We start from the raw sequence: 54,818 nt of genomic DNA on the forward strand, positions 1-54,818 counted from the left end.
ACGGGATCGAGGCCCGAGAACGGCTCGTCCATAAGAACCAGAAACTCTGAGCAGAGCAGCTGCTGGGCGATGGCGACGCGCTGGCGCTGGCCGCCAGAGAGCTGAATGGGGTACTTCTTGGCATGCTCGCCCATCCCAAAGCGCTCCAGCATGCTCATTGCTTTGGCCGCATCGTTGTCCGTGGCGACCAGTAAATTAGAGAGAACCGTGCGGTGGGCAAAGAGGGGATAGTCCTGCGCGACCACGCCCACAGTGCCGCGCTTCACGGGATGGGCATCGGCTCCTAGCAAGACTTTCCCACTTGTGGGTTCCATCAGCCCTGCGAGGATGCGGAAGAGCGTGGTTTTTCCAACACCCGACGGTCCGAGCAGTCCAATGATCTGGCCTTGCTGCCGCCCGGGAATATGGACATTTTTGACTTCCGCATTGACATCTTTTAAGATCGGACGGCCATTGTAGCTATGAGAAATACTCTCCAGCTTGAGAAGCGTCTCGCGCATCTCGTAGTTGTTATTTGGGGTACTCATGCGTCGCTCCGCTCCTTGTTAAGATCGGCCCAGGGGCAGATGATCTGCCGGACCAGGCCCACGGCGTAGTCTTGAAATAATCCCACACAGAGCACAATGAGCTGGATGGCGAAGACTTTGTCCATGTGAAAGTACTTGCGCTGAATATCCAGCGCCACGCCCAGCCCGCCCTCGCTACGGTAGAGCGCCTCCACCATCGGCAAGAGCGTCCACGCAATCGCCGCGTTCTGTCGCACGGCATCGAAGACTTTGTCTATTGTCCCCCGGATCACCACCTCCCAGACCACGCGCCACTCGGAGAGCCGGAGCGTGCGGGCGTAGTCGTACTGCGACCGAGGGATCTCGGCGATGATCGAGAGTAGGGAGGTGAGCAGAAAGACACTCATCCCCAGCGTGAGCATCGCAAGCTTGACCGGCCGGTCCCCTCCGAGCATCAAGGTGAAGACCACCGAGAAGCCTACCAGAGAGAGAAATCGCCCACGCGACACTACCAGTGCCAGGGGGCGAAAGACCGGGATCACGGTGAGATATGCCAGGCTTGTGGAGATCACGGTGGAGAGCGCCAGTGCCTGCATAAATAGCCCGAAGCTGACGATCAGCTCCTGCCCGATTCCTCCACGCCAGAGCTCTCCCAATGCCACAAAAACCTCTCCGGGGCGTGGCAGGACTTTAAAGGGCGACGCGAGCCAGAGCACCAGAAAGAGCGCCGCCTCCCCGAGAAGAATCAAGCGAAATGTTGCCGGGGAGATGACCTTATTAGGCGTGAAAATTCCCATAATTTACCTTGCCAGGCCGTTTACGGCCCGGAGCATGTTTAGTTGGTTCTTAGCACAATCTCAACACGCCGGTTCTGTGCGCGTCCAGCATCCGTCGTATTAGGGACAATAGGTTTTGTCTGTCCGTACGACGAGACGGAGATACGTCCCTTAAAGTTTGCGGGGGCTTGTTTTTCCAGCCAGGTTTTTACGGCAAAGGCGCGTGCCTCCGAGAGTTGCATGTTCTTAGTCGGGTCACCAACATTGTCTGTATGACCTTGAATCTCCACGGACATATTTGAGGCAACCAGAAGGTTACGCTTGAGCTTCTCAAGATCCTGAACCGCTTTCGAATCGAACTCCGCACGCCCTGTCATAAACGGGATATTCCACTTGCTCTTGGAGCCCTCGCCATCAGCAGGTTTGCCCGGTTGTGTAGGCTTGATCTTGGCGACAAGAGTGGTGTCGCCAGCCTTGACCGCCCCGGAACCCGCCTTTGCCAGGATGGCTTTCAGATAGGAGAGATCCTGCACTTGATCTGCCGAGGGGTAGCCACTGACGATTTCTGGGTACTGTTTGACGACGAGATCCCCAAAGACTTTGTAGACCGCCGAGTAGAGGTTCGCGGAGCCTTGGGCCAGTCCGAAGGTGAAGGCCGCATCGGAGAGGTTGTTGGCACGCGAGCCGCCCAACTCGACACTCAGGCCGGTCTTATCTTTCTCCGTGACGCCTTTGTAGTATTTCTTCCAGTAGGCTGCATCGCTCTCTTTGTAGACCACGGCGCTGATCTCCGCTGCCTGCCCGAGCGCTTGATCACTCTTTTGTACGGCCTCACCGCCTGCGAGCGCGGCTTTGAGCAAGCCTTCCACAATCGGGCGGTTCGCTTTGCACCACTTGTCCACCCCGATCACCACACAGGGCATCTGGCTGGCGTACTCCTTGGTGGAGACAATCGAGACCAGGCCGCCACGCTTCTGCGCTACATTGACATCGCCGGGAGTCCAGGTCACGACGCCGTCCACCTTGATCTTCATGGTCTGCCCGGTCTTCTTGCCGTTGCGCACCACGGCCCGCTCCTCGGTGTAGCCGGTGATGTACTTTTCACCCGCGTCTAAGTAGTCGCTCGTATTGATCCAGTTGATCGCATCCGGGTCGTAGGTTTTCTCGTCGGGGTTGGTCTTGAGGTCGTTATCGCCGATCCACTTCTGCGCGATATTCCAGTCACCGTCGCGCAAGACGCCCGCAATCACGCCACCGCGTGCCGACTGTGGGTCGCGTTTCCAGTCGGCAGGCCCCATGAACTTGTCCTCGCCTCGTGAGAAGCCAATCGCCCCAACTACTTTGGGGCGGTACTCCGGCCCGATTTTTGAGAGCGCATCGTCCACGCCCTTGAGAAAGGCTGCCGAGCCGTCGCCCATCACGGTCACAAAGTGCGCTCCAACACTGGGATTTTTATCGCCCTGCGAGAGCTTGGTTGCAAAACTGACCAGCGCTTCCGTGAGCTTGTCGTTCATGTCCTGGCGTGCAAATTTTAAATTGACGCCATTCGTACACATCAGGCTTCCCTGCGTGGCTTGTGGTCCCCCGTTGGCAAAGTGCAGGCCCATGTGCGCGTTCCAGGCATAGCCGAGCAAGCGCACTTCGGGGAGATTGGTACAGCCGGCTTCTTTTCCGGGCATGGCGACGTTGAGATCGCCCACCCCGGTGCTGGGAGCAGGGGTACTGCCGTCGGGTAAGACAATCTTTGTCCCTGATACCGAGACTTTATCGGGAGCTTTGGGAATCAGCTTGCTGCCAAAAAGTCGGTAGCCACCGACGGCACCGCCGATCACAAGAGCTAAGATAACCGCTTTTCCTGCGGGAGTTAGTTGTGCCATTTTTCGTTTCCTTAATTTTCTACAACGGAATCAGAACCCTGATACTGCGGATGGTTGCACGCTCGCTGCATATTTTGAGGGGCCTGTGTCCAGGCTGAAAAACTCCAAAATATCGTCTATTTTATCGGCCTCCGCCTCACACTGTGCCTGTGCGGTGGTGAGCTGCTGCTGCGTGCTGGCGATAATGCCCTGCTGCTCCGTAATCCGCGCTTGCAGAGCCTCTATCTCCGCCTGCGCATAGCTCATGCGCTCCGTGGTCACTTTTCGCAGGTCCTCGATGTAGGACGCGAGGGCGGCGAGCTTGCGGGAGGCATCGGCGACAATGGTCTCGGCGCTGGCTCCCATGGTCGCGCCCATCGTGGTGAGGGTGGCGGCGACCATCTGGCGCTGCATGTCCAGTGAGAGCCCATTAGGGAGCTTGGAGAGCAGCTCGCGGGTCTGCTCCGCCCCAAAAGTGACCGTGGGCAGCTTGGCTCCGGCATAGATCGCCTGTACATCCACATTGCCATTGGGTAAGAGCGCTCCGGATGTTTCTTCCGCGGAGACTTTGATCTCGTCCAAGTTGGGACCATCGCTCTGGCGCACGAGCTGCTCGACGGTCTGGGGCGCTTGTGAGCCTGTCCCGATTGCCTTGGATTTTTTCTCAATCTCCGCCAGCTTACGATCCAGCTCCGTCATCTCGGCACTGGGAGTATTGCCATGCGGCGTGGGCGATGGTGCGGGCTCCGAGAAATTAAGCGCACGGGGGGCTTCGGACTTCGGCTCGTCCATCGTGACGAAAAGCCCGACAGCTTTACGAAATTTATCAGCAATTGGCATAGATTAGCGTTCTACCTCGTTACCATTATAAATCAAGACGGTGCGACATGTCATCATAGGCCGCAATCTCATCTAAAAGATTGGTCATCGCATCCGTTTGAGTGACCACACCCTCGATATCGGCGAGAACTTGCTCCGGGGGCCGCGCCCGAATCTGGTCATTGATAAGCCCGAAGGAGTCCTCCAGAAGCTGCATCTGGTGGCCTAAGTTGGTCAGAATTCGCCCGATTCGCCCAACATACTCATGACGCTGGGTCAGCACTTCCCTGCGCTTGTCCAAAACTGCCTGGGTGTTGCTATCTTCGTCGTGCTTGCCTTCGAGTTGCGCGATTTCCTCATCGAAGCGCTCCTGAATGGTGGTGACCATGCGCCGTGAACGGTCCTCGTTGGGAATCGGCGGCCCCTCTTTATCGCGACGCTTGCCTTTGAGGCCCACAACGACTTCGGCGTAGACATTTTCGAGATACTGCGCAAACTCCACCTCACGCCGTGCAAAGAGCAGAAACTTCTCCAGTAAGTAGTCTAGCTTGCGGCAGACCTCCCGCATCCAGTTCTCTTTGGAGAGGGCGTGGCCATCGAGCTGCGTGCGGATGTCCTCCAGGCGCGTAAAGCGCTCCTGAACATTCTCTGAGATCACAAGAAAAACTTGCTCTCTAAGCTTCACGCGCCGCGCAGTCACTTCCGCATCGAAGCGCTGCGAGAGACGTTTCTGGTACCAGCGGGAATCGGGGACAAAGAGCAGGTACCCCACTTCCGCAACGACTCCTATCAGAAGGGGGAGAGGATTGAGAAATGCCAGTGAGAGTCCTGCTGCACCCGCCAATCCGACGACGTTGAAGTTCTCCTTAAATGCATCGGCCAAGCGATTCTTACGTGCCATTGGCCTCTATTTTAACACGAAAAACCTTCGCCCCCATGAATGGGGGCGAGTTCCTAAAAGAGTTGCTGAACCTTGCCGGTCGAGTCGCCTAGGGTCTCGCCGGGAACCCCGAAGCGATCCAGCATGGTGATGAGCAGGTTCGTCATTGGGGTGCCGTTCTTGTACTTGATGTGCCGCCCGCCTGCAATCGTCCCGCCGCCACCACCCGCCAACAAGAGCGGTAAATCATCGTGGTTGTGCCGGTCGCCGTCGCTGATGCCGCCGCCGTAGACAAGCATCGTGTTGTCCAGAAGTGTTCGGTTACCCTCTTTGATGTTCTGCATCTGGCCTAGAATATAAGCGAGCTGCTCCACGTGGAAGCGGTTGATCTTCTTGAGATTCTCCAGCTTCTCAGGGCTACGTCCATGGTGCGATGTCTCGTGGTGCCCATCGTTGATACCGACTTGTTTGTAGGCGCGGTTCGATCCCTCATTGGCGAACATAAATGTGGAGATGCGGGTGATATCGGCTTGAAACGCCAGCACCATCATGTCGCCCAGAAGCTTCACGTGATCGGGGTAGTCAGGAAGGCCTCCCGACATTCGCGCCTTCAGCGATTCTCCGCTGACGCCTGTCTCTTTGCCCGCTTTTTCCAAGAACGCCATGCGCCGCTCGATCTCGCGGATGCCCGTGAAGTACTCCTCCATCTTATGGCGGTCATGGGTCCCGAGACGTCCCTGGAGCGACTTGGCGTCTTCGAGCACAAAGTCCAGGATACTCTTGTCGTTTTGCTTGCGCTGTGCCCGTGCCTCGGCGCTCTCGCTGGCATCCTCGCCCCCGAAGAGCCGCTCAAACACGAGGCGTGGCTCGGTCTCTTTGGACATCGGGGAGTTCTCGGTGCGCCAGGAGATGGTATTGGAGTAGGCACACGAGTACCCACTGTCGCAGTCGCCCGCGAGGCCACCGCGCTCGCAGCCAATTTCCAGGCTGGGGAAGCGCGTGAGCTGGCCCTTCTTGGCCGCCGCGAGCTGGTCCGCCGAGAGGCCCACTTTAATATCCGCGCCGCTGGTCTTCTTGGGCTTGCAGCCGGTCAGCCAGGCCGCCGCCGAACGCGCATGGTCACCGCCGCCATCGCCGTGGGCGAAGGCCCAGTTCTGAGTAAGCCCGGTGAGCACGTTGAAGTGTTCTTTCATGCCCGCCAATGGCTCCAGGGTGTGCGGCAGTGCGCCCAAAGCCCCCTCGCCCTCAGGAGTCCAGTGCGCCATGTTGATGCCATTGGGTACGAACAGAAACGCCATGCGTAGCGGCGCTTCGCCCGCACTCTTCCCCGTCTGCGCAAAAGCGACTGCTTCGAGCCAGGGCAGTGCCAGCGCCACTCCCGCTCCCCGAAGGAGAGTCCGTCGCGTCATACTTGCATCGTTCATAGTTTGAATTATACCTTGCTAAATTTTCTTGCCGGATTCATCGCCGCGCCGCTCACGGAACGGCTGGCTGGTAATCACTGCTTCCACGATTGCGGAGAACTTGTAGCCCTTGGCTTCCACGGTCTTGGCCATGGCCTCCAGATTACATTTATCGGTACGCTCGACCCCGCGCCCGAGGGCGTAGGTGAGCAGGCGCTCGGTCATGGCTTTGGTGAACTGGCTCCTCTTGCCGAGTAGCACTTTTTTGAGTTCCTTGGGGCCGTCGAACTTACTGCCATCAGGAAGCACTCCCGACACATCAATGGGCTTCCCATCATCGTCCAGACGCCACTTCCCAATCGCATCGTAGTTCTCCAGCGCCAGCCCGATGGCATCCATCTGGGTGTGGCAGTTGGCGCAGGCCGGGTCTTTGCGATGAATCTCCAGCCGCTTGCGGAGCGTCTCGGCGACAATCGGCCCGCCGGGCTTATCGAGCTCGGGGACATTGGGCGGTGGGGGAGGTGGCGGCGTCCCCAGAAGATTTTCCAGAACCCACTTTCCACGCTTGACCGGCGATGTGCGCCCCGGGTTGCTGGTGAGGGTGAGCACGGCGGCCATGGAGAGAATGCCACCCCGCTGGCCCGGTGGCACAGGAACCCGCTGAAACTCCGAGCCTTTCACACTAGAGTTGCCGTAGTGCTTGGCCAGAGTTTCATTGAGATAGGAGTAGTCCGCATCCAGAAACTCCAGGATGCTGCGGTCTTCCTGGACAATGCCCGTGAAGAACAGCTCGGGCTCCGTGCGCATGGCCTGTCGTAGCGGTTCGTTGAAGGCCGGGAAGCGTGCCGTGTCGGGCTGCACCACGCTCACTTTTCGCAACTGGAGCCACTGGCCGGCAAAGTTATCGGCCAGCGCCCGGGAGCGCGGGTCTCTGAGCATGCGCTTGGCTTGTACGAGTAAAACACCAGGAGCCTGGAGCTTTTTTTGATCCGCAAGCGCTAAGAGCTCATCATCAGGCAGCGACGACCATAAAAAATACGAGAGGCGCGTTGCCAGCTCGTGGTCGTTAAGCTGCCGCCGGAAGCTGGGATCATCGGGTTTGGCATCGGGCTCCGGGCGGAAGAGGAAGCTCGGCGAGACCAGAATTCCCTGGAGGGCGAACTGAATGCCCTTCTCAAACGACTGCTTCTGGTTTTTCGCCATGCGCGAGAGCCCGACCAGACGCTTCACCTCATCGCTGGTGACAGGCCGACGGAAGGCACGATGGGCGATGGGAGTCAGAACCGCCTTTGCAGCGCGATCCCACTCCGCGTCGGTGTTGTCATCGGGCGTCTCAATAACCAATTTGCGGTGCGAAAAAGGCAGCTCCCGCTTGATCGTCCGCTTCTGAACTTCCTCAGGAATCTGAATCTCGATAGATTCCACGGTGAGGTTTCTATCACGCCGCTCGGGGGGGAGCTTTTCATCATAGAAGTCGTTGAGGAACTCCGCGCCGACTTTCTGCTTGCCCGGCTGCTCAATGGCGACTAATGCCTTGTAGGGTTGCAGATTGTTCGGCCCCGTGGTCACGGACACTTCCTTGGCGAAACTCCCCCCTACTTTGATTCTCATTTTGGCGGGTTCCGGGCCGCGCTTTTTGTTGGGAAGGTCAATATCAGGGCCCGCTGGGCTGGCGCCTGCTCGCACAATAATGGTGTAATCGCCAGCAGCAGGGAAGTCAAACTCGGAGCTGGCCTCACCGTTACTTGAGAGCAAGTAGCCCTCGCCTGTCACGCTGCCGGGGCCCTTGAGCTGTCCCGCGAGAATTTTTACTGAGCTGGGCTTATCCTCTGGAGCGATAATCGCGGCTCGGCTCGCCTTTGAGGCTGCGCTCATATACTTCTCCATGAGCAGCGGCGAGAGCGAGAGCACATCGCCGATATTGTCGAAGCCATAGCCGACATCGTCGTTGGGGAAGGCATCGGCGAGATGCAGATCCACGCCCAAGAGATCACGCAGGGTGTTGTTGTACTCCGCGCGGTTTAATCGCCGCATGGTGACGCGGCCCGGGTCGTTGATCTGGCAGTCAGCCTGGGAGAATAAGCTCTCCAGTGTCTGCCCGATCTTCTTGCGCTCCGCATCACTGGGCTGAGGAACTCCCGCAGGTGGCATGCGTTTCTCAAGCACCGCTGCCTCAACACGCTCCCAGGAGACGCGGCCTTTGAGAGCTGCAGCGAAGTTTTTTTCGCCGCTCAGGTTGATCCCGCCCGAGCCCTTGGGGGCCGTGTGACAGCCCACGCAGTACTTCTGCACCAGCGGCAGCACCTCCCGCTCAAAAGCAGCCGTCCCTGCCGAAGTGGTCTTGGTTGTTTTTTGGCTGGTGATGACAGCAGGCTTCTTAGGAGCGGTTTTTTTCTGGGGAAGGGCTGCCGCCGCTGTAAGAGCAACAAGGGGCAGGCCGATCGCAAACAAAGTAATACTTCGGAGCATGGCTTTTCTATAGATGGTTACAGAGACAAATAGGTTCAGGTTCCGTGTAATTTTTCCCGGTATTATAGTTTGTGCGCAGAGACGAAAAAACAGAGAATCGGCTGGAGGTACTCGATGGCCTGCGTGGGCTAGCCATCGCTCTCGTGGTGCTGTTTCACCTCTGGCAGAAGTCCTGGTGGAACCCGCTTGAGAAACTGCCTTGGCTGGAGTGTCTGCCTCGGCGTGGCTATCTTGGGGTGGAGATATTTTTCTTTCTGAGTGGCTTTTGCCTCTACTGGCCTTTGGCACGTTCTGGAAAGTGGCCAGGACTCCGTCGTTACTTCTCACGTCGGGCACTCAAGATCTTGCCCTCGTATTGGCTGTGCCTGGTGGCCGCACTGCTCTTAATTCCTGAAAAAGAAGTGGCTGCAAACTTCTGGCTACATTTTTTTTCCCACCTGAGCTTTCTGCACCCGCTGACTTTCGAGACCTACGGCTCGATCCACGGGGTCTTCTGGTCGTTAGGAGTCGAGGTACAGTTCTATGTACTCTTTCCGTTGCTTGCAGTCTTGTTTATCCGACGTCCGCTGATCGGCCCCTTGCTGGGCTGGCTGCTACTCGCGCTGATTGCCTTTTTCTACCGTCGCTGGGTGGTGCTGGGAGGCATGGAGGGACGGGGCTACACAATGCAGATGAACCAGCTTCCGGGCTTTCTGGATCTCTTCGGAGGGGGAATGGCAGCGGCGGCGCTCGTGGTTGTGCTGCAAAAACGTCTGAGGCCGCATCCTACCTGGAGCCTACTTTTAGTGGCTGGGCTTGCGGCTTTGCTGTGGCTCTTTCGCTTGTCCGATAGTCACAATCAGGGGCATGATGCAGTGACTAGCTATCAGGCGGCGATTCGGCTTCCGCTTGCAGTGCTACTGCTGCTCACCACGGTGGGGGGAGCGCTGACGCCGCTGCGCTGCGGGGGACTGCTGCGCTTTCTGGCGGCGATCTCCTACAATCTCTATCTCTGGCACACGCTGGTTGCGACACTCTTGCAGAAAGTGATGGGGATCACTGAGCCATGGAAAGTGACGGATGAGGGTTTGCGGATACGCTTCACCCTTGTGGCCGGGGTGGTTTCCTTGATGGTTGCTGCACTTCTCACCTACGGCTTCGAGCTGCCGCTACTGAGACGGGAGAGGCGGCCTATTTCCAGTTTCCGCGTGTGAAGTCTGGGAAGAGAATGCCCGAGCTGCCTTTCTTGATGGAGTCCTCGGAGAGTGGGCCGGGAGCGCTCCAGGCGGCGGCATCGTAGACATTGATGTCCGGGGTAAGACCGTTGTGGTAGCACTCAATGACGCGATAGTTCATGATGTAGTCCATCCCACCATGGCCGCCTAGCTTACGGGCCATGTCGCCCTCCTTCTGCCAGAGCGGATCCTCGTACTGCTTGTACACCTCGGTGCCGACAAAATCCTCGCCGCCTTTTTGGCCCTCCACATAGAAGCGTGCGGGGTAGTCCATGAACATTCCCTTACTGCCTTCAATGACATTGAGACGGGAGTAGGGGCGCGGAAGGGTGACGGTGTGCTGCAGGATAACTGTACGGCCCTGTGCGGTCTGGATCAGGCTGGTGTTCATATCACCACACTTGTAGACCTCTTTGCGCTTGGGGCTATCCGCGGGCACGTGGGAGTCTCGGTACTCGGCCAGTGCGACAGACTGGCTGCTCATGGAGACGAGGCGTGTGAACCGGTCGCCATTATGCACGCCCATGTACTGCGCCACCGGGCCGAGGCCGTGGGTGGGGTAGAGGTTGCCGTTGCGGGTGATATGAGGCGCTCGTCGCCATAGTCCCTCCCCAGAGTCCGCAAGCAGAAGACTCCGAAGATCATGATTGTAAGCCGCCTCGCCGTGCACCAGCTCCCCGAAAATACCCTTTTTGCACATATTGAGCACCATGCGCTCCGTGTAGCCGTAGCAGCAGTTCTCTAGCTGAATACAGTGTTTGCGCGTGCGCTCGCTGGTCTCCACCAATTTCCAACAGTCCGCAAGTGTTATGGCGGCAGGTACCTCAACGGCGGCATGTTTGCCGTGTTCCATCGCGCAGACCGCCATCGGGACATGCCAGTCCCAAGGAGTGGCGATATAGACGAGGTCAATGTCCTCACGGGCGCAGAGCTTCTCGTAGTCATGATTGCCCGCACCGTAGACCTGGGGACGTTTCTGCCCGGCTTTCTCCGCCCGGTTGGCAAAGCTCTCCGCCCGGGCAGCGACGACATCACAAACCGCCTTGAACTCGACCCCTTTGATATTGAGAAGATCATTGAAGAGCCCGCCGCCGCGTCCGCCGCAGCCGATAAACCCGATGCGAACCACATCGCGTTTCTCAAAGGGCACGCCCATCATCGTCGCCGCCGTCATCGCTGCGGGAGCCGCGATTGGCTCTACCGTCGCACCCATTGCTGTTGCCACGCTCACTGTGGCTACATTTTTAAGAAGGTCTCTTCGCTTCATGTGTAGCATTATACCTTCATGGAAAGAATTCGTGTGGGAGTTTTAGGGCTGGGTCGCAGTGGCTACGGCATCCACTGCAAGGCATTTGAGAAGCTACAACAGACATACGAGCTAGTGGCGGTAGCCGACATCAACGGCGTGCGTGCAGCGGAGACGGGCAGGGAACTTGGCGTGACGGCGGTGACCTCGGTGGAGGAGCTGGTGGCGATCCCGGAGATCGAGTTGATCGTGGTTTCGAGCTACAACCGGGATCACGCTCGAAACGCAGTCACCGCTCTGGAGGCAGGAAAGCATGTGGTCTGTGAAAAGCCGTTCGGGCTGAGTGTCGTGGAAGTGGACAGCATGATCGTGGTGGCAAAAGCGGCAGGCAAGCTCGTAGTGCCGTTCCAGAACCGGCGCTACGAAGATAGTTACGTTAAAGTAAAAGAGATTATTTCCAGCGGCGTGCTGGGCAAGATTGTCCATATTCGAATTGCTCAGCACGGCTTCGGACGGCGCTGGGACTGGCAGACACTTTCCGAGTTTGGGGGAGGGCAGCTTCACAACAATGGGCCGCATATCTTAGACCAAGCACTGGGCCTCTACGAAACCGTGGGCGTGGACAATGTCGAGAGCCTAGAGATCTGGAGTGATATGCGACAAACCCTCGCGTCAGGCGACACGGCGGATCATGTTCGCGCCACCCTGCGCCACCCCGAAGCCTTCACACTGGACATTGAGTTTGCCGCGACCTGTCCGTATCCTCAGGACAAGTGGCTAGTGATGGGGACGTCGGGGGGGCTCAAGGGCACGAGCAACAAACTGGAGTGGAAGTGGGTAGACTGGCGCACCCATGTTGCGCGTCCTGTGGAGTGTGCCTCAACCCCGGATCGCTCCTACAACCACGAAAATCTGGAGTGGCAGAGTGCCAGCTACGAATGCGAAGAGGGCTTCGAGCGTCTCCAGGGCGCGTTCTACTCAGATCTGTGGCACTCGATCCGGCAGGGCGCACCACTCACGGTGACCCCAGCGAGTGTCCGCAAGCGCATCCGCTTGCTAGAGCGGATCCGAGAGTAGACAAACACAAAAAGTCTCCCCACCATTTGGGGAGGAGACTGATTAGTGAGGTTTCCCTGATTCTAGGCGCGGCGACGGCGTGCGACAACACCGGCGATCATTCCAAGCCCAAGGAGAGCCAGTGTACCCGGCTCAGGTACTACTGGGGTAGTGGCGATAAAGCTTGCTGCTCCGTAACGTCCGACTACCGGTTCATTCACCGTTGGCAGTGTATTTGGAGTCGCTGAGAAAGCACTTGTACCATAGCTAACAGTTCCTGCAAAGGTATTGAGCGTGAATGGAGTTGGCGCTCCTCCTGAGTTGAAGTTCTGATCATTGGAGTTATAGCCATAGGCGAAAAGCAAATAGTTACCAACGGGTAGAACCGTAGGGCCAGTACTTTTGAAAGTAAATGAACCTGAGCCCGGAGCTCCGGGAGCACCTTGGGTAAAAGTAGTCTGCGTAAAAATCGTCGTGTACGTTGCGTTGCTGATTCCCACGGTGATTGTGGTTCCTGCCGCGAACCCCGCAAACTCGCCGTCAAAAGCACCAAGTGAAGTAACCGTGAGAGGAGCGGATGAGATAGTGAAAAACTGCCCCAAAGTTCCGTTAAAGTTCTGATTGCCGACAGCAACTCCCGAGATAGCGGTCTGAGCCAAAGCCTGATGTGGTAGACAGGCCACTAGGCCAACCGCTACAGCACTCCCAACAACGCGTAAAGATAATCGCATAACAAACCTCACTTACATTTTCAGTAGTAGAATATTTGAGTCAGGAGTGTATCATTCACGAGCCACTCCAGAATATCAGCAGGCTTAAGGTTTCAACCTTAATCTCACACGACTCACGGTTCTCCCGTAGACGAAATAAGATTTCCCTGTGGGGATATTCTACCCCAAAATGTAAAAAACAACACCTATTATCGGTAAATCCAAATAAAAATTTAGAGGGGAAGTTTTAGGATTTTGGTTTCACGAATCGGGTACAACCAGAATTATGCGAATTGGCGTTACCTTTCTTACCCTCGGGCTCTGTGCTTTGGCGCTCGCACAGCCGCCCACTACAGGCATGGGGCCACTCTCCAACCTCCATGACTCCCGTGAAGCGCACCTCACAAATGTCCGTCAGCTCACCTTTGGAGGGCAGAATGCTGAGGCCTACTGGAGCTTCGATGGGAAACGTGTGATCTTTCAGCACATGCAGGGTAATGGCGATGCAGATCAGATTTACACGATGCGTCCCGACGGGGGGCAACGCAAGCGCGTCTCCACGGGGAAAGGACGCTGCACGTGTGCCTATTTTCTCAAAAACAATAAAGAGGTGATCTTCGCCTCTACCCACGGCTACAGTGCCGCCGTCCCGCCGGAACCAGATCGCTCGCAGGGCTATGTTTGGCCGATCTATCCTTACTACGCGATCTACAAGGCCAACACTGATGGGACGAATCTTCGTCCGCTTTTTCCTGCCAAGATCGAGTCTGGCAAGGAGTGCGGCTACAATGCGGAGGCGACCGTCTCGCCCGATGGTAAGCGCATAATTTTCACGTCCACCCGCGACGGCGACCTGGAGCTCTACTCCATGAAGGCTGATGGCACGGACTTGAAGCGTCTCACGAATCGGGTGGGCTACGATGGCGGTGCCTATTTCTCTCCTGATAGCAAAAAGATAGTCTGGCGCTCCAGTGTTCTGGCCGACGATAAAGCAATTCTGGACTACCAGCGCCTGCTCAAGCAGAACTTGGTACGCCCAACTTCTATGGAACTCTGGGTGGCGGATGCGGACGGGGCCAACCCGAAGCAGGTGACACGAAATGGAGCCGCCAACTTCGCGCCATTTTTTACACCTGACGGTAAAAAGCTGATCTTTGCTTCCAATGTTGATGATCCCAAGCGGCGCACTTTTGAGCTTTATCTCATAAACACGGACGGTACGGGGCTAGAGCGTGTCACCCATGGGCAGCAGTTTGACTCGTTTCCGATGTTCTCTCCCAATGGCAAGCAGCTTCTGTGGGCGAGCAACCGGCACGGTAAAGACCATGAAACAAATATTTTCGTTGCGGACTGGGTGAAGTAATCTCGCAAAACTGCCAATAATCTGGGTATGTTGCGACGAAAATTTGTGGTCTGGGGGGCACTGGCACAGGCGGCCGTTTTGGAAGCAGTGCGCCGTAAGGATCTCTACGTAGCGATGATTCTCTCGTTCTTGATGATCGGGATGGCCGCACTCGTGGGGCGCTTTGGCGTGCAGGGGCTAGATATCTTCCTGAAGAGCGCTACCCTGACCGTGATTAACCTACTCTCTGTCATCTTGACGATCGTCTTTGCGGCCAGACAGATGCCTGAGGAGATCTCACGGCGGACGATCTACCCCCTCCTAGCTCGCCCCATCTCACGCACGGATCTACTCATCGGAAAATTTCTGGGAGTCTTTGTGCTCTCCGGGATGGGGCTGTTGACCTTTGCACTAATTGGGTGGGGGGCACTGACGGTGTATGGGCTCCATCCCGGAGTGATTTTCTGGCAGTACCTAGTCTTACGCCTGTTTGTGCTGATGCTGCTCTCCGCGGTGACGATCACGATCTCGGTGTTTCTCACTCCTCAGGCGACAGTGACTATTACGCTACTGTTGGCCGTGGGCTCACAGGCATTCTCACAGTCCACTCTTCTGCTGGATAAAACCAGCCAAGGGATTAGCCAGGCACTTCTACGGGGTTTCTATTTTTTACTGCCGGAGCTAAATCTTTTTGACCTTTCTGGGAAAGTTAGCCATGGCTGGAAGCCAGTGCCTCTGTGGGTGCTGGTGGCGCTGCTGGGCTACGCGCTGTTGCACTGTATGGTCAGTCTGATGGTGGGGGCGATGCGTTTCAAGAAAGTGGCACTATAGACTATGAGAAGCGAGCTGGCTATTGGGACGCTCTGCATCGCGGGGCTGGTGCTGGCGGGGAAAATTGGGCAGAGTGTTCAGCCTCAGCTCAAAGCGCCTGTGGGGTTGACCCTCCATCAGCAAGAGGCACTGGAAGAGTCGGCTGTGGCTTCACTCTTTGGCGAGTTTCGCGCTTCAGTCGCGGATTTTCTCTGGCTGGAGTCGGATCGCTATCTGCATTTTGGTGTTGGGACCCGAGGGCGGCTGGATTCAGAGAAGAAAGACAAGAAAATAGGGAGAGTACAGGGGCAAGCTACCCACGACAGTCACCATGACGAGACTACTATTGTCCCTAATGCGGAGGCTGACTGGCGAGGAGTCTTGGGCAATTTAGAGCGCCAGACCCAGCCCTACATGGATATGTCTCATCACGAGGAGCGGGATGCGAAAGAAACGATCCCTCTTTTTCGCTTGATGACCTGGACGAACCCGCACTTTATTCAAGGCTATGTTCATGGCGCGATGCAGATGGCCCGAGTGAGCAAGAAGCTTCCCGAAGCACTGGCTTTTCTCCAGGAAGGCGAGCGAAACAACCCGGACAGCTTGTCCATTCAGGCCACTCTCTGTGAGCTGTATTTTGTTCGCCTTGTCAAACTTGAGAAGGCACTTGCTCATGGGAATAAGGCACTCCTGCTCTGCTCTCAAAAAGATCGTAAAACCCTCAGCCGGGATGAAGATGAAGATGTCAATAATGCCTTCCGGTGGCTTGTGTTGATCTACCGTGATCTGGGGGATGCCCGGCGAAAAGCAGGCGATGTTGATGGGGCTCAGGAGCTCTATGCGCAGGGGCGCCGCGTGGCGAATGCATGCCTCCAGTACTATCCTGAGGATCCGACCGCCATCAAGTTCTTACGCAGTTTCGCGGGCAAGTAGAGACAAGTCTTGACAAGAAGGCATCTGTAAGCTAGAATATCCTGTGTCGGCCTGTTACCTGGTTGGGCGAGTGGTGAAATGGCAGACACGCTGGTCTTAGGAACCAGTGCCGCAAGGCGTAGGGGTTCAAATCCCCTCTCGCCCATAGCCGAGCGGGTATAGTACGCGGGAGTAACTCAGTGGTAGAGTGTCACCTTGCCAAGGTGAAAGTCGAGGGTTCGAATCCCTTCTCCCGCTCTTCGATCTAATCCAAAAGACCGAGGTAGGGTACTGGAGCGGCAACGTCTCCAGTACCCTTTTTGTTGACTAACCAAAATCTATAATTTTTAGGAGTGAAAATTCCACCGATGCAGGTGACGACTGAGCAGCTTGACCCCTGCAAGATCGCGCTGACAATCTCTGTTCAAACGGAGCGAGTCGAAGTCGCACGAAAGAAAGCATTCCAGCAGGCTGTTACCAGCCTGCAGCTTCCCGGCTTCCGCCGTGGAAAGGTGCCTCCCCATATTGCCAAGAACTATGTTGATGAAGCACGCGTCAAACAGCGCGCTGCGGAGTCACTGGTTCCAGATGCCTACCGCGATGCCCTCGTCCAGACGAGTGTGGAGCCGTTCGCCGAGCCGGACATGGAGTTTATCTCTATGGACGATGGCGAGGCGTTTGTGTTCAAGGCTTTGATTCCGTTGCGCCCCCAGATAACTCTAGGGCTCTACAAAGGATTGGAACTGGAGCGTCGCAAGATCACCATCACTGACTTGGACGTCGAGAAAGAGCTGGATAGTGTGCGTGGGCGCTACGCCGAGTATCCGGAGATCGAGGATCGGCCTTCCCAGATCGGTGATTTCTTGATGGTGGATCTTACGGCCATTGTTGAGGGACAGGATCTGCCGGAGCTTGCCGAACCCAAGGCGACCATGATCGAGGTGGGGAAGAACATTCCCGATCTGGATGCTGGACTGGTAGGCCTTAGTAAAGGTGACACCAAAACGATCGAAGCAACCTACCCTGAGGCTTTCGAGAATGAGGAGCTCCGTGGGAAGCGGGGAGCCTTCACGGTTTCGGTGAAGGAAGTACGCTCCCGGGTTCTCCCCGAGCTAACCGACGAGCTCGCTAAGCGGGCTCGCCCCAAGGTTGAGACCGTTGAAGAGCTTCGCGCTGACATCCGTGAGCGCCTGGAAAAAGACGCCGAGCAGGCCAGCGAGAACGAGATTGAGTTCCACCTAGTCAGCAAGATTGTCGAGACCAGCCAGATCCACTTCCCTGAGGTGCTCTTGCGTGCCGAAGTCAATGCGGAGCTCCAGCAGCTCTCGCAGACACTGGAGCAGAACAAAGTCACACCAGAGCAGTACCTAGCTTCCATCGGCAAGAGCGTTGAGCAGCTTCAGGGCGAGATGGCTGTGGGAGCAACCCAGCGCATCAAAAACTCCCTGGTGCTCTCCGAGGTTGCCCGTACCGAAAGCATCACCGTCGAAGAGGCAGATGTGGATGCCAAGCTAACGGAGCAAGCTGAGCAGGCCGGAGTAAGTGTCGCGGCGGTGCGTGCCTACGTGGAGTCCCAGGGAACCCTGGATCGCTTCCGGGATCAGGCACTTACCGAGAAGATCTTAACCTATCTTAAAGAGATTAGTAAGGTCTCCGAGCGAACCCTCACGACAGCCGAGCTTGAGGCGGAAGAAGCGGCCAAGGCGGAAGCGCCCGCAGTTTTAGAAGCTACCGAAGAGGCCAAGCCTAAGAAACGGGCCGCGACCAAGAAAAAGGCTGAGGAGCCTGCCGTTGAGGCAGCCCCTGAAGCCGAGGCGGCGCCGGCTGTTGAAGAAAAGCCAAAACGACGGACAAAAAAGACGGAAGCGGAAGCCCCCGCCGAGTCATAATAAGAAAAGAGAAGTGGCCCTGTAATCCAGGGCCACTTGAGTATGAAGACCTATGCCACTGACGATTCCTGGCGTTATTGAACAAGATGCACGCGGTAGCCGCGAGCAGGATCTATTTTCCCGACTTCTTAAAGACCGCATCATCATCCTCGGTGAAGAGGTGGATGACCAGCAGGCAAGTATCATTGTAGGATCGCTCCTCTTTCTGGAGAAGCAAGACCCCGATTCCGATATTGAGTTCTATGTTAATTCCCCAGGAGGCTCGGTGACGGCAGGTCTTGCCATCTACGATACGATGCAACTCCTGCGGTGTGACGTGGCGACGATCTGTATGGGAATGGCTGCCTCCATGGGAGCAGTGCTTCTCGCAGGGGGAACCAAGGGGAAGCGCTTCGCCCTGCCCAATGCTCGTGTTATGATCCACCAGGTGAGCGCGGGCTTCCGGGGAACCGCAGGCGATATTGATGTTCAGGCCCGAGAAATATTAAAAACAAATGATCAACTGGCGCGAATATTGCAGAAGCATACAGGTCAGGATCTAGACAAACTCAAGCATGATATCCAGCGCGATTACTTCCTCTCCGCAGAGGAATCCGTGGCGTATGGGCTGATTGACGAAGTCCTGGTTCGCGAAAAACGCTAATACAGGCGTAAAGGGTTTTGAGGTGCACTGCCCTCTGGCTCGCCTACCTGTGGCGTGAAGGGGGTGCGGATGGCGCGTATTGGTGGTTACGATCGTCACGACAACCGTTGTGTGTTGTGTGGTAAGAGTCGCGAGCAGGTTCGGAAGCTGATTTTGGGAGTTCACGGGGGGGTCTGCCTCGACTGTGTTGGGCTCTGCAATGACATCATCCGGACGGAGAGCACTCAGGACGAGTCTCTCCCGGTAGGGCACCTGCCTAAGCCGCGCGATATTCATCGGCAGCTCTCCAGCTATGTCGTCGGGCAGGAGCGTGCCAAGCGTACTCTTGCTGTGGCCGTCTACAACCACTACAAAAGAATTAACGCTCCTGCCAGTGAGGTGGAGCTTCAAAAATCCAATATCATGTTGCTCGGGCCTACGGGCAGCGGGAAGACACTTCTTGCACAGACTCTGGCACGCATTCTCAACGTCCCTTTCGCTATCGCCGATGCGACGTCACTGACGGAGGCGGGCTATGTGGGGGAGGATGTCGAGAATATTCTGCTCAAGCTAATCCAGGCGGCAGACAATGGCGACACACTTCCCAATGTTATCAAGCGTGCGGAGCGGGGCATTATCTATATTGATGAGATTGATAAGATCGCCCGCAAGTCTGACTCGCCCTCGATAACCCGGGATGTCTCGGGCGAAGGGGTGCAGCAGGCTCTTCTCAAGATTCTTGAAGGGACCCTTGCCAATGTCCCGCCGCAGGGAGGCCGCAAGCACCCACAGCAGGAATATGTTCAGATTGATACCACCAATATTCTCTTTATCTGTGGCGGTGCCTTCGATGGGCTCAGTGAGATCGTCGAGCGGCGCTGTAACCGGAAAAGTGTGGGCTTCCGTGCCAGTGTGGCGGCGCAGGCAGAATCCATTGAGGAGGATCCCTTCTCGCGTGTTACTCCTGAAGATCTTCAGCGCTACGGTCTCATCCCTGAGTTTATCGGACGTCTTCCCGTGCTGGCCGCGCTAGCCCCGCTTGATGAGGCCGCACTGGTGCGCATTTTGACCGAGCCACGCAACGCGCTTACCCGGCAGTACCGCCGCTTCTTTGAGCTAGATGGGGTGGATCTCAGCTTCACGGCAGATGCCCTGACCGAGATCGCTCGCCAGGCCGTCAGCCGAGGAACCGGGGCCCGCGCACTCCGCACTATTATTGAGGAAGCAACACTAGACATCATGTACGAAGTCCCTTCCCAGCGCGATATCGAAGAGATTGTTGTGACCGAAGAGACCATCCGTGACAAGAAAGCACCTCATATCCGCTACTTCGAACGTGCTGCCTGAGCCCTCTGCTTAACATTTAGGCAGGGGGTAAGAGCTGCCTTGTCGAACTTTCTCACGGAGGATGATAACAATGGCAGCTTTTGACCGGCTCAATGAGGGCTCAAACGATGCTCCGCGCTTGCGGGTACAGCAGACTTTCTGGGGGATGATCAAGCTCCCCATGAATGCGCAGACGGAGTGGACGCTCGATGAGAAGTTTGTGCGCTGTAAAGACGCCGGACTGGAGGGCGTGGAGTGCTGGCTCAGTGATGACAATGAAAAAGAAGTCACGGCGGCACTGAAGCGCTCTGGGCTGCGGCTCGCGCTGGGGCACCGACCTTTTAAGCTTGAGGACACGCAAAAACTGATCGAGCGCGCCGTGCGGGTTGGGGCAGACTACGTGATGGCCCAGCCCGCCGATGCCTACACGCCGGTAGATGTCGTGGCAAAGCTTGTGACCGAGGGGCGAAAAGTTGCTAACGACGCGGGACTCTGCTACTTTGTCGAGACGCACCGTAACAACTTCACGGAGACGATTCCCCAGACACTCGCGCTGATTGAGCGCGTCCCCGAGATTCGTATCACGGCGGATCTGTCGCACTTTGTGGTCGTCGGTGAGTTCTATGGCTGGGAGGCGGAAAAAGCACACGAGCGCATGCTGCCGATTTTAGAGCGCGTTTCGCATATCCACGGGCGCATCAGCAACGGTGAGCAGGTGCAAGTGGACTGTGGCGATGGGAGCACTCCCTGGGCACGCTTCTTCGTCAAGCTTTGGGCCATTGCCATGCAGAACTGGAAAGCGGACGCGGGCCCGGGGGATATTCTCCCGTTTAGCAGTGAGCTTGGCCCACCCCGCTACGCCATTACGACCCCAGGTGGCCAGGAAATCTCCGACCGCTGGGAGCAGGGCTTGCTCATGACTCGCCTCGCCAAAGAGGCATGGGAGAGAGCGTAGCCTCGCCGCCCACTGAAAGTGGGCGTCTGTGAGCCTTCGGCTGGGATGTCGCTCCGCGACTCCGAAATTCCTTGTCTTAATGCGGTACCATAAAGACCTATGCCAAAACGTGCCGAGCCAATTACTGATCCGGCGGATCTGATGCACCTCCTGGGGCGGTTCTTTTTATGTCTTGTCGCCAATATCTTGGTGGTCTATAGCCTGGTGCAAAAGAGCTGGGTCTCCGTGGTGGTGCTCTCTGCGGGCTCACTCTTTCTGCACCGAACCACCATTATTCTTTGGAAGAAGCTGAGTGCGGAGCGGCAGGAAAAACTGGCTCAGCGAGAGGTACAACGCCAGTGATGCCCCGTCAGCGCCTGCAGCGCAAACCGAGCAAGGTGGCAGATAAGCTGATCCTGACGATGTTCTCTCTCCGCTTAGGGATCGGGTTGATTGCGTTTACGACCATCACAACACTTGCCTTCCAGCTTCCCGAGAAGAGCTTCGCCTGGATCATGCTACTGATTGCCCTTGCCTATCTGGCGGTGGCGGGCTCGATTCTTGTGAAGGCGCTGCGCAAGTACCGCGAGCGCTACGGCGTAAAAAAGTGAGTAGGGAGCAAGGAACTAAGTGACAATTTCCTGTGCAGTTTTTGTGGACGGGGTGCGTCAAGGTGAGAACGGTATTGACCTCTGTGGCCTGTCGGAGGGCTTCGGGTTTCCTGGCCTGCCAGTGACTCTGGAGAAGATGCCGCTCTTCTTGAACCTGGAGCTAGATGACGCGGATCGAGGCAAGTCTTGTCGGCTGGAGTTTCATCTGCTCTCCCCCAATGGCCAGGCACTGGATTCTCCGAACTGGCTGGACTTCACGCTCCCCGCTGACGAAGACGCGGTCACGGCTAAGCTTTTACCGACACTGGATCTTACGTTCCATAAGTTTGGTACGCACACTCTTGAAATCCGTCGCGAGGACACTCTTCTCCAGCGACTCCGACTGACAATTACCCAACAAGGGCTCCGGACATGAAAAAACTTGCATTCTCACTTCTTGCTACCTTTGTGCTTGCCTCTGCTTCTCATGCCTGGGGTGGGGTGGGGCACACGTATGTTGCTAAACTCGCCGTGGACTCGCTACCTCCCTCCTCCCTCAAAACACTAATGATCCTGAACAAGGACTGGTTTGCCGCCGCTTCGTCGCATCCAGATCGCTGGCGTAACCGACCCGATAGTGCGGAGGCGGGACGGCACTTTCTCGATGGCGAGCGCTTCGGCTTTGGCTCGGACCTGAGCAAGATTCCCCAGGACTTCGCCGCCGTGCAGAAGATCAGCGACTACATGAAGCTGCGTAGTGATGGGATGAATCCATGGACGGTGCGGCGCATCTACGGCCTGCTTGTGCGTGCGCTCAAGGAAAGACGCTGGGACGATGCCCTAGTGCAGGTTGCCTATCTCTCGCACTATGTTGGCGATGCCCATGTGCCGTTCCATGCCACGGAAAACTATGACGGCCAGCTCTCCGAGCCTTCCCAAAAGGGGATTCACGCACGCTTTGAGTCCGTGATGCTGGAGAAGAGCATTGCCTACAGCGAGCTCAAGCCGGGTAAGGTACGGCTTATGAGCGATCCGGTTGCGGCGATATTTTCGATTCTTCAAGCCAGTATCAACGAAGTGCCGGTGATTCTTGCCGCCGATAAGAAAGCCCAGGCGGCGGCCTCCGGGGATACATTTAGCGAGACGTACTGGAGTGCCTTTACGCCCGCCGCTAAGCCCATTGCGATCAAGCGGCTAGAAATGGGAGGTGCGGCGCTGGCAAGCTTGCTCGAAAGCGCCTGGAACGAGGCCGGTCGCCCGACACCACCGGCGGGCTTTGCCGCGAAAAATCGCAGCCTGCCCTATGCTCCTGAGTTCGTCCCCCGTGGTCAGACCCCGCCGCCGTTCATGCCCGTGGTAACCGCAGAGCAGAAAAATGCGGCGCGCAAGGGCGCGATCACGCTGCATATCGAGTCCGATGCGCTAGGCAAGTTCGTCCCCTGTACTGTTTTTCTCCCTAAAGGCTACTGGCAGACCGGGAATCAAAAGCGCTACCCGGTGCTTTATTTGCTCCATGGCGCGTTTGGTAAGCACACGGACTGGCTCAAGAACGCGGGCACAGCGGCCTATCTGGCCGACCTGCCATTAATTGTCGTCTTGCCCGACTCCCAGGGCGACTCGTTCTATCAGAACTCGCCTGGTTTTGGGAAGTGGCAGAGCTATTTCGAGAAAGAACTCATGCCGGAGGTCGAATCCACGTTTCGGACAATTAAAAAGCGCGAAGGGCGGGCGGTAGCGGGGCTCTCGATGGGCGGGTACGGCGCGTGGCACCTGGCGCTCGATAACCCGGCAAAGTTCTGCGCCGCCGCCTCGCTTTCGGGAGTTGTGGAGTGGGGTGAGGGCAAGCCAATCCTGAACTTTGTCCAGAAGATGTTCCCCACCAACACCGATGCGCTCTACGCCACGGGGGCGATCTGGCCGAAGATTCAGGCACTCGCTGGCCGGAGCGGCCCCTGGGACGGTCCCGCGCTCTACTTCGACTGCGGCAAGGACGATTTTCTCATCCAGATGAACCGTGATATGGAGCGACGCTTGCTGGAGCGTGGGATTCCCTTCGAGTTCGCCGAGTTCGACGGAGCCCACACCTGGCCCTACTGGGACGAGCACCTGCGCGATGTCCTCAACTTCACGATGCGGCACGTCGCCCAACCCACGGAGAAATAGTCGCAATGTACGCCTTCAAGCTCGAACCAAAAACCAGCGCCGAGGAGTATCTGGCAAATGAACGCAAGGCTGACTCTCGGAGTGAGTGGCATGATGGAGTGACTATCCGAATGGCGGGGGCTTCTGAGGAGCACATTGATATTGTCGAAAATATCTCTGGACAGCTCTACATGCAGCTTCGAGGTAAGCCTTGCCGAACAGCAACCCACGATTTGCGTGTGAAACTGTCTCGCTCCTATGCCTATCCTGATGTGGTAGTGACTTGTGGCGACCGAGTCTACACAGACAATGACTGTCTGACCAACCCGCAGGTGATTATCGAGGTGTTATCTAGCTCCACGGAGAAGGCAGATCGCGGCTGGAAGCTGACAGAGTATCGCAATCTTCCCTCCGTTCAGGAAATTATTCATGTTTACCAGGATCGGGTTCAGGTGGATTGTTACAGTCGCCAGAGTGAGGGGCGCTGGCTTTATGAGGCGTACATCAAGCGAGAGACAGAGCTAGTGCTGACCAGTCTTGATATCATCCTTCCTCTGAGCGCTATCTATGTCAATGTGGTACTTGCTGATGAGGCACAGAGCACGGATGATCCCGTCTGAGGTTTTAAGGCGCTATGCGGAGCCGCACCGGCGTTATCACACGGTGCGGCCCCTGCGGGCAGTGCTCGCGGCACTGCTCATTGTGGCGACGAAAAAACACCGGCCGCTGGATGGGGGCAACGTCATGCGGCTCTTGCTGGATGCGGATCTCTGGATTCTGGGGTCGCCACGACGTACCCACAGGCTGAGCTTGGTAAGCGAAACTAGCCCTTCCTGACTTTGACCGGAGGCGTATTGGGAGTGGTTGGAGCGGTCTTGATCGCGGGTTTGACGGGCTTATCGTCTTTGAGGGGTTTATCGTCTAGGAAGCGAATGCTATTGATTGTTTTCTCAAAGTCCTTGACGGTTGTCTCAAAATCCGCGTTCATTCCTGCAAAGAGCCAGATCATACGCGTGTTTTTATAGACCATATAAATCAGCCGCAGACTGGCTTCTTCTTGAATTCCCAGGGACTGACTGACATCGAGCGAGGCTAAAACAGAGAGTGCATCCCGGCCAGCTACTTTGATTTTGACTTTCTTTTGGATGGCAATTCCGGGGATAATCTTGCTCATTCCTTCGATTTCGCTATCTGTAGGCAAGGCATTATCAACCGTTTCCTCAAGCCCCGTTTTGGGCTTAGGCATGGTGATAAGAATAATTCCCCCCAGGAGTTTATAGGACAGTGCAGCACTATTTTTCTGGCGTATCGAACTATAGCGCTCGATTGTAGGCGACTGCAACGAGAGCACGACAGGATACACTTCGTCCTTAGGAGTGCGGGTGTAGCTAGAAGGCTTTACCAGCTTCATCCGAAATTCATCAAGAACAATCGTGTTTTCATTCTGGGCCCACACGGGGGAATGAAGGCTAGCAAGTAGAGAGAGAGCAACAAGTACAGGAGAGAAATTCATCATCTATATCTAAATCCTTACAGGGAATTATACAGGTGTCCTTGCATAGATTGCCATACCTGTACGCACTTAGCGCTGGACACGGCCCGAGCCGTCGCCTTTGAGCAGAGTCTCTACCTCGGCCAGCTTGATGTAGCTGAAATCGCCTACAATTGAGTGTTTGAGGCAGCTTGCGGCGATGGCGAACTCGATGGTGTCTTGTGCGGATTTTCCGTTCACTAGTGAGTAGATCAGCCCCGCCGCGAAGGAGTCGCCGCCGCCGACGCGGTCCACGATGTCAATATCATAGTGCTGGGAGAAGTGGGCGTTTTCCTTGGTGTAGAGCATCCCAGACCAGCCGTTGCGGCTCGCACTGTAGGACTCACGGAGCGTGATCGCGACACCTTTTAAGTTTGGGAAGCGCTCGACAAGCTTCTGCGCCACTTCGATGTAGCCGTCGTGTGAGAGCGCACCGCTCGTGAGATTGGAGTCAGCCGCCTTGATCCCAAAGACCGTCTCAGCGTCCTCTTCGTTGGCGATGCACCAGTCCACGTAGGGCATCAGTGCGCCCATGACTTGCCCGGCTTTCGCGCTACTCCAGAGCTTCTTGCGGTAGTTGAGATCGCAGCTCACCGAGATCCCTTTGGCCTGCGCTGCCTTCGCACCTGCAATCGCTGCCGCCGCCGCGCTGTCCGAGAGGGCGGGGGTAATTCCCGTGGTGTGAAACGCCGTCGCGCCCTCAAATATCTCGTCCCAGTTCAGCTCCTCAGGAGAAATCTCAGCAATGGCGCTATTGGCTCTGTCGTAGAGCACGGTCGAGGCCCGCTGCGACGCGCCTTTCTCGACAAAATAAACCCCCATGCGCTCACCACCCCGCAGAATCTTGGTCGTGTCTACGCCCAGGCCGCGCACTTGGTTGATAAAACCTTGCGCCACATCGTTCTTGGGCAGCCGCGTCACAAAACGCGCGTCGAGGCCAAGCTGGGCCAGGGAGACGGCGACATTGATTTCCGCGCCGCCGAAAGTCAGCTCAAGGGAGGTAGCCTGGAGCAGGCGCAGATAACCAGGGGGGCAGAGGCGAAGCATGACTTCACCGAAAGTTACTACTCGTTGCATGGGGTTATTGTACTATAATCCCGGAGGTTTTCTGGGCTGAGAGCGAGAGCTTGATCTCCAAACGCGCTATAATAGCCCCTGAGTATGAACGACTGGAAGAAATTTTTCGAGGCCATCGGGCCGGAGCGCTACTTAACCGAAGGCTTCACACAGCACACGCTAGCCGAAGTGGATTTTGTTTTAGATGTCTGTGAGTTGGCATCTGGAGGGCGAGTGCTAGACATGGGCTGTGGCCCAGGGCGGCACGCGCTGGAGCTGGCACGGCGTGGGTTTCAGGTGACGGGGGTGGACTTCACCGAGAAGTTTATCCAGTTCGCGCTGGAGGGAGCTGCGGCGGAGGGGCTGACGGAGCAAGCCGAGTTTGTGCTGGCCGATGCCCGAGATTTTGTCCGTCCCCTCGCCTTTGATGCGGCGGTCTGCCTCTGCGAGGGCGCGTTTGCGCTCCTACAGACCGACGAAGACAATGTGCGGGTACTACGCCATATCGCCGCGAGCCTCAAGCCGGGGGCACCGTTTCTCTTGACGACCCTCAATGGGTACCGGACGATTCGGCGGGCGGGGATTGAGACGACTCTTGATCCGCTGAACATGGTGGAAACCTGGCCCGGCGATAATTCTGGGGAGCTGCGGGGGCGGCACTATATTGTTCCTGAGCTTGTCAAGATGCACGAGGCTGCCGGTCTGAGTGTCGAGCATGTCTGGGGAGGGACGGCAGGTCACTGGGCCCGCCGCCCCTTAGACTGGGACGAGATCGAGGTTATGTTCCTCTCTCGCAAGGGGTAGCCCTCGCCAAAGGAATTTTTCAAAGGAGGGAACAATTGCCTAAGCTCAAGCGTACTAATGACTAGCGCATGTCCTCCTTTTAACTGTCCATCGGACGTGATGGAAACCCGACTCCTTTTTCAAGAGCCGGGTTTATTTTTGCCTGACTGGTATTTGTCAAATAATGCGAAGAAATATTAAAATCTTGGAACAAATAGGAAAGAGTGGTGTTAGAAGAGGCAAGTGAGCAGGAGCGCGCCCTCCTCACAGGATCTCAAACCCAATTCCAAGGACAACTGTTCCCATGAAAAAGTATTTTGTACTCGCAGCGCTTGCGCTGGCTGCTTTCTCGCCGATTCGCCCTGCATTTGCACAGGACAAGACCATTGTTGAGATCGCTGCGGGCAACGCGGATTTCTCGACCCTCGTTTCTCTTGTCAAGGCTGCTGGCCTTGCGGAGACACTGAGCGGCGAAGGCCCCTTCACCGTCTTTGCACCGACCAATGCGGCGTTCGCTAAAGTTCCAAAGACCGTCCTAGATAAGCTGGGCAAGAACCCTGCTGCACTGAAGGCTGTTCTGACCTACCACGTGGTGGCAGGCAAGGTGATGGCGGCGGATGTCGTCAAGCTCAAGAGTGGCACCAAGGTCAAGACCGTCAATGGCGCTTCGATCACTGTGGGCACGAAGCATGGTGTGATGGTGGACAAGGCCAAAGTGGTCAAGACTGACATTGTTGGCAGCAACGGCGTCATCCATGTGATTGACAGCGTGATCCTGCCCAAGGGCCTCAAGCTCTAACCCTCTTCCCATGCCCCTCTCCCGATAACGGGAGAGGGGTTTTGTTTTTTATTTTCCTGTATAATGGCCTTGGCGCATGTCCACGCCTCCCCCCTCCCTTGGGAAAGTACTTTTCGTGCAGGACTATTCACTTCCATCAAACCTAAGAGGGTTTTAGCGCGTGGAGCCTTCTTTCTGCCAAGGCAATCAAAACAATGTCGAAAAAGCTCGTCTCTGCCCTCTTTGCACAGCTACACCCGGGGGAGCTGGCCCTGCTGGGCTCGCGCCGTGGGCAGGGCAAGACGCGCCTGAGCATTGAGCTGGCCATCCAGATAATGCGGCGCGGCGGCCACGCGGCATTTTTTACCTTAGACTTTACCCCGACGGATGTCGCGGATTGTTTTAAGGCTCTGGGTGAGGATTTAAACGAATTTGCGGATAGGTTTCTTTTGGATGACTCCGATCAGATCTGTGCGGACTACATCCTCTCTAGGCTTGCCTCGGCACCTGCCAGTACTTTAGTGGTGATTGACTACCTTCAGTTACTGGATCAGAAGCGTGAGAATCCTGAGCTGACGCACCAAGTTCAGCAGCTCCGAAGTTTCGCCCGCGAGCGTCAGGTGATCGTTCTCTGCCTTTCTCAGATTAAGAGAAGCTACGATCCCGCGAGTAGGCCCTGCCCCGAAGTGAACGACATCCGTTTGCCAAACCCTCTGGATCTTAGTCTGTTTGACAAGCTGTGCTTCCTCAACCAAGACACGATGCAGATCGCCTAAATCGGAAAAATGGCCCAGGGTGATGCGCCCTGGGCCGTTTTTGTTTATTTCTTGAGAAGCGAGATTGCTTTCTCTAGCTGCGGATCTTTGCCCGCGAAGTAGTCGGGAGTGCTCCACGGGACAAAATAGTCAGGCTTCTCACCGATGTTTTCCAGTGGCGTGCCATCGGTGCGCCACACGCCCTGGAAGGGCATACGAGCGCCCGTGCCATCCACGAGCGAGAGGCCAAAAGTCCAGATGACGTAGCCCGGTGTCGGCTCCCCGACGAGCTTGGCGAGGCCGGTGGCGCGCATGCCGTAGGGGAACATCTCCGCATTGGAAAAAGACGAGTCACCCATGAGCACGGCAATCGGCTTGTTCCAGGGCTGGCGGCCCTCCAGAATCGGAGCAGGAACCACATAGCCACCGCGCGGGGAGTTGGTGGCGTAGGGCTTGAAGCGCAGCCAAGAGATCAGGGTGTCGCCGATATTGCCCCCGCCGTTCTCCCGCACATCAATGATCATCGCGTCTTTGCCCTCGGCATACTCGTAGAACTCACGGACAAAAGTGTCACGGTTGGGGCCACCCATTCCAGAGATATGGACATAGCCGACCTTGCCGCCTGAGCCCTGCTCGACTTGCTTGGTGCGTGCCTCGATCCGATTCCGGTAGTGTAGATCGCCCCACTCGCCGCCACTCACGGCTTTGTAGGTCACGGTGCGGGCTCCCTCGCGGCCCGGCTTGTCGTTCACGAGAAGCGTGAAGTCACGCTCACCTTTGTCGTTGAGCACTTTGTAGAGATTCTCATCGAGCGTGACATCTTCACCGTCCACCGCGACAATATACTCACCGGGCTTGATACGCGTTTTTTCATAGCTGCCCGGGGTGCGCTTGGGGATTTCTTTTACACGGATGCCGGGGCCGACATAGCCATAGTCAAAATACACACCCAGCGACGCCGTATTCGGCCCCGTAATGCTGCCGGGTGCGGGACTCACTTCCGAGTGGCTGGATTCTAGCTCGCCGAGCAGTAGGTTTCCGAGGTTAGACATCTCCTCGCGCGTGCCAACTCCGTCTAGCATCGGTTCGTAGAGGGCTTTGAGGGCGGCAAAGTCACGACCATGGAAGTTCGGATCATAGAAGCGCGTGTTGTAGCTACGCCAGAGCTGTGTGAAGGCGGCCTGACGTTGTGCGCGAAGATTCTGGGTGTAGGTGGCACTGAAGCCCACCAAATTGGGCTGCGCACCCGGAACACGTGTCTTAAAAGTGAAGAGCTGGCCGCTTCGATTCAAGTAAGCCGTATCGCCTGCCGTATTCAGGCGCAGGTTGCCGATTCCCCCCGTAGACGTGAGCTGGCGAACCTCTTTGCCATCATACGATGCCGACCAGAGATTGCCGCTGGAGATAAAATAGAGTGTTCCGTCCGAGTCCGTCATCTGTAGGCTCGCATCCGGGTTCTGGCCGCTGAGCTTGCGCAGCCGATAGTGGATATCCTCAAAGTCAATGGTCACCTGCACAGGATCGCCGGACTTGATATACTTCAGCTCCAGCTCCGCGCCACGGGCCTCCTCACGAGTGAGTGGGACAACCCACAGGCCACCGCTGCCATCGCGATCGCTGGAAAAGTAAAGAAAGCGCCCGTCAGCAGACCAGGTGGGCTCGCCGTGAAACGCATTGAGCCGCGTGATATTCACGGGAGCAGTGCTGGCATCGGCCTTCGTGATGTAGAGATTTGTCCCCCCCGACTCGCGGCCTCGGCGCGTGAAGGCCAGCCAGCGCATGTCAGGTGACCAGGCGAAGCTTCCCTGATTGTCGCCCGCAATCGCAAGAAGCCGCTTGGGTGGCGCGGAGAGATCGGCGGGGCAGGTGTAGAATCCCGCGCCCTCCTCTTCCTTGCCCAGCACCTGGAACGCCAGTAGCTTCCCATCGGGAGAGAGGAACGGGCCTTTTGCATCCAGCTTGCCCAGCCAGACCCGCTTAATCGCCTTGGTCGCGACCTCGATGGCAAAGACACGTTCATTGCCGTTGCGGTCCGAGACAAAGAAGAGCGTCTTGCCGTCTTTGCTCCAGTTAAAGTCGTGGTCGGTGCCGGGGTACTCCGTCAGGCGCGTCGCTTGATCGGCGTTGCGGCTCTTTGCTTTATCCACGGGGATCGTCCAGAGCTCATCACGCAGCAGAAATGCAAACGTCTTGCCATCGGGGCTGATCTCCGCCTCCGTCACTTCGGCATTGCTGATCACGGCGCGCTGCTCGGTGTTGCTCTTATCATCGCCGCCACAGAGCAGCGTGACTTTGACGGCCTCTTTCGTACCGGCTCTCAGTACATACAGATCGGTGCCGTGCTCAAAGGCAATATCGCCGGACTTGCGCGCCACACTGGGAAAGCGCACGGCACTCCCGACAAACTGTGTGAGCTGCTTGGGCTTGCCGCCCTCACTGGGAAACACCCAGAGATTGGGTGTGCGCTTGGCATTGTCTTCGAGCTTGGGCGGTGTCTTTCCCATCAGCGTCACGCTCGGGCTTTCCTCGCCGTAGGTCACACAGACAATGCCCTTGCCATCGGGGAGAAAACGTGGGTAGAGATGCTGACGGCCATCATCGGCGAGAGGGACATTCTTGCCGGTCTTCGTGTCCAGGGTCCAGAGCTGCGCCGCGCCGGAGCCATTGTAGCGTGGGCGCGTCCAGGGAAAACCATTGCGCTCGTAGGCGAGTTTACTGCCATCAGGTGAGAAAACCGGGCGGTTGATGCTTTTGAAATCCTCGGCGAGCTTGGTGAAGCGCCGCGTCGCCAGATCCAACGAGAAGATACTGTCGTGAGGCGTATCGCGCTGGCTCACAAACAGTAGGCTCTTGCCGTCCGGCGACCAATCGCTAGGCACTTCACGTCCGCCCGCGAGGGTTAGCTGACGCGGCGTCCCGCCCTCCGTGGGCACGACCCAGATATCGGGTGAGCCGGTGCGATTACTCTGAAACGCGATCCACTTACCATCGGGCGAGAACACGGGGTAGGCATCGTACTCCGCGTGTGTGGTCACCTGGTAGGCCCGTCCGCCACTCGTCGCCGAGACCCAGATATCGCCGCGCCACACAAAAGCGAGCTTGGAGCCATCGGGTGAGAGCGCTGGCATCCGTGCGCCCACCACCGGTTTTTCCTCAGGAGGGGGGAGCTGAGCGAGCGCGATGGTGCAGGGCGCAAAGCAGAGAGCAAGAAAGAGCATCTTTTGCATGGAAAGAAGTATACCCTCACAGAGAAACCTCCAAATGCCGCGCTCGCTGGCGCGAGGTGGCTACCGAGGACGGGGAGAGGCAGATCTAGGCTCAAACCTGCCCGAAAGGCTCTTTGGCTGCCGACTTGGCGACTTGCCGAAGCAGTGTCGCGAGAACTTCGGTGCGATCTATGCCGGAGAGCGCCAGCGCGGTCTGGGTCTCGATGTAGCCGAGGGGGACGCCCATGTCCAGGCGCTCGCCACTGGTCTCGACGGCGACATAGCGCTCCTGGGAACGCAGCATCTCCTGGCTGCTGGTGAGCTGGATCTCGCCCTTTTCGCGGATATTATTGTCAATATGGTGTGCGAGGCAGTCGAACAAGCTTGGCGGAAAGACGTGCATCCCGAAGAAACAAAGATAGTAGCCACGCTTTACACCAGGCGTCTGCAGGTGCTCGGCGGCGAAGTCAATCGAGGGTTTCTCCATGATCTGCTCGACATCGTAGATCGGCGGATCGCCCTGTCCGAGACGGGTGCCCTTGACCGTGCCAAAAAGATGCAGGTGATCGTCGGGAGTCTGCTGGACCGCGGAGACGGCGCACTTGGTGACGGCGTAGGTGTCCATGACTTGCTGGGCGCAGCGTTTTTTACTGTTGGAAATATAGACATGATCGCCGAGGAGCAGTAAAAACGGCTCGTCGCCCACGAAGCCTTTCGCTTGGTAGACGGCGTGACCGTAGCCCTCGGGAGTCGCCTGCTCGACATAGGTGATGCGCTCCTCGATCCGCCGCAGCGTGTCCGCCTGCGCCAGCGCCCACTCCTTGCCCTTGAAGATCTTGCGCTCATCGTCTCGGAGCCGCGAGAAGTGGTCTTTGAAGGGTTTGGCACCGCCGGGCGAGACAACGATGCAGATGTCCTCGATACCAGAGGCTAGACACTCCTCGATGATGATCTGGATGGTGGGCTTGGTCACACCGTCGCGGTCTACCAAGGGCAACATCTCTTTTTGAATCGAGCGGGTGGCTGGAAACTGCCGCGTCCCACGCCCCGCCGCCGTGATAACAGCCTTACGCACGATGCTCATTACCCGCCCCCTCTGCCCCCGCCACGCGGGGGAGTTCTTTTAAAAGCCCTTGTAGCGTGGGCTCGATTTGATCTTTCAGCACTTGGTTGGCATACCCACACCAGCTCACGGCGGCCTGAATGTCCAGCGGCGCGGAGAGCGCGGCTCCTGTCGCATCGGTTACAAAGACACCCGCCTCGCGAGCGATCAGCTCGGTACAGATATCATACGGGTGGCAGACCAGCTTGGGCGGCAGACCGAGCGCGGCAAAGAACACGGGCCGCAGGTCGGCGATAAAGCGATCGTGCCCGACCATTAACTCGTAGAGCTGACCACCTGTGCACATGTATTGGTCATCGAAGACCACGGGGTTCTCACCGTCTTCCGGGGCCACAGCCAGCATGAGCTTCTCTTCCAGTGTTGCCGTGACCCCTTTGGCCGACGGGAAGAACTTGGCAAGGCTCGCAAACCCGTGCGCGAGCGACTCGGAGCGCGACGGTCGCAGCGGGGCGCTTTTCCGCTCGCCGGTCACTAAATTTTTCGTCTCCCGGTGCGCACCCTCACCCTGCACGGCCCAGAGCTGATCGGCGAGCAAAGCACGGGTCGTGGGAAGCTCCGTCATCACCGCGACTTCGATATCGGTTAAGTTGGTCTCGCGGCCTTTATTGGGGGCAATCCCCGCCAGCGCCCACGCGGAGCGCTTGTTGTACATGATGTTGCGTGTGCCGTCAATCGGGTCTACGATGAGCAGAAACTCGGCATCGGCTTCCTCCGCGCCCTCGGGGAAGACCTGCCAGCCCGCGCCCTCGATCCCCTCAGAGATCAGCACCAGCGTGGCCTCCGTGGCCCACTCGGTGCAGAAGTGGTGGAGAACCTCATCGGCGTGCGCATCTATCTCGTAGATCGTGTCGCCGCCGCGCACATCCGCGACCCCGGAAAGCGCCTCCGTGGCGGTCTCCTCCTGGGCTTTGACATCGGCCAGAAGCCGCGTCTGCATGGCATCTTGCAGCGTCCGTAGCCGCTCCAGATAGTGCTCGGGTGATTTCTTTAACATACTTTACGTATTATGGCCGCGATTGGTATTTTTGTCCAGTTCCCTTCGGAGCTCTATCCAGCAGACGAGCGAGGGCACCAGCGTATTGGGCAGGCCGATACCTTCTCTGGTTCCCGGTTTAATTTCCTACAACGCCGCCAGCACTCGCGGTGCATCCAGAATCGGTGTCTTGTCCCCATCGTGGAGAAGCGCCAGGTAAGGGCGGGAGAGCACCGTTCCAGACACCCAGTGCTCCCGGAGGAATCTGAGCTTCGTCGGCTTCAGAGAGTTCACCGTCGTATTTGGCGTTGAACTCTTTCAGCGTCTCCAGGTCGGTGGTCGCTTTCAGGAAAGAGGTTTCGAGGCGTCCAGGGAGAAGAACGCCGAGGCGATGGAGACATCTTTGGATTCGTCCCCGATGACTCGGAGCCGATTTTTCAGCGTGTTGTCGCCGCTGTTATCAATGATGCTGGTTTCGATGTCCTCACCAGGGAGGTTCAAGCCGCGCTCCAGTCTTCACACGGTGCTCCGATGGCCTGAAAATCTCTGAGATTGCGAGTAACGACAGTCATTCCATGTGCCATTGCTTGCGCGGCGATTCGGCAATCCTGTGCGCCAATTCGCAAAATAGCGGGGGCGAACGTCTGATACACGGCTTCCGACTCCTCCGAATACGAAAATACAGGCAGAAGAAGCAGGTTTTCTAATGTCCGAACGAATTGGTCGTGTGCTTTTGGAAGTGAGAGTGCGTTCTGGGCGCTTCTGGCACGATTTATTCCGCTCAAGTGCCCTGTGAGAATTTCCTCAGCCGCAATGGAACTCAGCCATAGGATTGATTCGTTTCGTTGAACTTTTTCCGTGACAGTAGAATCTCCTGCGATCAAAAGATTGAATATGTCGTTATCAACAAGATACATACTGTCTCAAATCGTTCCATTCCAAGCGGCTTTTCGCTCAGCAAAATTTTTTTCACTTCTATTTTCGGTCTTTCATTTGCTGTAACTCTTCTTCATTAATACGTCGTCGCGCTTCTTTCGCTTCTCGGAAGAGTTCTTCGACATAGTTCTGATATTCGGGGTCGTCTTTTCGCTCCGCGATTCTCCCCAGCGCGATCCTAAGCCGCTCTTTTTGCGCTTCCTCGGTCATTCCGTTCGTGCGTGGCGTGTTGTCTGTTTGTGTCGGTGCTGGCATGATGCTTTCCCTCTCTTACTTTATCGCCCCATTATATCTCTTTCTACAGCCCGTACAGCCTCGCCACCCGTGCGTTGATCTCCGCCTCTTCCGCCTCAACACCCTGCTCGCGCTTATCAAGACACGCCTGAACAATGGAAATAGGGGAGGATTACAGATCGTCTATGGCTAACAAACCACCTTCGACAAATTGAATCGTGATTTCTTGACCTGCCAGTAAAGAAGTTCCCAGCAGGGGACGTGTACCCATTGCCAAGACAGCAACGCGCTTTTCCTCACCATTCCAAAAGATCGTTGCAATGTGTACATCAGCCTTCACATTATTATCATCTGCTAAATTGGCGGTCATTTCTTGAAGATACGGTAGACCAAGAGCAAGTATTGACGTACTAGGAAGCGTTAATGCACCCGCAAAACCTGTATCAACCACAAATTCTATCGTAACTTCTGCTTGATGAGGCAATCGAAACGTAACGTTCACTATTGCTTGTAAATCATGTACAGAGCCGACTATCACGGAGCCGTTCTCACGAGTGTGCCACCAATCGAAAAAACGGCGTTGTAGCCAATGCGCTTGCCATAAATCGCCGCGTCAGGATGCTTTTCTTGGATGGCTAAACCGGCGATAACGAGGTCTACATCCACGACATAATTTTCTGTTTCTATATCTATAGAGACAATTTTTCCGATATTTTCAGGCGTTTCGACAAGCACACGAACCTTGGCTTCGTAGAGTGCTTCGCCTTTTTGGATAATTTCTTCGCCGCTAAATCGAGGGTGTGGCATTTGCGAGATCTCCCCTAATCAGGGTCATTTTATCGTATTCCTGGAACTAACAATTCGAATCATCCATGATTGTAAACGGTGCGGCTGTGATCCAGCCAGAGAAGCCGGAAGACGTTCGTGTCGCGGAATCCAACCATTGGTTTGACTCCAGAGAAGCGAAAGGCAATCAAGCCAATGTCTTCCGTCAGCACTAAAGGGAGCGGTGGTCGGATTGCAGATTGAGCGATTTTTTCCGTTCCGAGGCCATGACGCGGCGCTTGGTAGATTTCCTGCCAGGTCATTTGGCTCAATGCGCCAAGTTGCTGAATCAGGGTTTGCTGCTCCTCCTGCGAACAGTCGGAAATACCGAAGTTTGGCTGAAGAAACCGAAAGCAGAAAACGGGATAATCACCCGCTTGCGGAGCTTTCGCGACGGGAGGGGCGATATGCTTTCCGCGCTCCGGCTCCGGTTTTTTCAGTCGGTTCTTTGCTGACATCCTGCTGGGATCACTCGCTCTCAAGCTGCGTCTTGAAATAGCGCCGCATCGCTTCCTGGGAAATCACGATGTGCGTCGCTCCGTCGCGAAAGTGCTCCTGCCACGGCGGTTCGCCATGCGTCATCTCGCGAAGTCGCCAGGCGGAGAACTGCCCAAAGACCCGGTAGATTTCATCCAGCGTTTCTTTCTCTTCGTCGGTGTAGCGGCTGAAATCTACGGTGCCCGGTTCCGGGGAGGGCAGAGCCTCATACCCAGAGTCTTTGTACTTCTGGTAGACGGCGGGCACGACGGGGCCGTGCATCCACGCTTGAATCTCCTCAGGAAACAGCGGAATGTCGTGCAGGGCGAGGTGGACGCCCTGCGCGTAGTAGAGCAACTTCTGGAGCTTGAGGTTGGAGATTAGTTCGCTCCCTTCCTCTTCCGCCGCCGCTTTCGCGAGCAGGTAGTCCACTGTCTCAAAGCAGGATAGATTCGGTTTGATTTTCTTAGACATAGCACTTTTCCTGAGTGGGATTGTCAGTATACAGGCAAGAGACAAGGAAGGCAAACAGGCGTTCTGAACCCTTCCTAACGCCCCGTCCTCACAGCCCGTACAGCGCCGCCACCCGTGCGTTAATCTCCGCCTTCGGAGCGATCTTTTTCTGTCACTCGTAGGCGCTCCAGAGCTTCGTAGAGACGTGCGACATCCAGCAGATCTTGGGGGCGGCCTGAGGCTTCTTTCGCGGTGATGAGGTCTTGGAGCCCAATGAAGCGCACGGTCTGCCCGTCTATTTGTACTTCGTGTCGGTTACTCCATGCCTTGTCAAAAGGAACGCCTGGAATGGACATGAGCACATCTATACGCTGCGGCTCTCGTCCCATCTGGAAGAAGTAGCCTTCGCGGCTAAAGTCGGTGGCGGTGAGCTGGCGAACGGGGGCACCAAAACGCGCGAGTGCCTCGTAGACCCGCTGTGCGTTTTCCTGACTGGCCTTCACCCAAATATCCAGGTCTTTGGTGAAGCGTGGCTCCGTGTACTCAACCACGGCGTAGCCACCGATGACCAGATACTCAACCTGATATTCGTTGAAGAGACCCAACAGATCTTTGAAGTCGTCGTTCACTCTCTCGTCCTTGCCGCTTGAGGTAGTAGTTCACCAGTTCCTCAACCGCTTTGAAGCGTGCCGTTGCATCTTGTGATTGCCAGAACTCCAGATCAAACGAGCGGTCCATTTCCTCAATGCGTCCGAAACGCATCATCGTTCTCGTCCCGTTTTCATCGGTAGTGTCTTCGGTTATCATGTCCGCATTATATCTCTTTGCTACAGCCCGTACAGCGCCGCCACCCGTGCGTTAATCTCCGCCTCTTGCGCCTCAACACCCTGCCCCGCTTATCGAGGCACGCCGCTCCTCTGAGACTTGTTAAAATTAACAAGTTCATTAACAAGTTATTTGTCAAGTTACTTCCTCCCAAAAAGCATCTTCGAGAATCTCCCAGCGGCTGAAGGGATCACGCGGTGACCGCGCCTGTAGATGAACTAAATTTGCTTTTTCTAGGATACGCATATAAGATCGCGCTGTGACGGGAGAAATATCCAGCAAGACAACAATCTCACGAGGTGGCAAGACACGATTTTTTTTGAGAATACTTAGGAAACGGTAGAGTCGTTCCTCACCGAGTCGAGCCAGGAGGGGGGCTACGCGTTCTGCTTGCTTAAGATTACGGATTAAGTTTGCTCCTTTGTAGAGAAGAACACAAACGGAAGCCTCACCAACACGGAATTCAGGGGCTGGTAGGCCGGACTGGGCCATCTCTTCAAACATTCGTTGAACCCCTTCGTTGAGTTCACGGACATACCCCGTCATCTCTGCAAGGACTCGGGCAATGTGCGGATTGCGAGAGTAGCGCATCTTGCGGATGTTCTGAACGCGCACTAATCCAGGTAAACGACCTGGGCTTTCGACTTCAATCCGATCTTCAAAATCACGTATCAGGATTCCTGTGCCTTGGAGACTATAGGAGCGATGTGTGACTGCATTGACGATGGCTTCCAAGTAGGCAAAGCGTGGCAGAGTGGGAACCGAGGTAAAATTCCCTTTCTGTGTTAGCCGAATGACAGAGCCTACTTTTTCGTCCAGGAGCTTCTGTGCTTGCTCAATCAGCGTAGGGATGGTTCCTTCCAGGCGAATATCCGCAAGAACATTGGAGCGCGTTCCTGTTTCAATGGTGGTTCCTGCGTAGCGTAGGTAGCGAATGTAGGACCATATCGGTGGATCAATACCAAAGAGCAACCACCCTGCCTGAGTCATTCCCGTTCGGTTGGCATAATCCAGATAGAGTCGCCGACTTCGGGCAAGTGCCTCTGGACTACTTGCCCCTAATTGGGTAGCGTATTGCTCCAGGGCAACCCAGTCCAGTTCCGTTTTCTGACGATTCGGCACGATGTTTTCGTCGAAGGCTGCCTCGCCTTTATCGAAGAGTAGCTCTCGTTCCTCCGTGATCGAAAGGCGGCGGGTTTCATCGCCAATTCTTAGATAGCACTCCTGCTTTTTGTTACGATGAACACGCTCGCTCGCTTCCACATCAAGGATCAGCAAGCGATTGGAGTCACCTTGCCGGTCCGTACAGTCCAGAAAGTCGTGGCCATGACGCACAGGGGGATCGGTGTAATCAATTGCCGCTTGCAACAGATCGTTCACCCGTGCCGGATTGTTGTCCACGCCTTCAATCTCTCCTTGTGAGACGCCAATCGCAATCCTTCCCCCATCGGCATTCGCGAATCCGATCAGTGTATTGGCGAGAGCTATTGCCTCGATCCGAATACTTTTACGCTCAAACCACTGGTCTTCCCGGCGTTTGAGTAGCGCGTCGAGAGTGGGTGGTTCATCAAAAAACAATCTGAGTTGTGAAGACATTACGCAATTATTCCTTAAAGCCCGTACAGCGCCGCCACCCGTGCGTTAATCTCCGCCTCTTGCGAAGCGGTGCGATCTTGCCTATAATCTTTGTGGAATCGGCTCACTGCCGAACTGTCGCCTTTATGGCTGTGCGTGGCTCCTCGTGGGCATAGGGAATGGGCTTTCTAAGTTTTGCCGTTACTTCGCCCATTTCTCCCATTTTTCAGGCCGACGTAGTACATAACCATCAGCCTTTGTTACTTCCTCAGGAAACTGACTATCCCTAAGAAGGGTACGGTTGATATCAAATGTGTTTGAAGCTGCTTTTTTAAGTTCACTCGATTTTCTTTCGGGGGGAAACCACACATTGATTTCTTTTTCTGGGAATAATTTTCTGATTTTAGCAATGGGAGGAGTCAAATCACTATCTCCTGATATAAGAAGAGCTTTATCAAACCTATCAACAAATGCGTCCTCCATCATTTCAACCGCTATATTGACGTCTGTCATTTTTTCTTTAAATGTAAACGCTTCATTCGCACAAGAGTAACAATAATATGGCTCTGAAATGTATTTCCCATAAATGATCTGCGTAGGCGTTGTTTGCAGTGCTTCCAGGTAGTCATTTTGACGTTTCTGCTTACCAGGTGAACCCGTCACATGTGAAGTGAAATAGCTAACCCCTACTAACTCTGCGCCTTTTGGCATAATCTCTTGGGCGAGTTTGTAAACATTCAGCCAATAGTAACGCTGCCATCCCCTATCCTTCATTCCGAAGTACAGGTTGAAGCCATCCAGGTAGATCTTTACGCGCTGCGGTGGAAGACTTGTATCACTCACGATTTTTGCGCCCAACCCTTGACAAACCGGTATAACATGCCTATAATCGTACCATACAACCCCAGAGGATAGAATCGCTGGCCCGACGTCCTCCTGTCGCAAGACAGGGGGCGTTTCCTTTTTTGGAGCATGGTCACAGCCCGTACAGCGCCGCCACCCGTGCGTTAATCTCCGCCTCTTCCGCCTCAACACCCTGCCCACGCTTATCGAGACACGCCTGAACCAGCGCAGAAATCGCCGCCTTTTCGTCATCAGTCGCATTAGGAATAGGGATTTTTGAGACGTAGATGGAGCGAAGCTCTAAACGCCCGCCTTTTTCTTCATCCCCAAGAACTGAACAAATTGATTTTAAATATCCCCACACTGTTGAAGAATTTAGCACACCTAATAAAAACAAACTGTCAGAACCAATCAAAAATGTCTTGTCATTCGTATATGAAGATATGTTATCAATCGTAAAACGTGGCTCTTTTCCAATAACAGGATACATTATCTTGGGATGATCAAATGTATTGTAGTAAGCACAAGCTCGAAGTTCCCACCAGTAATTTCCCTGATCACGCCTTATTTTTAGCTCGCTTTCCCATTGTGAAAGATGCTTAAATACAGCCGGATAGCGCGATATATCAACGCCAATTTTAGTGACGATAAGCCATTTATCTTTTTTCTCAATGCGCCATCGGCGAATATCATCACCGACTGCGAGCGGTTTTATCAGTTCTGCGCTCTTAGAGTCAGCAGCAATCAGTTCGTCTCGCTTCTTGCCATCAATTACAAAAGCAGCATTGAAGCCTGTTAGGATGCCACGATAGATTTTGCCTTTGACGTACTCGCCGAGCGGGATTCCGGCGCGTTCCATTATCTTTAAGCGGTCGGAAACGTGTGATTCTGAGAGACTCCAGTCTTTTCCGTGAATCGCTGTAGCTGGAAGCGTGAAACCTGCCGACGTAATTACCGCTTTCACATTCGGATACGGCGCATTCAAGCTCTTGACCTGAGTGAATGTCGTAGCACCTTCGTAACTATCGCCTTTTTGGGCTACGAAGATCATCGGGAATGTCGCGGCAGTCTCGAAAACTGGCAGTTCCCCGAAGTCGGTGATGGAGCGCACTTTACACGTCGCGGCAATGGTTTCGCGCAGCTTCACGCCATAACCCGCCCGAAACCACTTGTTGGGCGTGATGAACACAAGCTGACCGCCGTCTTTCAGAAGCTCGATGGCGCGGAAGTAGAAGAAACAGTACAGATCCATTGTCCCGCCAAAACGATCCCCGTACACGCGCTTCAGAGTCGGCTTGAGGTCTTTGATAAGCTCCCCACGCACGTAGGGAGGATTGGCGAGAACGATGTCGAAGCCTTTCTGCGCTTTGGAGAACACCTCCCCGAAGTCAACGCGCCAGTCGAACGCGCCCTCCCCTCCCGGCGTTTCAGCGGCGATCTCTTTGCGGAGCGCTTCAATCTCAGCCAGCAGATCCGGCCTGTTTCCGGCGAAGTTCACATCACCGTAAGTGTGCTTCTTCTCCTCAAACTGACGAATCATCTCCGCGCGAGCGTCCACCTGAACCGGCAAGTTCTGCGGATCGGGGCACGAGACCGAGTCCCCACACTCAATCTTAAAATCCAGGTTCGGCAGAGCCACCGACGCCCCTGTGTCCGTCAGCGGGTTGCGTCCGTCCTCGACGACCAGCGAGAGCCATAAGCGTAGCCGAGCCGTGTTCACCGCGAATTGGTCAAGGTCAACGCCGTAGATGCTGTTTTGGATAATCTCCAGCTTGCGGTTGTACGCCGAGGCATCGTCCAGGCGTTTGGCATTGAACAGCGCGAGCCGGAGCGCCATCAGCTCCTGGAGCATTCCCAGAAGGTACGCGCCCGAGCCACACGCCGGGTCTACCACCGACACCGACCGGAGCGCAGACAAGACCACTTCATGGTTCGTGATCTCGCTTGCATCGTGGAGGTCTACCAGCGTTTCGATGCCCGCCCCACACGGCGTGAGATAGCCCTTCAGCGCCTCACGGCACATGAACTGCACCACCGGGCGCGGCGTGTAGTACGAGCCGGACTCGTGCCGCCCCGTCACCAGCTCCTCGAAAACCTTCCCCAGCATCTCCGGGTCAACTGCCACGTCCGCATCGTCGGGCGTAGATTCCGCAACCGTGAAGTTGTAGCAGGAGAACAGCCGCTCCATAATCTTCGTGAACGCCGCATCCTCGATAGTGAACGCCGCCCTATCGTCGTCGGTCTGCTCGAAAAGCCCGCCGTTCAGATACGGGACATCCCCGACCACGGACGGCAGCACGGGATTGTTTCGCCCCACATAGGGCTGATTCAGCGCGGCAAAAAACAAGGGCGCAAGGTGACTCAGGTAGAACGAGTCGCCGGGGCGCTTATCGCGAGCCTGGTACACCTTCCAGAGATCGCTGAGGTACTCCCGTCCGCCGTCCTCTTGGGACTTACCCGGAGCGCGAAGCCAGCCCTTCTTGCTCAGAAAGTGAAGGAACATCAGCCGGTTAAAGAACCGCTGGACGAACAGCCGCTTATCGCCGGGGGCGTTGTGGATATGGTGAGTTTCCACCTCCGTGAACACGTCGCGGTAGTCACGGAAGAACTGCTTCGTGACCTTCTCGACGCTCCATGCGTCCTGCCAGCTCTTGCGGCAAGCCTTCCAATCCACTTCCCCCAGCAGGTTCGTGGTGAGCCGTAACAAGGGCAGGTTCACGGTTCGCAGGGTGAACGTCTCCGCCACGGAATCACGGTCGTAGCCGAACACGCGGAGCTTCGGTTGACGGTTCGCGTGTTCCTCGAAATGCACGAAGCGCAGGCCCTCGGGCAGGGTGCAGACAAAAATCAGCTCGTCCAAGTCGGCGCTCTTGTAGGCGGCTTCCTCTTTGATACGCCGCCGAATCCCGCGCAGAATCTCACGCAAGTCACCGCGCCGAAAACGCTCCGTGAACTCGACCAGGAAAATAACGAAGGGATCGCCCGCCGAAAACGGGACGATCTGCGACAAGTCAGCACGAGCGGCAGCGCGTCCAACCGCCTCGTTGTCGGAATAGAGAAACGTGTCCTCCGGGTCTACCGACCAGGACAGCTTACTGCGCAGGAAGGCAAAAAGGTTCTCACGGCCATTCAGCGCGGCGAGTAGATCAGCAACAGAGCAGAGGGGTTCGGACATAGAAGTAAGGGATTATAGCAGATCCTCCTTGGCAGGAGATAGAGCCCACGTTGCCGAAGAGAGAGGACGGAGGATTAACAGATGATCCGTATTGGAATGATCGGGTGCGGCGGGATTGCGCGGCACCATCTCGGCCAGCTTGCACGCATTGAGGGCGTGAAGGTGGTCGCGCTACAGGACCCGGATGCCGAGCAGATAAAGCGCTGCCAGGCAAGCTTTCCGCAGCTCGTGGGAGAGGCGAAAGTGCTCAACACGGCGGACTGGAAGCAGCTACTCGCACTTGAGGAAGTCGACGCTGTCGAGATCTGCACGCCCCACACCCAGCACGGCCCGCAGGCACTCGATGCCATTGCGGCCAAGAAGCATGTCTTGCTGGAGAAGCCCATGGTCAGCAATGTGGCTGAGGCGCACACGCTCTTAAAGGCGCTGGAAGGCTACGAGAAAATCTTTGCACTGGCGTACCAGCGGCACTCCATGGGGCAGTTCAAGCTGATTCGTGAGAAGATCGCCAGCGGGGAGATGGGGCAAGTCACCTCGCTGAACGCGCTCCAGTCCCAGAGCTGGAAGAACGGAACCGCGGGCTCCTGGCGGCAGGTTCCCGAACTCTCCGGCGGCGGCCAGATCAACGACTCCGGCTCGCACTTAGTGGATATTTTGCTCTACACCACCGGCCTGGCGGTCGCGCAGGTAGCCGCGTTCCAGGATTTTCGAGGGACGCCCGTGGACATTGACTCCGTGCTCTCGATTCGTTTCACCAATGGTGCGCTGGGCAATGTCTCGGTCATCGGCGACACAGTTGTTGGCTGGCACGAGGATATCTCGATCTGGTGCGAAAAAGGCGCGTTCTTCTACCGCAACGGCCAACTGACCATCGTGGACGATAAAAATGTCCGGACGATCATGGATGGCAACAACCTACCAGGGACGCAGAACATTGACGAAAACTTTGTCGGAGCGATTCGTGGAGAGAATGGTATCGGTGCTCCGCCGCTCTGTGGGTTACGCACCATCGAGATGACCGAAGCTGCCTGGGAGAGCGCCAAGCTCGGGGGCGCGCCGGTAAAGATGAACTAGGTTTCCGTGAGCAGGGTACTGACCCCGGCGGTGTGGCCGTCCGGGGTCGTGCCCAGTGCGTAGGCGAGAATCTCAGGGCCTGTCCCGATGCGGAAAACCCGTGTGTTGGTGAGCGCGGCAAGCTGGGCAACTAGCGCTTGAAAGCGCACCACATCGGCCCTTGCTGCCTCATCGTGCCAGCTCTGGACGGTTGACATGGGGGCAAAGAAATCCGTGAGCGCAATTTCCTGAACCGGCGTCGCAGCATCTTTGTGGAGTTGTTTGAGCAGTGTTGCCGCTGAATCAATCGCCACGCCCTTCCAGACAAACGCCTTGAGGGGCGCATCGGACTCACTAAGAAAGAGCAGGCCCTTGGCCGCGGTTCGCAACTCCGTTAAAACACTCATCGCCGTCCTCCTGCGCCAAAGCTACCACCACTGCCACGCCGAGTACCGCGGCTAAACCCACTGGTGCTTCCTCCGAAGCTGTTGGCCCCCGCATCTTGTTTTGGCTTGAGGACACGCGCCACGGACTCATGGAGCGACTCGAAGAACGTCAGCCCTGTGGCCTGCTCCAGCTCCGCCACCGTGGTGATGTACTTATCCCAGGGCTGCTTAGAGATCGTCGAGATATTGGGCATCTGCACCGCGATCACCCGCGTGTCCGTGTCTACTCTCTCCAGGTCATTGCCGGTCTTATTGGGCAAGACCACGATAATCTTCCAGCCAAAGTCAGGAACGGCGATCTTATCACTGCCGATCGTGTTGAAATTTTTGTCGCGGAAGCCGTGGCCGCAGAGAATATAGAGTTCGTTGCCTTCCTGAGCAAGCTTTCGGCAGTACGTCTCCAGCTTCTCCCAGGGCCCCGCGTTCATGCCGTGTTGCTGTGGGGTGATGTTGGTCATGTAGAAGGCTACATCATTGTCCGCCTTGCTCGCGGTGCGGTCTTTGCTGGGGCAGTTGTGGCCACGGTCATAGCCGGAGCTGCTGTAGTCGCGTGTGGTGATCCTCGCAAAGCCATCGGGCAAGTCGGGATCGGGGACAAAGTTACCGCGCTCGGTGTCGCCGATGTCGCTCGCCACAAGATGCCAGGCCACCCAGTTGGGAAAGTGTAGCGAGTCGTTGTAGGAGAGATCGAACTGTGGGCGGCGCATCAAAAAGTGCTCTTTATTGCTCGGTGATGCCGTCGCGCCATCCGGGTTTCCCAGCACATCCATCGGCTCATCCGCCGTGGCCGAGGTGCTCTGTGGACGACTATTGCCCGTCTTAGACGGCTGACCGAGAAACCCACCCGGCTTTGAGTTCGCCGGGCGGCTGTCCGTAATAGAGGGGCGCATCGGCTGCGGCGGTGTGGCGGGTTTAGGGCAGCCCGTCAGGAAGACTCCTAGCAGGGGCAGAATTGCCAGAGAGGGCCAGAATTTTCTCATATCATCTTTCAATCTCTACCAGATTTGGTTCAGCCCCGTGTAGGCTGAGAAGTTTGTATCGGCAGAAACTAGAGGGATTGCCTCAATGAGGCTCTGTGCAATGAGCATACGATCAAAGGGGTCACGGTGATGAGTGGGAAGCTGTCCTGCTTGAAAAGCATGCTCTTGTGTGATGGGCAAAATATCTATCCGGTTGATCCGTAGCTGTGTGGGAATAAATATCTCAATAGGCTGAGCGAAGGGGAGTTTTCCAATTCCATGTTTGATGGACATCTCCCAGATACTGGCAATACTAAGATAACGATCATTTCCCAGATCCTCAATCATCCTACGAGCGGTTGGACTAAGTTGTGTATCTCCTGCGACAAACCAGAGAAAGGTATGGGTATCCAGAAGTAGTTTCACTACATATACTCCGCGAAGTCTTCCAGAGGGTCATCAAAGTCAGGTGGTATGGTTACCAGCCCCCGTGCACTACCAAAACGTGGACGGGGTTCTTGTTGCTCAGGCGTGGCTAACGAGATATTCGGCAAAGAGCGGCGAAGAAGTAGCTCGGCATAGGCATCAGGGGAGAGTCCGTTTAGGCGAGCGGCTTGAACCAAGCTCGCTTCTAGTTGTGGGGAAAGAATCAGCGTCATCGTATTGCTACCTCTGCTCCAATTATACCGCTGTGTCTTGCAGCCAGCCTAAGAGTGTTTTGCTCCACCAATCAAAGCCTGAGACATCACCGAAGTTTTTCGGCGTGGTGATGCTGGGGCCAAAGAGCAGAAGGGGCACGTACTCGCGGCTGTGGTCGGTGGAGGGCGTGGTCGGGTCGTTGCCGTGGTCCGCTGTGATCCCAACCAGGTCGCCGGGGCGTAGATGCGGCAGGAACTCGGCGGCGAGCCAGGTGTCGAAGTCTTCGAGCAGCCGCGCAAAGCCAACGGGGTCGTTGCGGTGGCCGTAGAGCATGTCGAAGTCCTCTAAGTTTGCGAAGATAAAGTCGGCTTCCGAAATCTTGACGGCTTGGGTGAGGGCGGCGCAGTGGGCCGGGTTGTTGGTGGTCAGCTCGCGGCTCTGGCCGGGCGCTTCGGGAAACAGCTCACAGGGCTTTCCGATAAAATGTACGCGCTTGCCTTGCTCCGAGAGCGTGTCGAGCGTCGTTTTGTGGGGCGGTGGTAGCGGCCAGTCCCGACGGTTCTCCGTGCGCTGGAAACTCGCTGCGGAGTTTCCCACAAAGGGCCGCGCGATCACCCGGCCTAGGGTGAGCGTTTTTCGCGCCACCTCGCAGATTTCATAGAGGCGCTCCAGCCCAAAGTAGGCGGTGTTTTCATGGGCCGCCACTTGAAAGACCGAGTCCGCCGATGTGTAGACAATCGGGTAGCCCGTGCGCAAGTGCTCCTCCCCGAGCTGACTTAGAATCTCCGTTCCTGAGGCCGGAAAGTGCCCGAGGGTCTTGACGCCAATCGCCGCTTCGTAGGCCGCGATGAGCTCTGCCGGGAAGCCCGTGGGGTAGGTGGGGAAGGCGGGATCGGTAACGATGCCCATCATCTCCCAGTGGCCGGTAACCGTGTCTTTCCCCTTGCTCTTTTCCGCCAGTCGCCCCCCGTGGCTCAGGGCATAGGGATTCCTCGCAACGCCAGCAAGCTCCGTTAAATTCCCCAGTCCCAGGCGCTCCAGAGTGGGCAAGTGCAGCCCTCCGACGGCTTTTGCCGTGTTCGCAAGTGTGTTTGAGCCCAGATCCCCGATGCCGTATTCCCCTGCATCGGGCAGCGCACCGCAGCCACAGCCATCTAGGACGATTAAAAAGAAACGACGCATTTTCTTAGGTTACATCTGCGGCTTCTGCTGGCCGTTCTGCCACCAGGCAAAGAGCGCAATGGCGGCGAGGATAAACAGCACCAGCGCGGCTATTTTCCAGAAGCTATACGGCCGCTCGCCTTGCACTTCCCCGGTGCGGGCATTGATGAGCACCTGGAAAACCTTGCCCTTGAAGCGGTAGGCCGCGATCCAGACCGGGAGCAGGACGTGCTTAAAAGTCTCGGCGGAGTAATCTGTACGGATGTTATGCACCCGCTGCTCGTCGCCGCCAATGTCCTGGAGCACATCCGAGTGGATCACACTCGACATGATCTGTTGTGCGGTCTCAAAACCGGTGCCTAGATCCACTTGGTAGCGCTGTGCCCGAAAGCCCGAGAGATAGGCGGGCTCGTAGGGGACAAGCGACTGTAGATCCCAGGGCTCGAGACTCTTGAGGCGTGCGGCGTTGACGGCGTGCGTCGCAGGAACCACGACATCATCGAAGAAGCGCGCAACCGTGCCTGAGGCGGGATACCAGCGGGTCTTTTGTGTCTGGCGCTCTTTCCAGACAATCCGCCCGTTGCTGTCCGTCTCGCTGTAGCGTTCGGTTTCCCAGTAGTGCTCCCCGCGCTCCCCCCGGTAGCGGCTCACGGTCTGGGAGTCGTAGGTCCAGTGGGGGAGATAGACCCCGACGATGCCGTCTTGACGCGCCCTGTTCTTCAGCGCATTGGGCGCAAACCAGCGCGACCCCAGCCACGTTCTGATCGCGGCCTGGGCATCTTTTTGGGGGATGGCAAAGGGCAGCACCGCCTCGGGCGCAATCAGAGGATCGGCGGCGACAGGCTGTGCGACAATCTTAGCGCTGCAAAACGGGCAGAAGCCCGCCACTTCCGGGGGCGTGAACTCGGTGACGGCGCCGCAGCTCTCGCACGCCACTTCAACGGCGTTCTCGGCCAGCCGGGCCAGCCGCATGGCATCGGGGGTGAGATAGGCACGGAAGTCATTCTCCCGAATCACACGCGCCGTGTTCTCCGTCGGCACAGAGACCTCCGTGCCGCAGTACGGGCACTTCAGCCGCCCCACTTTCGGGTCGAACTCCAGATCCGCAGCGCAGCTAGGGCAAGGATAGCGCATTACGTCCCCCTCTCGGGCATCCATCCCCCCAGCCCCCTTCCTTCCCCGTATTTCCGACTTCGTCGGCGGGAAGGAAGGGGGAGCCTGAGGAACGCAGCCGGGGTGTGTGAACCCCCTCTCGTCCCGACAAAGTCGGAAAAAGAGCGAGAGGGGGTGGTGAGGAACGAGCCGGGGGAGTGCTCTGGGTTCGTTCTCATTTCGGCAACGGGGGCGGGACATTGGCGAAGACACTCGCCAGCTCTTCGACACTTCCTGCGGCTTCCCATCCCGCCATCCCCTGCTTCCAGACCAGCGCCTCGCGGGAGATATTCTTCTGTGCGAGTGCCGCTAGATCAAAGGGACCCTCCTGCTTGCCGCCGACGCCGACAAACCAGGCGGCTTGGGGAAGGGGAGGGGGATGGGGGGCATTCATACTATTTTGGAGCTGGTTGCCCATTGCAATTCCCATGGCTAAATCCAGCGCGGGGTTGCCACCGCTGGGGTTGTTGGCGCTGGCCTCGATGGCGTTTGCTGCCTGGAACTGGGTGTAGCGGTTCATGTCGCCTAAGATGCCCATCTGGGTGCGCTTGTCGAGGGCGGCCTCCACTTCTGGCGGCAAGCTGACACTCTCAATGAGAATGTGCATCACTTCCAGGCCATACTGCGCAAAGTCCGGCTGGAGCGCGACTCGCATCGCGTCCCCGATCTGGGTGTAGTGGGCCGCGAGGTCATACACGCCGATCTCGCCCTTGCCGATCCACTCCGCAAAGTGCGTCGTCATGAACGCACGGAGCTGGTCGGCGGCATCGTCGGTCTCGAAGCTCGGGTTAGTGGAGATGAGCTGGCGCAGGAGCGTGGCGGCGTGGCCGATGCGCATCGAGTAGGTGCCAAAAGCGCGCAGGCGCACCGGGCCTAGCTCGGGATCACGGAGGGTGATGGGATGGGGCGTCCCCCACTTCATGCCGGTGAACTGGCGCGTGTTGAAGAAATAGACCTCGGCCTTAAACGGAGAATTGAACCCATGCGGCCAGGACTTGAGGGTCGTGAGAATCGGGAGGTTATTGGTGACAAGTGTGTAGGTGCCCTCCCCAAACTCATCGGCGACCTGCCCCTCATTGACAAAAACCGCCGTTTGCCCCGGGCGGACGATTAATTTTGCCCCGTTTTTAATCTCATTGCCCTGCCGCTCAAACCGAAAGGCCAGCGTGTCTTGCGTGTCGTCGAGCCACTCGATGACATCTATAAACTGACCACGAATTGCATCAAACAGTCCCATCTTGTTCTCCCTAGAGTTGGTTCACCAACTCAGACAACCTTTCCTTTTTGTTGGTTGCATGCCGTAACCATTTGAGGCATTGCGACGTTATTTCTCTCAGTCGGAGGACTACCAAAAATGACGGAATGGGATCAAACGCGCTTGCCTGACGGGACGATTCGCTTGATGTGTCGCCGCTTCTTATTTCGCCAGGAGTTTCTTGTCCGAGAAAATTATTTGGAGCGCCGTGTGGTCTTCGGACGCTGGCGGCGTGTCACTCGCGTGACGGAGGGCTGGGTCTACCTGGAAAAACGGGGACTACCCACGCAGAGAGGGCGCTACCGGGTTGCGGTACGCGGCAACGGTGGTGCAATCCTTCTGGCAGATCAGCTCAGTGGAACCTGGGAAGAGAACAAGGTTCCCGAGAGCCTTTCGCAACTGGCAGAGTTCGTCGCCAAAACCACAGAGTGGCGGCTTGACGTGCCTTACCACCTGCGTCGCGGAGGCGGGGTTGGCTGGAGCTAGACATCGGGGGGCGTGTTCTCCGGAAGAGCAGTCCGGATGCGAAATCCCACTCGGCCACGGTGCCCGATCTCGCTATTTTCCGGAGCGTGGATCGCCTTGAGGGTGAGCGCTGCCGCGCCACTGGGGACGATGGTTCGTGTCCTGCGGCCCTCGTCGTCGCGGCCATCGAAGTAGATAAAATCGGGAAGTGCGGAGCCGAAGCCGTCTATATCGAGCACTTCACCGCCCGGGGTAATAAAGAGTGCCTGCGTGGACTCGTCCTCACCTAGCTCTTTCTCGAAGGCATCGAGCAGCGTCGCAAGCCCCATCACGACCATTTCCGCCCCTGTGGCCGGGGCTTGTTCTTGCTCGTCCTCGGTTAGCTCCGGCTCACCGATAGGTGCCGCTCTTTCTTCTCTTTCTTCGTCCATGTGTTGCCATTTTACCTGGCAAGGGCTGATATACTGACCGTTATGAAATTTGAAACCCTTGCCATCCACGCCGGGCAGGGACCTGACCCGGCGTACGGGGCCGTGATGTCTCCGATCTACCAGACCTCGACGTTCGCGTTCCAGGACTACAACAAACCCGGTGAGTTTGACTATACCCGGAGCGGCAACCCGACCCGTAAGCGGCTTGAGGACTGCCTGGCAGCACTAGAGGGCGGGCAGTTTGGCTATGTCTTCGCGACTGGAATGGCGGCCTCGGCGACCCTGCTCTCGATGTTTAATGCGGGCGATCATTTGATTATCCACGACGATCTCTACGGCGGGACGTATCGGCTTCTGGTGAGTGTGCTCGCTCCCAAGGGTATTGAGGTGGAGTTTGTCAACCTGCGCGACTTAGATGCGCTGCGGGCGGCGATCAAGCCCAACACAAAAGGCATCTGGACGGAGACTCCGACTAACCCCCTGATGAACCTGCTGGATCTCTCGGCGATTGCCCAGATTGCAAAGCCGAAGGGGATTGTGACGTTCTGCGACAATACGTTTCTTTCGCCGTTTTATCAGCGGCCTTTAGAGCTGGGTATTGACATCGTGATGCACTCAACCACGAAGTACATCAATGGGCACTCCGATGTGGTGGCGGGCGCGGCGATCACCAACGACCCGGAGCTAGCCGAGAAGATCAAGATGCTCCAGAACGCGATGGGCACCGCGCAGGCACCGTTCGACTGCTTCCTGACCATGCGTGGCGTGAAAACGCTGCCCGTGCGCATGGAGCGCCACAACTCCAACGCGCTGGCAATCGCGCACTGGCTGGAGGCGCACCCGAAAGTGACACAGGTGCTACACCCCGGGCTAGAGTCGCACCCCCAGCATGAGCTCGCTCAGCGCCAGATGTCGGGCTACGGCGGGACATTTAGCTTCCGTGTCACCGATGGTGAGGTGGCGAAACATTTACTGACGCATCTCAAGATCTTCGTGCTCGCGGAGTCGCTCGGTGGGGTCGAGAGCCTGATCGAGCAACCCTGGACTATGACGCATCTGTCCATGCCTGAGGACGTTCGCCGACGGCTTACGCTCACAGAGGATCTCATCCGAATCTCCGTTGGCATCGAGCACGTGGACGATCTGATCGCGGATCTCGAAGACGCTCTTAAGTAAGCCTGGTGAGCCTTCTCATGAATCCCTGCCGGGGCCTTTCAGGCCCCGGTTTTTTCTTTTTCTTCCACAAACCAGTGCTGGTGCATCCGCTGAAGCAGCACAGGGGTGATCGCAAAGCCGGAGGCGGAGCCTAGGACCGCATCTATGCCGCAGTGGGGGCAGAGCGCCGTCTGGCCGATCCGGTTGTCGTCTTTGTCAACCCAGTGTGTCACGAACGCGGGAGGGAATGTTTTCTGACAGTGGAAGCAGCCGCAGGTCTCGCTCGCAAGGAGCTCGGCGCTGTGCTTTGTGGCGTGCGTGTGAGCACGGATATAGTCGGGCTGTAGGGTTGTCATTAGAGGGGTTGCCAGCGCTTGGAGATCGGGCCACGGATGACTGTCTTGAGGGTGCCGTCTTTGGTTAGCGCAATGTAGATTCCGTCTTTGTAGCGGATATAACTGTCGTTTTTTGGGTCGTAGAAGCGCTTGCCGCTCTCCAGAAGCTCTCTTGCCTGCGCCTCAGAGACACCGCGCTCCTGCATGCGCTCCAGGAAGTGTCGGGTCAAGATGATATTCTGTGTGCCACTGACATTCTGTGTGGCTTCCTCCTGTACTCGAGCGAGTATCAGTTCATCGTTCTTCGAATCACCAGGAGCGACCCAGCGCACTGTCCAGTGGTCAGGGAGCACCGAATCCACTATACCGATTCTTGCCAAAGCGGCTCGCTCGTTTTTGATGGTGCCAGGAGCGAACTGGAGCGTAATGCTTGCCAGGGTCTTCTGTGGCATGGGCCGAACCACGACTCGCACAAAGCCTGCCGCTTTGTAGTAGCGCTCCTGCTCCTCCCCGATATGGCGCGGCTTGCCTAGAAGCTTCTCGACTTCCTCCAGTGGCTTGCTTAAAACGGGCGCGATCTTCAGAGGAGCAGCAGGGGATTGTGCCGCACTTGGTTGTGGGCACCCCAGCCAGAAGGCAGCAAGAGCAAAAAAACAAGCGACGGTAGCAAGTAGGTCTTTCATCCTGGTGCTGTTATACCAAAATTGAGCCAAAAGCCCCACGCCGTTGCGCAAGATTATCAGTTACCATAGTCAGCATGAAACATCTCCCTCTGGGCGCGAAGCAGCGCCTCTCGACTTACCGGAAGATCTCGATTGCGAGCTGGAACCACCCGCGCGATCCTAGCACCTACTCCTGGCTCGATCTGCCCGTAGAAGCTGCCGATGCGTTTCTCAAAACCCTGCCCACCCCACGGCCCAGTCTGACCCACTATATCGCCAAGATTGTCGCGCATTGCTTAGAGGAGCACCCCGCGCTCAACCACGTGATCCGGGGTGGAAATCTCTACCGGCGCGGGCAGACCGATGTGTTTATCACCACGCTGCTCAAAGGCGAGACGGGCTACGATCTGTCCGGGTTCGTGCTGCGCAATGTCCCCCAGAAAGACCTGAACACGCTCGCCCATGAGAGCAAGATCGAGGCGGAGAAGCTCAAAGACGGCACCGATGCGGAGATGGCGCGGGTTGCGGAGCTGACCCAGAAGCTACCCGCCTGGGTCTTGCGCATCGTCATGCGCTTCCAGCACTTTTTTCACTTTACGCTCAATACCTCGCTGCGGGCTTTTGGCCTCCCCGATGATCGCTTTGGCTCGGTGATGATCTCGAATTTTGGCCCGCTCGGGCTGGAGACGGGCCTCGTGCCGCTCTCGCCGTACTGCCGCTGCCCGCTGATTATCGGGATTGGTCGGCCTCGACCTCTGCCGATTGTGCGGGACGGTGCGGTGGTGGTGGCGGAGTGTGTGAATATTAGCTTCACGTTCGACCACCGCTACGCCGACGGTGCTCATGGGGCGCAGATGATGAAAAAGCTCCAGAAAGTCTTTCTGAACCCGAACCGCTTCCCCGAAATTTTCCAGAACGAGGCTACGAATGCGACTCTCTCTAGCAACCCCGACCCAGCGTGAGGAGATCTACCGACTCCGCCACGAGATCTATGCTCTGGAGCTCGGGCAGCACGCTCCGCACACGGATGAGCGCTTGACCGATGCGCTGGATAGTCACAATGTCTATCTGGTCGCCACGGATGCCTATGAGGCGCTCCAGGGATTTGTCAGCCTGACACCGCCCACAGCGGAGCGCTACTCCCTAGATAAGTACTTCGACCGTGCGGTGCTGCCGTTCCCGGTAGACAATCAGCTCTGGGAGGTGCGATTGCTGACGGTGCTGCCTCAGAAACGAGGGGGGAGCTTGGCGATGCTATTGATGCTGGCGGCTCTACGGCATGTCGAGGCGGCGGGCGGAACCCGAATTGCAGGGATTGGGCGCGATGCGCTCAAGCCCTTCTACGAGGCAGCGGGGCTTTGTTTTCATGGGCTAAAAGCACACTCCGGCGCGGTTACCTACGAGCTCATGAGCGCGACACTTGCGGAGCTAAATGCCCGTGCCGAGACGATTCAGCCCCTCTTGACACGGCTCCTGCGCGGGTGTGACTGGGCGCTTCCCTATGCCGCCTGGCCCGCGAGTGCTCCTGCTCCTGCACCCGCGCCTTGCTACCACGGCGGGGCATTCTTCGAGGCGATTGGTGCGGATTTTACGTGTCTGGAGCGCCGCCAGGACGTGATCAACGCGGATGTTCTGGATGCCTGGTTCGACCCTGCACCCGAGGCGCTTGCTGCGCTGAGGGAGCACCTTCCCTGGCTGCTGAAAACCTCGCCACCGACACAGTGCGAGGGGCTGTTTGCGGCGATCTCGGCGGCGCGGGGAGTTCCTGAAACGAATCTGGTGGTCGGCGCGGGATCGTCGGACCTGATCTTTCGCGCGTTTACGCACTGGCTCACGCCGCACTCTCAGGTGCTCCTACCCGATCCCGCCTACGGTGAGTATGCCCATGTTCTAGCACACGTGGTCGGCTGCACGGTTGAGCGCCTGCCTCTCTCTCGTGAGAACCACTGGCAGCTTGATAGCGATTTGCTGGCGCAGAAAGTGGCATCGGGACGCTATGATCTCTGCATTTTGATCCACCCGAGCAACCCCACGGGAACGCTGACGCCACGTGCG

The 54,818-nt window shown here is 56.8% G+C and carries 59 protein-coding genes, 2 tRNA genes and 1 pseudogene (1 of these 62 running past the window's edge); 25 read left to right on the top strand and 37 right to left on the bottom strand.

The features are described from left to right. The 7 genes from ACH2ED_RS13860 to ACH2ED_RS13890 form a co-directional block, all read right to left on the bottom strand. The coding region (locus ACH2ED_RS13860; protein ID WP_395092122.1) for an ATP-binding cassette domain-containing protein at positions 1–527 on the bottom strand (527 nt) is incomplete at its 3' end. After that, entirely contained in the window at positions 524–1,303 is a 780-nt protein-coding gene (locus ACH2ED_RS13865) for an ABC transporter permease (RefSeq protein ID WP_395092123.1), read from the bottom strand. The genes ACH2ED_RS13865 and ACH2ED_RS13860, both read right to left, overlap by 4 nt. A 38-nt stretch (positions 1,304–1,341) precedes the next feature. Beyond that, a complete protein-coding gene (locus ACH2ED_RS13870) occupies positions 1,342–3,159 on the bottom strand; it encodes an OmpA family protein (RefSeq protein ID WP_395092126.1) in 1,818 nt (605 codons plus the stop codon). A 30-nt stretch (positions 3,160–3,189) separates the two neighbouring features. Further along, the gene (locus ACH2ED_RS13875) at positions 3,190–3,978 is read right to left on the bottom strand and encodes a hypothetical protein (RefSeq protein WP_395092128.1); all 789 of its coding nucleotides are present in this window, start codon (positions 3,976–3,978) and stop codon (positions 3,190–3,192) included. 25 nt (positions 3,979–4,003) lie between these two features. Beyond that, the gene (locus ACH2ED_RS13880) at positions 4,004–4,858 is read right to left on the bottom strand and encodes a hypothetical protein (RefSeq protein ID WP_395092129.1); all 855 of its coding nucleotides are present in this window, start codon (positions 4,856–4,858) and stop codon (positions 4,004–4,006) included. Between the two features lie 53 nt (positions 4,859–4,911). After that, positions 4,912–6,261 (bottom strand): DUF1552 domain-containing protein, encoded by a 1,350-nt coding sequence (locus ACH2ED_RS13885; RefSeq protein WP_395092131.1) that lies wholly within the window; start codon positions 6,259–6,261, stop codon positions 4,912–4,914. A gap of 18 nt (positions 6,262–6,279) precedes the next feature. Continuing rightward, the gene (locus ACH2ED_RS13890) at positions 6,280–8,709 is read right to left on the bottom strand and encodes a DUF1592 domain-containing protein (protein ID WP_395092133.1); all 2,430 of its coding nucleotides are present in this window, start codon (positions 8,707–8,709) and stop codon (positions 6,280–6,282) included. Between the two features lie 71 nt (positions 8,710–8,780). On the opposite strand from ACH2ED_RS13890, the gene ACH2ED_RS13895 reads away from it, so the two are divergent. Beyond that, positions 8,781–9,902 carry an acyltransferase family protein gene (locus tag ACH2ED_RS13895; RefSeq protein ID WP_395092135.1) on the top strand — a complete coding sequence of 374 codons (1,122 nt, stop codon included), beginning with the start codon at positions 8,781–8,783 and terminating at the stop codon, positions 9,900–9,902. On the opposite strand, the gene ACH2ED_RS13900 is transcribed toward ACH2ED_RS13895, so the two are convergent. Next, positions 9,880–11,190 (bottom strand): Gfo/Idh/MocA family protein, encoded by a 1,311-nt coding sequence (locus tag ACH2ED_RS13900; protein ID WP_395092136.1) that lies wholly within the window; start codon positions 11,188–11,190, stop codon positions 9,880–9,882. The genes ACH2ED_RS13895 and ACH2ED_RS13900 overlap by 23 nt on opposite strands. Positions 11,191–11,208: 18 nt before the next feature. Between ACH2ED_RS13900 and ACH2ED_RS13905 the strand changes: the two genes are divergently transcribed. Beyond that, positions 11,209–12,246 (top strand): Gfo/Idh/MocA family protein, encoded by a 1,038-nt coding sequence (locus ACH2ED_RS13905; RefSeq protein ID WP_395092139.1) that lies wholly within the window; start codon positions 11,209–11,211, stop codon positions 12,244–12,246. A 62-nt stretch (positions 12,247–12,308) separates the two neighbouring features. On the opposite strand, the gene ACH2ED_RS13910 is transcribed toward ACH2ED_RS13905, so the two are convergent. After that, positions 12,309–12,884 carry a PEP-CTERM sorting domain-containing protein gene (locus tag ACH2ED_RS13910; protein ID WP_395092140.1) on the bottom strand — a complete coding sequence of 192 codons (576 nt, stop codon included), beginning with the start codon at positions 12,882–12,884 and terminating at the stop codon, positions 12,309–12,311. 337 nt (positions 12,885–13,221) lie between these two features. Between ACH2ED_RS13910 and ACH2ED_RS13915 the strand changes: the two genes are divergently transcribed. The 15 genes from ACH2ED_RS13915 to ACH2ED_RS13985 all read left to right on the top strand — a co-directional run bounded on the left by ACH2ED_RS13915 (position 13,222) and on the right by ACH2ED_RS13985 (position 24,339). Next, on the top strand, positions 13,222–14,298 hold the full coding sequence (locus tag ACH2ED_RS13915; RefSeq protein WP_395092142.1) for a TolB family protein: 1,077 nt from the start codon (positions 13,222–13,224) through the stop codon (positions 14,296–14,298). Between the two features lie 27 nt (positions 14,299–14,325). Further along, a complete protein-coding gene (locus tag ACH2ED_RS13920; protein WP_395092144.1) occupies positions 14,326–15,108 on the top strand; it encodes an ABC transporter permease in 783 nt (260 codons plus the stop codon). A 3-nt stretch (positions 15,109–15,111) separates the two neighbouring features. Beyond that, positions 15,112–16,020: a hypothetical protein gene (locus tag ACH2ED_RS13925; protein ID WP_395092146.1), complete on the top strand. Its 909-nt coding sequence runs from the start codon at positions 15,112–15,114 to the stop codon at positions 16,018–16,020. 64 nt (positions 16,021–16,084) lie between these two features. Continuing rightward, positions 16,085–16,165, top strand: a tRNA-Leu gene (locus ACH2ED_RS13930). 20 nt (positions 16,166–16,185) lie between these two features. Then, positions 16,186–16,257, top strand: a tRNA-Gly gene (locus ACH2ED_RS13935). 95 nt (positions 16,258–16,352) lie between these two features. Next, positions 16,353–17,888 (top strand): trigger factor, encoded by a 1,536-nt coding sequence (gene tig / locus ACH2ED_RS13940; RefSeq protein WP_395092148.1) that lies wholly within the window; start codon positions 16,353–16,355, stop codon positions 17,886–17,888. A 52-nt stretch (positions 17,889–17,940) separates the two neighbouring features. Continuing rightward, positions 17,941–18,531 carry an ATP-dependent Clp protease proteolytic subunit gene (locus ACH2ED_RS13945; RefSeq protein WP_309692161.1) on the top strand — a complete coding sequence of 197 codons (591 nt, stop codon included), beginning with the start codon at positions 17,941–17,943 and terminating at the stop codon, positions 18,529–18,531. A 69-nt stretch (positions 18,532–18,600) separates the two neighbouring features. Continuing rightward, entirely contained in the window at positions 18,601–19,857 is a 1,257-nt protein-coding gene (gene clpX, locus ACH2ED_RS13950; RefSeq protein ID WP_395092151.1) for an ATP-dependent Clp protease ATP-binding subunit ClpX, read from the top strand. 70 nt (positions 19,858–19,927) lie between these two features. Continuing rightward, positions 19,928–20,791 carry a sugar phosphate isomerase/epimerase family protein gene (locus ACH2ED_RS13955; protein WP_395092153.1) on the top strand — a complete coding sequence of 288 codons (864 nt, stop codon included), beginning with the start codon at positions 19,928–19,930 and terminating at the stop codon, positions 20,789–20,791. A 99-nt stretch (positions 20,792–20,890) separates the two neighbouring features. Continuing rightward, positions 20,891–21,133: a hypothetical protein gene (locus ACH2ED_RS13960; protein ID WP_395092155.1), complete on the top strand. Its 243-nt coding sequence runs from the start codon at positions 20,891–20,893 to the stop codon at positions 21,131–21,133. Next, positions 21,133–21,381 carry a hypothetical protein gene (locus ACH2ED_RS13965; protein ID WP_395092157.1) on the top strand — a complete coding sequence of 83 codons (249 nt, stop codon included), beginning with the start codon at positions 21,133–21,135 and terminating at the stop codon, positions 21,379–21,381. The genes ACH2ED_RS13960 and ACH2ED_RS13965 overlap by 1 nt, the downstream gene beginning before the upstream one ends. 19 nt (positions 21,382–21,400) lie before the next feature. Then, the gene (locus tag ACH2ED_RS13970; protein ID WP_395092159.1) at positions 21,401–21,796 is read left to right on the top strand and encodes a DUF6941 family protein; all 396 of its coding nucleotides are present in this window, start codon (positions 21,401–21,403) and stop codon (positions 21,794–21,796) included. Continuing rightward, the gene (locus ACH2ED_RS13975; protein ID WP_395092161.1) at positions 21,793–23,523 is read left to right on the top strand and encodes a S1/P1 nuclease; all 1,731 of its coding nucleotides are present in this window, start codon (positions 21,793–21,795) and stop codon (positions 23,521–23,523) included. The genes ACH2ED_RS13970 and ACH2ED_RS13975 overlap by 4 nt, the downstream gene beginning before the upstream one ends. 5 nt (positions 23,524–23,528) lie before the next feature. Next, a complete protein-coding gene (locus tag ACH2ED_RS13980; RefSeq protein WP_395092163.1) occupies positions 23,529–24,122 on the top strand; it encodes a Uma2 family endonuclease in 594 nt (197 codons plus the stop codon). After that, positions 24,109–24,339, top strand: a complete 231-nt coding sequence (locus ACH2ED_RS13985) for a hypothetical protein (protein ID WP_395092164.1) — start codon at positions 24,109–24,111, stop codon at positions 24,337–24,339. Before ACH2ED_RS13980 ends, ACH2ED_RS13985 begins: the two co-directional genes overlap by 14 nt. Here ACH2ED_RS13985 and ACH2ED_RS13990 read toward each other — a convergent pair. Both ACH2ED_RS13990 and ACH2ED_RS13995 read right to left on the bottom strand, forming a co-directional pair. Continuing rightward, positions 24,326–24,913 (bottom strand): hypothetical protein, encoded by a 588-nt coding sequence (locus ACH2ED_RS13990; protein ID WP_395092166.1) that lies wholly within the window; start codon positions 24,911–24,913, stop codon positions 24,326–24,328. The genes ACH2ED_RS13985 and ACH2ED_RS13990 overlap by 14 nt on opposite strands. A gap of 171 nt (positions 24,914–25,084) precedes the next feature. Next, entirely contained in the window at positions 25,085–26,110 is a 1,026-nt protein-coding gene (locus ACH2ED_RS13995; protein WP_395092168.1) for a PfkB family carbohydrate kinase, read from the bottom strand. Positions 26,111–26,194: 84 nt separating this feature from the next. Between ACH2ED_RS13995 and ACH2ED_RS14000 the strand changes: the two genes are divergently transcribed. From ACH2ED_RS14000 to ACH2ED_RS14010, 3 genes and pseudogenes are all read left to right on the top strand, one after another. Next, positions 26,195–26,893, top strand: coding sequence for an SAM-dependent methyltransferase (locus tag ACH2ED_RS14000; protein WP_395092170.1), 699 nt, complete (start codon positions 26,195–26,197; stop codon positions 26,891–26,893). 283 nt (positions 26,894–27,176) lie between these two features. Beyond that, on the top strand, positions 27,177–27,671 hold the full coding sequence (locus ACH2ED_RS14005) for a fasciclin domain-containing protein (protein WP_395092171.1): 495 nt from the start codon (positions 27,177–27,179) through the stop codon (positions 27,669–27,671). A gap of 158 nt (positions 27,672–27,829) precedes the next feature. After that, a pseudogene (locus ACH2ED_RS14010) lies at positions 27,830–28,426 on the top strand (DNA helicase); the annotation flags it as partial. A gap of 44 nt (positions 28,427–28,470) precedes the next feature. On the opposite strand, the gene ACH2ED_RS14015 reads toward ACH2ED_RS14010, so the two are convergent. From ACH2ED_RS14015 to ACH2ED_RS14090, 16 genes are all read right to left on the bottom strand, one after another. After that, on the bottom strand, positions 28,471–31,632 hold the full coding sequence (locus ACH2ED_RS14015; RefSeq protein ID WP_395092173.1) for a S41 family peptidase: 3,162 nt from the start codon (positions 31,630–31,632) through the stop codon (positions 28,471–28,473). Between the two features lie 91 nt (positions 31,633–31,723). Further along, entirely contained in the window at positions 31,724–32,695 is a 972-nt protein-coding gene (locus ACH2ED_RS14020) for a UTP--glucose-1-phosphate uridylyltransferase (RefSeq protein ID WP_395092176.1), read from the bottom strand. Next, positions 32,679–33,728: an inositol monophosphatase gene (locus ACH2ED_RS14025; RefSeq protein ID WP_395092179.1), complete on the bottom strand. Its 1,050-nt coding sequence runs from the start codon at positions 33,726–33,728 to the stop codon at positions 32,679–32,681. Before ACH2ED_RS14025 ends, ACH2ED_RS14020 begins: the two co-directional genes overlap by 17 nt. Positions 33,729–33,854: 126 nt before the next feature. Next, a complete protein-coding gene (locus ACH2ED_RS14030; protein ID WP_395092181.1) occupies positions 33,855–34,001 on the bottom strand; it encodes a hypothetical protein in 147 nt (48 codons plus the stop codon). Positions 34,002–34,052: 51 nt separating this feature from the next. Then, positions 34,053–34,208 carry a hypothetical protein gene (locus ACH2ED_RS14035; protein WP_395092184.1) on the bottom strand — a complete coding sequence of 52 codons (156 nt, stop codon included), beginning with the start codon at positions 34,206–34,208 and terminating at the stop codon, positions 34,053–34,055. After that, a complete protein-coding gene (locus ACH2ED_RS14040; RefSeq protein ID WP_395092186.1) occupies positions 34,205–34,624 on the bottom strand; it encodes a type II toxin-antitoxin system VapC family toxin in 420 nt (139 codons plus the stop codon). Before ACH2ED_RS14040 ends, ACH2ED_RS14035 begins: the two co-directional genes overlap by 4 nt. Positions 34,625–34,682: 58 nt before the next feature. Next, positions 34,683–34,898: a hypothetical protein gene (locus ACH2ED_RS14045; RefSeq protein WP_395092188.1), complete on the bottom strand. Its 216-nt coding sequence runs from the start codon at positions 34,896–34,898 to the stop codon at positions 34,683–34,685. A gap of 151 nt (positions 34,899–35,049) precedes the next feature. After that, the gene (locus tag ACH2ED_RS14050) at positions 35,050–35,379 is read right to left on the bottom strand and encodes a clan AA aspartic protease (RefSeq protein WP_395092190.1); all 330 of its coding nucleotides are present in this window, start codon (positions 35,377–35,379) and stop codon (positions 35,050–35,052) included. A gap of 32 nt (positions 35,380–35,411) precedes the next feature. Then, positions 35,412–35,684: a hypothetical protein gene (locus tag ACH2ED_RS14055; protein WP_395092192.1), complete on the bottom strand. Its 273-nt coding sequence runs from the start codon at positions 35,682–35,684 to the stop codon at positions 35,412–35,414. Positions 35,685–35,743: 59 nt separating this feature from the next. Next, positions 35,744–36,160: a hypothetical protein gene (locus ACH2ED_RS14060; RefSeq protein WP_395092195.1), complete on the bottom strand. Its 417-nt coding sequence runs from the start codon at positions 36,158–36,160 to the stop codon at positions 35,744–35,746. Positions 36,161–36,170: 10 nt separating this feature from the next. Further along, on the bottom strand, positions 36,171–36,653 hold the full coding sequence (locus tag ACH2ED_RS14065; RefSeq protein WP_395092198.1) for a Panacea domain-containing protein: 483 nt from the start codon (positions 36,651–36,653) through the stop codon (positions 36,171–36,173). Positions 36,654–36,772: 119 nt separating this feature from the next. Then, the gene (locus ACH2ED_RS14070; protein WP_395092201.1) at positions 36,773–37,261 is read right to left on the bottom strand and encodes a nucleotidyltransferase; all 489 of its coding nucleotides are present in this window, start codon (positions 37,259–37,261) and stop codon (positions 36,773–36,775) included. Then, positions 37,209–37,439, bottom strand: a complete 231-nt coding sequence (locus tag ACH2ED_RS14075; RefSeq protein ID WP_395092204.1) for a hypothetical protein — start codon at positions 37,437–37,439, stop codon at positions 37,209–37,211. Before ACH2ED_RS14075 ends, ACH2ED_RS14070 begins: the two co-directional genes overlap by 53 nt. A 153-nt stretch (positions 37,440–37,592) precedes the next feature. Continuing rightward, positions 37,593–39,053, bottom strand: a complete 1,461-nt coding sequence (locus ACH2ED_RS14080) for an ATP-binding protein (RefSeq protein WP_395092207.1) — start codon at positions 39,051–39,053, stop codon at positions 37,593–37,595. Between the two features lie 180 nt (positions 39,054–39,233). Continuing rightward, positions 39,234–39,875, bottom strand: a complete 642-nt coding sequence (locus tag ACH2ED_RS14085; protein ID WP_395092210.1) for an NYN domain-containing protein — start codon at positions 39,873–39,875, stop codon at positions 39,234–39,236. A 133-nt stretch (positions 39,876–40,008) separates the two neighbouring features. Then, the gene (locus tag ACH2ED_RS14090) at positions 40,009–43,050 is read right to left on the bottom strand and encodes an Eco57I restriction-modification methylase domain-containing protein (RefSeq protein ID WP_395092213.1); all 3,042 of its coding nucleotides are present in this window, start codon (positions 43,048–43,050) and stop codon (positions 40,009–40,011) included. 81 nt (positions 43,051–43,131) lie between these two features. Between ACH2ED_RS14090 and ACH2ED_RS14095 the strand changes: the two genes are divergently transcribed. Continuing rightward, positions 43,132–44,124, top strand: coding sequence for a Gfo/Idh/MocA family protein (locus ACH2ED_RS14095; protein ID WP_395092215.1), 993 nt, complete (start codon positions 43,132–43,134; stop codon positions 44,122–44,124). Here the strand turns inward: ACH2ED_RS14095 and ACH2ED_RS14100 are convergent. The 7 genes from ACH2ED_RS14100 to ACH2ED_RS14130 all read right to left on the bottom strand — a co-directional run bounded on the left by ACH2ED_RS14100 (position 44,121) and on the right by ACH2ED_RS14130 (position 49,697). Further along, entirely contained in the window at positions 44,121–44,510 is a 390-nt protein-coding gene (locus ACH2ED_RS14100; RefSeq protein ID WP_395092218.1) for a nuclease A inhibitor family protein, read from the bottom strand. The genes ACH2ED_RS14095 and ACH2ED_RS14100 overlap by 4 nt on opposite strands. After that, a complete protein-coding gene (locus ACH2ED_RS14105; RefSeq protein ID WP_395092221.1) occupies positions 44,507–45,529 on the bottom strand; it encodes a DNA/RNA non-specific endonuclease in 1,023 nt (340 codons plus the stop codon). Before ACH2ED_RS14105 ends, ACH2ED_RS14100 begins: the two co-directional genes overlap by 4 nt. Positions 45,530–45,544: 15 nt before the next feature. Then, on the bottom strand, positions 45,545–45,934 hold the full coding sequence (locus ACH2ED_RS14110; RefSeq protein ID WP_395092224.1) for a type II toxin-antitoxin system VapC family toxin: 390 nt from the start codon (positions 45,932–45,934) through the stop codon (positions 45,545–45,547). Next, a complete protein-coding gene (locus ACH2ED_RS14115; protein WP_395092227.1) occupies positions 45,934–46,167 on the bottom strand; it encodes a DUF2281 domain-containing protein in 234 nt (77 codons plus the stop codon). Before ACH2ED_RS14115 ends, ACH2ED_RS14110 begins: the two co-directional genes overlap by 1 nt. 22 nt (positions 46,168–46,189) lie before the next feature. Continuing rightward, positions 46,190–47,329 (bottom strand): phosphopentomutase, encoded by a 1,140-nt coding sequence (locus ACH2ED_RS14120; protein ID WP_395092228.1) that lies wholly within the window; start codon positions 47,327–47,329, stop codon positions 46,190–46,192. 9 nt (positions 47,330–47,338) lie between these two features. After that, positions 47,339–48,442 (bottom strand): hypothetical protein, encoded by a 1,104-nt coding sequence (locus ACH2ED_RS14125; protein ID WP_395092231.1) that lies wholly within the window; start codon positions 48,440–48,442, stop codon positions 47,339–47,341. Positions 48,443–48,635: 193 nt separating this feature from the next. Then, positions 48,636–49,697, bottom strand: a complete 1,062-nt coding sequence (locus ACH2ED_RS14130) for an SPFH domain-containing protein (protein ID WP_395092234.1) — start codon at positions 49,695–49,697, stop codon at positions 48,636–48,638. Positions 49,698–49,814: 117 nt separating this feature from the next. Here ACH2ED_RS14130 and ACH2ED_RS14135 point away from each other — a divergent pair, with 117 nt between their 5' ends. Continuing rightward, positions 49,815–50,201: a hypothetical protein gene (locus ACH2ED_RS14135; RefSeq protein ID WP_395092237.1), complete on the top strand. Its 387-nt coding sequence runs from the start codon at positions 49,815–49,817 to the stop codon at positions 50,199–50,201. On the opposite strand, the gene ACH2ED_RS14140 is transcribed toward ACH2ED_RS14135, so the two are convergent. After that, a complete protein-coding gene (locus ACH2ED_RS14140; RefSeq protein WP_395092239.1) occupies positions 50,198–50,611 on the bottom strand; it encodes a hypothetical protein in 414 nt (137 codons plus the stop codon). The two genes, ACH2ED_RS14135 and ACH2ED_RS14140, sit on opposite strands and share 4 nt — an antisense overlap. 42 nt (positions 50,612–50,653) lie before the next feature. Here ACH2ED_RS14140 and ACH2ED_RS14145 point away from each other — a divergent pair, with 42 nt between their 5' ends. Then, positions 50,654–51,787, top strand: a complete 1,134-nt coding sequence (locus ACH2ED_RS14145) for a trans-sulfuration enzyme family protein (RefSeq protein WP_395092242.1) — start codon at positions 50,654–50,656, stop codon at positions 51,785–51,787. 38 nt (positions 51,788–51,825) lie between these two features. Here ACH2ED_RS14145 and ACH2ED_RS14150 read toward each other — a convergent pair whose 3' ends face one another. Together ACH2ED_RS14150 and ACH2ED_RS14155 are read right to left on the bottom strand one after the other, a co-directional pair. After that, positions 51,826–52,122 carry a cytoplasmic protein gene (locus ACH2ED_RS14150; RefSeq protein WP_395092245.1) on the bottom strand — a complete coding sequence of 99 codons (297 nt, stop codon included), beginning with the start codon at positions 52,120–52,122 and terminating at the stop codon, positions 51,826–51,828. Further along, positions 52,122–52,784, bottom strand: a complete 663-nt coding sequence (locus ACH2ED_RS14155; RefSeq protein WP_395092247.1) for a DUF4258 domain-containing protein — start codon at positions 52,782–52,784, stop codon at positions 52,122–52,124. The genes ACH2ED_RS14150 and ACH2ED_RS14155 overlap by 1 nt, the downstream gene beginning before the upstream one ends. Positions 52,785–52,858: 74 nt before the next feature. On the opposite strand from ACH2ED_RS14155, the gene ACH2ED_RS14160 reads away from it, so the two are divergent. Together ACH2ED_RS14160 and ACH2ED_RS14165 are read left to right on the top strand one after the other, a co-directional pair. Then, positions 52,859–53,725 carry a 2-oxo acid dehydrogenase subunit E2 gene (locus ACH2ED_RS14160; RefSeq protein WP_395092249.1) on the top strand — a complete coding sequence of 289 codons (867 nt, stop codon included), beginning with the start codon at positions 52,859–52,861 and terminating at the stop codon, positions 53,723–53,725. Continuing rightward, positions 53,691–54,818 carry the 5' portion of an aminotransferase class I/II-fold pyridoxal phosphate-dependent enzyme gene (locus ACH2ED_RS14165; RefSeq protein WP_395092252.1) on the top strand. 597 nt of this gene lie beyond the right edge of the window, so 1,128 of the gene's 1,725 nt are visible here — the first part of the coding sequence; it begins with the start codon at positions 53,691–53,693; the stop codon falls past the right edge of the window. Before ACH2ED_RS14160 ends, ACH2ED_RS14165 begins: the two co-directional genes overlap by 35 nt.

It is taken from the genome of Armatimonas sp., assembly GCF_043757465.1.
Taxonomy (GTDB): Bacteria; Armatimonadota; Armatimonadia; order Armatimonadales; family Armatimonadaceae; genus Armatimonas.

What these genes read in the sequence shown, in the direction of transcription:
- ACH2ED_RS13980 (WP_395092163.1), top strand. Translation starts at nt 23,529, where the DNA reads ATGTACGCCTTCAAGCTCGAACCAAAAACCAGCGCCGAGGAGTATCTG.
- ACH2ED_RS13890 (WP_395092133.1), bottom strand. Translation starts at nt 8,709, where the DNA reads ATGCTCCGAAGTATTACTTTGTTTGCGATCGGCCTGCCCCTTGTTGCT.
- ACH2ED_RS13875 (WP_395092128.1), bottom strand. Translation starts at nt 3,978, where the DNA reads ATGCCAATTGCTGATAAATTTCGTAAAGCTGTCGGGCTTTTCGTCACG.
- ACH2ED_RS14000 (WP_395092170.1), top strand. Translation starts at nt 26,195, where the DNA reads ATGAACGACTGGAAGAAATTTTTCGAGGCCATCGGGCCGGAGCGCTAC.
- ACH2ED_RS14040 (WP_395092186.1), bottom strand. Translation starts at nt 34,624, where the DNA reads ATGTATCTTGTTGATAACGACATATTCAATCTTTTGATCGCAGGAGAT.
- ACH2ED_RS13905 (WP_395092139.1), top strand. Translation starts at nt 11,209, where the DNA reads ATGGAAAGAATTCGTGTGGGAGTTTTAGGGCTGGGTCGCAGTGGCTAC.
- ACH2ED_RS13885 (WP_395092131.1), bottom strand. Translation starts at nt 6,261, where the DNA reads ATGAACGATGCAAGTATGACGCGACGGACTCTCCTTCGGGGAGCGGGA.
- ACH2ED_RS14120 (WP_395092228.1), bottom strand. Translation starts at nt 47,329, where the DNA reads ATGCGTCGTTTCTTTTTAATCGTCCTAGATGGCTGTGGCTGCGGTGCG.
- ACH2ED_RS14025 (WP_395092179.1), bottom strand. Translation starts at nt 33,728, where the DNA reads ATGTTAAAGAAATCACCCGAGCACTATCTGGAGCGGCTACGGACGCTG.
- ACH2ED_RS14115 (WP_395092227.1), bottom strand. Translation starts at nt 46,167, where the DNA reads ATGACGCTGATTCTTTCCCCACAACTAGAAGCGAGCTTGGTTCAAGCC.
- ACH2ED_RS14160 (WP_395092249.1), top strand. Translation starts at nt 52,859, where the DNA reads ATGAAACATCTCCCTCTGGGCGCGAAGCAGCGCCTCTCGACTTACCGG.
- ACH2ED_RS13990 (WP_395092166.1), bottom strand. Translation starts at nt 24,913, where the DNA reads ATGAAGCTGGTAAAGCCTTCTAGCTACACCCGCACTCCTAAGGACGAA.
- ACH2ED_RS13985 (WP_395092164.1), top strand. Translation starts at nt 24,109, where the DNA reads ATGATCCCGTCTGAGGTTTTAAGGCGCTATGCGGAGCCGCACCGGCGT.
- ACH2ED_RS14105 (WP_395092221.1), bottom strand. Translation starts at nt 45,529, where the DNA reads ATGAGAAAATTCTGGCCCTCTCTGGCAATTCTGCCCCTGCTAGGAGTC.
- ACH2ED_RS14005 (WP_395092171.1), top strand. Translation starts at nt 27,177, where the DNA reads ATGAAAAAGTATTTTGTACTCGCAGCGCTTGCGCTGGCTGCTTTCTCG.
- ACH2ED_RS13945 (WP_309692161.1), top strand. Translation starts at nt 17,941, where the DNA reads ATGCCACTGACGATTCCTGGCGTTATTGAACAAGATGCACGCGGTAGC.
- ACH2ED_RS14015 (WP_395092173.1), bottom strand. Translation starts at nt 31,632, where the DNA reads ATGCAAAAGATGCTCTTTCTTGCTCTCTGCTTTGCGCCCTGCACCATC.
- ACH2ED_RS13870 (WP_395092126.1), bottom strand. Translation starts at nt 3,159, where the DNA reads ATGGCACAACTAACTCCCGCAGGAAAAGCGGTTATCTTAGCTCTTGTG.
- ACH2ED_RS14150 (WP_395092245.1), bottom strand. Translation starts at nt 52,122, where the DNA reads ATGACAACCCTACAGCCCGACTATATCCGTGCTCACACGCACGCCACA.
- ACH2ED_RS13965 (WP_395092157.1), top strand. Translation starts at nt 21,133, where the DNA reads ATGCCCCGTCAGCGCCTGCAGCGCAAACCGAGCAAGGTGGCAGATAAG.
- ACH2ED_RS14125 (WP_395092231.1), bottom strand. Translation starts at nt 48,442, where the DNA reads ATGCGCTATCCTTGCCCTAGCTGCGCTGCGGATCTGGAGTTCGACCCG.
- ACH2ED_RS13920 (WP_395092144.1), top strand. Translation starts at nt 14,326, where the DNA reads ATGTTGCGACGAAAATTTGTGGTCTGGGGGGCACTGGCACAGGCGGCC.
- ACH2ED_RS14145 (WP_395092242.1), top strand. Translation starts at nt 50,654, where the DNA reads ATGAAATTTGAAACCCTTGCCATCCACGCCGGGCAGGGACCTGACCCG.
- ACH2ED_RS14100 (WP_395092218.1), bottom strand. Translation starts at nt 44,510, where the DNA reads ATGAGTGTTTTAACGGAGTTGCGAACCGCGGCCAAGGGCCTGCTCTTT.
- ACH2ED_RS14130 (WP_395092234.1), bottom strand. Translation starts at nt 49,697, where the DNA reads ATGGGACTGTTTGATGCAATTCGTGGTCAGTTTATAGATGTCATCGAG.
- ACH2ED_RS14155 (WP_395092247.1), bottom strand. Translation starts at nt 52,784, where the DNA reads ATGAAAGACCTACTTGCTACCGTCGCTTGTTTTTTTGCTCTTGCTGCC.
- ACH2ED_RS14045 (WP_395092188.1), bottom strand. Translation starts at nt 34,898, where the DNA reads ATGCCAGCACCGACACAAACAGACAACACGCCACGCACGAACGGAATG.
- ACH2ED_RS14080 (WP_395092207.1), bottom strand. Translation starts at nt 39,053, where the DNA reads ATGTCTTCACAACTCAGATTGTTTTTTGATGAACCACCCACTCTCGAC.
- ACH2ED_RS13955 (WP_395092153.1), top strand. Translation starts at nt 19,928, where the DNA reads ATGGCAGCTTTTGACCGGCTCAATGAGGGCTCAAACGATGCTCCGCGC.
- ACH2ED_RS14055 (WP_395092192.1), bottom strand. Translation starts at nt 35,684, where the DNA reads ATGCCACACCCTCGATTTAGCGGCGAAGAAATTATCCAAAAAGGCGAA.
- ACH2ED_RS13915 (WP_395092142.1), top strand. Translation starts at nt 13,222, where the DNA reads ATGCGAATTGGCGTTACCTTTCTTACCCTCGGGCTCTGTGCTTTGGCG.
- ACH2ED_RS14020 (WP_395092176.1), bottom strand. Translation starts at nt 32,695, where the DNA reads ATGAGCATCGTGCGTAAGGCTGTTATCACGGCGGCGGGGCGTGGGACG.
- ACH2ED_RS13960 (WP_395092155.1), top strand. Translation starts at nt 20,891, where the DNA reads ATGCCAAAACGTGCCGAGCCAATTACTGATCCGGCGGATCTGATGCAC.
- ACH2ED_RS13880 (WP_395092129.1), bottom strand. Translation starts at nt 4,858, where the DNA reads ATGGCACGTAAGAATCGCTTGGCCGATGCATTTAAGGAGAACTTCAAC.
- ACH2ED_RS14060 (WP_395092195.1), bottom strand. Translation starts at nt 36,160, where the DNA reads ATGTCAGCAAAGAACCGACTGAAAAAACCGGAGCCGGAGCGCGGAAAG.
- ACH2ED_RS13925 (WP_395092146.1), top strand. Translation starts at nt 15,112, where the DNA reads ATGAGAAGCGAGCTGGCTATTGGGACGCTCTGCATCGCGGGGCTGGTG.
- ACH2ED_RS13975 (WP_395092161.1), top strand. Translation starts at nt 21,793, where the DNA reads ATGAAAAAACTTGCATTCTCACTTCTTGCTACCTTTGTGCTTGCCTCT.
- ACH2ED_RS13865 (WP_395092123.1), bottom strand. Translation starts at nt 1,303, where the DNA reads ATGGGAATTTTCACGCCTAATAAGGTCATCTCCCCGGCAACATTTCGC.
- ACH2ED_RS13900 (WP_395092136.1), bottom strand. Translation starts at nt 11,190, where the DNA reads ATGAAGCGAAGAGACCTTCTTAAAAATGTAGCCACAGTGAGCGTGGCA.
- ACH2ED_RS13995 (WP_395092168.1), bottom strand. Translation starts at nt 26,110, where the DNA reads ATGCAACGAGTAGTAACTTTCGGTGAAGTCATGCTTCGCCTCTGCCCC.
- ACH2ED_RS14065 (WP_395092198.1), bottom strand. Translation starts at nt 36,653, where the DNA reads ATGTCTAAGAAAATCAAACCGAATCTATCCTGCTTTGAGACAGTGGAC.
- clpX (WP_395092151.1), top strand. Translation starts at nt 18,601, where the DNA reads ATGGCGCGTATTGGTGGTTACGATCGTCACGACAACCGTTGTGTGTTG.
- ACH2ED_RS14095 (WP_395092215.1), top strand. Translation starts at nt 43,132, where the DNA reads ATGATCCGTATTGGAATGATCGGGTGCGGCGGGATTGCGCGGCACCAT.
- ACH2ED_RS14140 (WP_395092239.1), bottom strand. Translation starts at nt 50,611, where the DNA reads ATGGACGAAGAAAGAGAAGAAAGAGCGGCACCTATCGGTGAGCCGGAG.
- ACH2ED_RS14075 (WP_395092204.1), bottom strand. Translation starts at nt 37,439, where the DNA reads ATGATAACCGAAGACACTACCGATGAAAACGGGACGAGAACGATGATG.
- ACH2ED_RS14135 (WP_395092237.1), top strand. Translation starts at nt 49,815, where the DNA reads ATGACGGAATGGGATCAAACGCGCTTGCCTGACGGGACGATTCGCTTG.
- ACH2ED_RS14090 (WP_395092213.1), bottom strand. Translation starts at nt 43,050, where the DNA reads ATGTCCGAACCCCTCTGCTCTGTTGCTGATCTACTCGCCGCGCTGAAT.